Source organism: Cellulophaga sp. F20128, from assembly GCF_023015805.1.
Classification (GTDB): Bacteria; Bacteroidota; Bacteroidia; order Flavobacteriales; family Flavobacteriaceae; genus Cellulophaga.
The window spans coordinates 230,686-288,356 of sequence record NZ_JALKBA010000004.1 but is presented as its reverse complement, the minus strand read 5'-3'; the positions used below and the strand labels follow the sequence as shown (position 1 = coordinate 288,356).

Sequence of the window (57,671 nt, the reverse complement as noted above, 5' to 3'; positions counted from 1 at the left end):
AATAGGGTTTCCGGCACCTACTTGTTCTTGCAAATGCAAGGGTGGTAAATGGTAATGATAATCATCTGCCCGTCCACAATGTCCGCCCCAATGATCTAATTCTCCAATAGCATTAGCATCTTCTCCCCTATTATTCAATGGGTTAAAAATAGGAATTCCATTTACAGCAACAGCAATGGCCCCTTTTAACAAATTGGTTTTCGTAGATAAGGGATGTACTGCCATTTTTGGATGCGTAGGTATGGCCCAACTATTGGTACCTGAGTAATTCTGATTGATAGGAACTTGCTGTTGCCAGTTTGTTATACCCACCATCATATTGTGATCTGGTAAACCATTTGATGATATATACAGATAGTTTTCGTCTGAATGTGTTTTAACACCTTTAAATTTTTCAAAAAGTGATTGCATAAAGCTAACATCATTTTGCGGAAGGTTCAGCGTGGGTTTTTTGGAGGTTGTTGTGTTTTTACAGGAAACAAATACGAGCAACCCAATACCGAGAAATCCGTAACTTAGATGTACTAGTTTTCTTTGTTTTGTCAATTGAAAAATGGAGAAGATTAGGAACAGAAAACCCATAAGGATCAGGGCTGTATTATAATTTAAAAACAAAGTATTTGTTGAACTACTATTCAATGCATGAATGAGTTCGTTTCTTGTTGTAATATACTTTTGGTCTGCAACAGAAAAATCTGAAATAAGATAGGCTTTCGCCGTATGATTGCCTTGCATTAACCATACCTGATCATTTTCAACTTTAATAAAATCGCCTGCTATGATTTCATTGGTTGGTTGTATTGTCCATTGTTTTAATAGGGTACCATGCCCCCCTTCATGCGCAGAAATGGGACCCAAGGAAAAGACGATAAGAATAATTAAAATTGAATGTTTCATAGTCTTTCGTTTTGTTATTTAGGGTTGGTATTCATTTAAAATTAAAATTTTATTCCTTTAAGGTATTTTTAATTTTATCGATATTTAAGCTATTGGCCATCGCATTAAAAATTTTATAATAGGCACTCTCATTGTCATACAATGCTTCATGTGTACCTTGTTCCATTACCTTTCCTTTTTCTAAAACAATAACATTTTCGGCATCTATTATTTGAGAAATACTATGGGAAATAACGATTACTGTTCGCCCTTTTTTTATGCCATCTAAACTTTTTTTAATTTTTTCTGTAGCTACTGCATCCAAACTTGCAGTAGGTTCATCAAGGAAAATAATAGGAGGATTTTTTAAAAACAATCGAGCTATAGAAACACGCTGTTGTTGACCTCCCGAGAGTAACGTTGCTTTTGAATTATAGCCATCTGGCAATTGAATAATTTGTGCATGGATATAGGCTTGTTTTGCTGCGGCTACAATCTCTTTCTCTGTAGCATCTTCCTTTCCATAAAGGATGTTTTCTCTAATACTTCCATTAAAGATATGATTTTTTTGTAGTACCAATCCTATATTGGCGCGTAACCAATGCGTATCGTACTCTTGTAAATCAATTCCATCTAAAAGTATTTTACCAGAAGTTGGGGCATAGAATTTATCTAACAAATTAATTACTGTGCTTTTACCAGCTCCACTTAAACCAACCAGGGCATTTATGGTATTGGGTTTAATAACCATGGAAACATCATAAAGGGCTTTTGTTCCGTTAGGATACGCAAAATCTACATTTTTAACCTCAAAAGTACCTGTAACTTTTTTAGGAATATAGGTTCCGCTTAATTCTGTTTCGTCATCTGCTTCCATAATCTCAAAAAAGGCATCAGAATATATTATCGCATCTTGTACTTCATCATAGATGCGATGTAATTGTTGTATGGGGGCCGATACATTGTTAAACAATAAAATATGAAACATTATAGCGCCAATAGTCATACTTCCATTTAAAACAAAATAAGCGGTTAATATGATAATAATAACGACTCCAAATTGTTCTGTAAATTTCTTTAGTCCGTCAAATAAGAAGCTTAATTTTCTTGTTTGCAATTGATTTTCAGTCATGTCTAACTGAATTGCTTCATGCTTGTTACTTTCAAAATCTTCTCTTGTAAAAGATTTTATAACGGTTATGGAATTTATTAAACTAATGATACCATTATTTTTTGTCTCTCTATATTTTCTCATGGTTCGTCTAAAGCCTTTTAGCTTTTTAGCCTGCAGGCTGCTGATGTAGAAAAAAAGCGGAATAATTGCAAGACTTACAAACCCAACATATATATTGGCGTTAAACATGATAATTAAAGCGACAACCGCATTAAAGAATAAAGGTAATATATCAATAAAGAAGTTTTTTACTAACTGAGTAAGGCTTGATACCCCCAAATCTATTCTAGTTTGTAATTTGCCACTTTCATTCGTTGGAGAGCTATAAAAAGCCATTTTATAGGTCAATATTCGCTCTACAATATTTTGTGCAAAGTCCTTTGAAATGTAAATTTTCATTTTTTCTCCATAGAACTTTTGACCAAATTGTACCAATGCATAAATACCTTCCTTTAACAAAAGAATAATACTAATTGTAGTTAAGAGCGTAAAACCAGCTTCTACGGTTTTATTGGAATCACTTAAGGTCGTTAGTTCATCAACGGTGTAACGCAATACCAAGGCATTAACTTGTGCCAAAAATGAACCAATAATAGTTAGGACTAAGGATGCAATTACCAAATTTTTATACGGTTTTACATAGTTCCAAAGTTTTTTAAAAAGCTCTAAAAGAGTTTGCTTAGAGGCGTCCTTCATATATTAAAATTTAAACAAATCCTGATTTGGGAATTACAACACTTTAGTAATTTTAGATGAATTGGGTTTATCCTTTGCAATACCACTTAAAAAAAGCAGGAGCCTTATACGTCATCCGTTTCTATTTTTAAGCTTACTAGAAAGCGATCCTCTTTTAAACTAGTTTCAAAGCTAAATTTACCTGGATACAACAACTCCAATCGTTTTTCTAAATTTTTAAGTCCAATGCCAGAACCACTTTTATCGTTTGTCTTCTTGGGAAAATTGTTGTTTTCAACCGAAAATAAAACTGTTTTATTCTCAGTGCTCATCACGATGTTAATTTCGCTTTCTTTGGTGGCAGATACCCCATGTTTAAACGCATTTTCAATAAGCGAAATAAATAACAAAGGTGCAATTTCAATAGCTGTTTCTGTTCTTGGAAAATTGGATGTAACAACCGTTTTATCAGAAACCCTTAATTTCATTAAATCGATATACTTTTCAAGAAAATCAATTTCCTTCGTCAGTGGTACAACCGCTAAATTGGTTTCGTACAACATGTATCGCATCAGTTTACTTAAACTGTGAATAGACGTTTTAGCCTGATCTGGTGAAATGTCGACTAAGGAATAAATATTATTTAAGGAGTTAAAAAAGAAATGCGGTTGCAATTGATAGTGCAAATGCTGTAATTCTGATTTCAACTTAAAATTAGTAGCTTCTTTGCGTTCTGCTTCTGTTTTAACCCATCGTTTTGTAGATTTTAAAGCAATGGAAAAGAATAAAGGCGCTAAATAGGACAACAGTTGGATGTAGATAGCCATATTAAATGGTGGTCTAATTCTCTCTGTATTTTCACTGCGTTTTTTTATAATATTTTGAAAAAAATTATCTTCAATATATTCTTTTAAAAATAAGAACAAGACGATAATGACTGAATTTATGAGAATAAATACTATTGTTTTTTTAGGAAACAAAAAGCGATCTACTAATACAAAATAGTTAAAGTAAAAGATAATTACTGAAAAGAATAAAGGAATCCAAAAATGAGCAATAACTCTATTAATTTCTTGATCTTGTCCATACGATAGTAAGTAAGGCAAACACACTAATGTTAGCCAAACTAACACATGTGATAAGATTGTTATTGTTTTGTTTTTGTACATAATTTATTTACTCGTAACGCAAAGCGGTTATAGGGTCTAAAGCTGAAGCTTTCCGCGCTGGATACCATCCAAAAAAGATTCCTGTTACAGCACATACTGCAAAAGAGATGACAATAGAATACATCGCTACGCTTGTAGGCCAATTTAAGAATTTTTCGATAAACACCGTTGCTCCAAGCCCTAATAATACACCCAAAACACCACCAGTTATACTAATTAAAATGGCTTCTATTAAAAACTGCATTAAGATGTCGGACCCCTTTCCTCCTACTGCCATGCGCAATCCAATCTCTTTAGTTCGTTCTTTTACAGATACATACATGATATTCATAATGCCAATACCTCCAATTAATAAAGAAATACTAGCTACTGCAACTAATAGAATGGTCAGCATTTCGCTGGTAGAACTAAAGGTTGAAATTAACTCTTCCATAGAACGCACGGAAAAATCATCTGTATCATTATCGGTTAATTTGTGTTGTTCACGTAAAATTTTAGAGACTTCTATAACAGCATTTGGCGCTTCTTCCTCACTAATTGCAGATGAAATAATTTGATTTAAATGATTGATCGCTAAAATACGTTTTTGTACTGTTGTATAAGGTGCAATAACCACATCATCCTGGTCTTGGCCAAAGGTGTTTTCTCCTTTTTCTTCTAAAACACCAATGACTTTAAACGGAATATTATTAAAACGAATCATTTGCCCAACTGGATCTTGCCCATCAGAAAACACATTATCTACAACGGTTTGACCAATTACAGCAACTTTAGAAGCTGTTTGCACCTCTGCATCTGTAAACATACTCCCGCTTTGTAAGTCCACCACTTTAATGCTTAAATATTCAGGATTAACACCATAAATAGAGGATGGCCAGTTATTAGAACCGTTTATAACCTGACCTCTACCCTCTACCACTGGAGAACTATAACTTAACAGTGTAGACTGTGCTTTAATAGCTTCATAATCACTTAACGTAAGCGATTCCATAACACTTGCTTCTTGTCTTACACCGCCTCGAACATCAGCTCCTGCTTTTATAGTTATCATATTAGAACCCATTGCGGAAATGTTGGTGCGAATACTTTCTTTAGATCCTTCTCCTATAGCCAACATGGCAATTACAGAAGCCACACCAATGATGATGCCCAACATAGTTAGCAAGGTTCTCATTTTGTTAAGAACAATAGCTTTAAACGCGATTTTTAATAAATTTAATAGTCTCATAATTAATGGTCTTGTTTAGGTAATTTCGCTAATTCGTTTGCTGCAGACTGTATCGTATGATTTTTATAATCTTGCATAATTTCACCATCTTTTAATACAATGGTTCTACTGCTAAAGGTTGCAATATCTGGCTCGTGCGTTACAAAGGTGATGGTAATTCCTTGCTTGTTTAACTCTTGAAATAAGGACATGATCTCGTAAGAGGTGCGTGTGTCTAAGTTTCCTGTGGCTTCATCTGCTAGGATCATTACCGGATTGTTTACCAACGATCTGGCAATAGCCACCCGTTGTTGTTGTCCGCCAGAAAGTTGGGAAGGTGTATGTTGCAAACGATCCCCTAATCCTACTTTTTCTAATGCTTCAATAGCCCGTTTTCTGCGCTCTTCTGTAGATACATTGCTGTTGTATAACAACGGTAATTCTACGTTTTCAAGAGCAGATGTTCTCGCTAACAAATTATAGGATTGAAATATAAAACCAATCTTCTCGTTTCTAATGGTCGCTAATTCATTTCTACTGAGGTCTTTTACTCCTACGCCATCAATGTCATAAGTTCCTGAGGTGGGTTGGTCTAAGCATCCTAAAATATTTAGCATGGTACTTTTACCAGAACCACTAGACCCCATAATGGTTACAAATTCACCTTCTTTAATATCAAACGAAATACCTTTTAGCGCATGCACCGTTTCGGTTCCCATGACAAACTCTCGTTTTAAATCTTCTATTTTAATGATTGCTTTACTCATGGTTCTTTATTTTTTCTTGTTACCTCCTGGTCGTTGTGGCATAAAAGGACTTTCGCTTTTAGCTACAGCACTAACTTCTGATTTCGCAACAGCTTTTAAACTATATACAAGTTTTTCTCCTTCTGAAACACCACTTAATAGTTGCACATTTACACCATCACTTGCACCAAGTGTTACGGTTTTAGGAGTTATAGCTCCATTAGTTCCCAACACCCAAAGTGTGGTTCCTTCTCGAGATCTTTCGCTATTATTAGCCTCTAATTGATGTTGTGCATTATAGGTTACTAAGGTTTCTGTTTCCGGTTTAAAGTTAATGGCTTTGGCTTCCGCAGTTAGCACCTTATTCAACTCTAGGGTATAAATAGAAATGGTTGCTGTTAAGCCTGGTTTTAACTTTAAATCTGGATTATCTGCTTTAATTACAACTGTATACGTAACAACATTTGAAGTAACAGTTGGATCTAATCTTACCTGGGTAACCTCGCCTTCAAAGGTTTCCCCTATATAGGCATCCACCGTAAAAGTGACCCGTTGTCCTTCTTTTACCTGTCCTATATCAGCCTCATCTACGTCTGCTTCTACTTGCATTTCTTTTAAATCTTGTGCAATGGTAAACAGTGTTGGTGTGCTTAAACTAGCGGCTACGGTCTGCCCTTCATCTATAGCTCTAGACAAAACAACTCCGTCTATAGGCGAATAAATATTGGCATACCCTAAATTAGTTCGTGCTTGTTGTAAGTCTGAATACCGTTGTGTTGCCGTACCTTTTGCTGTTTGGTAATTGAATGCTGCCTCATCAAAATCAGATTTACTTATCACTTGATTATCGTATAAGGTTTTTTGTCGCTCGTAAATGGTTTGGGTGTAGTTTCTCTGACTTATTGCATTATCATAAGCTGCTTGTGACTGTGTTTTAGCCGCATTAAGATTGGTTTTGTCCAATTCAGCAATCAGCTGTCCTGCCTTTACAATACTGTTGAAGTCTACGTGTATTTTTTCTACGACCCCAGATACCTGTGTACCAACTTCTACCTGTGTTATGGGCTCTATGTTTCCTGTGGCTGTAACCATAGTGATTACGTTTGCTTTTTTAGCAGCTACTGTTTTTGCTTCAACAACGAGGGCATCATCTCCTTTTATAAATGAGTAGCCTACAATGGCAAGTACAACGATTATGATGCTGCCTATAATGATCTGTTTTTTATTTTTTTTCATGGTAGTATGTATTAAAGTTTGATAGTATTTCCTTGATAAAATTGTAATAATTGATGGTATAAAATATTGAGGTATTTGGCCTGTAAATAGTTTTGTTGGGCGTTGGTAAATGTGTTTTGGTTAATCACTAAATCGGTAGTGCTTAAATCACCTAACTCATATTTTTTTTGTGCCAGTTTGTACGATTGTTCAGCGGCATCTTTTGAGGCATCGGCTGCAATGACTTGTTCTTGTGCCGAAACTGCATTTTGAAAGGCCGTTTCTACTTTTTTATAGATATCTTTTTCTGTTTGCTGCTTTTGCAACTCCGCTTTTTCAATATTTATGGTGGCCGTTTGTACGGCTGCTTTGGTCTGATTTCTATTGAAAATTGGAATGTTTAAGGTCAACCCAAGACGCTGATTAAAATTCACATCAAACTGATCTGTAAACGTATTGTCATTGATACTTGTATAGCCAGAACCCATACTTCCTGTTAGGGAAAGCGTAGGTAAAAAGCCCCCTTTAGCAATCTCTAATTCCTTTTCATTTACGGCAATATTTAATTGACTTACCTGGATTTCTGGGAGATAATCCAAAGCTTTACTATACACGGCTACCTTATTGAGTTCCAGGTTTATCAAATCCATATTTTCATCAATGGTTTCAATTTCTAAATCGTCTAAAGGAGAAAGTTCCAAGAGTTGTTTTAGGGTTATGATGTATTGTTGGTAATTGTTTTTTGCAGCAATTAGATTGTAGTTGTTTGTGGCAGCCTGACTTTGGGCTTCGGTATAGTCGCTCAAGGCGATAGAACCAGCATCCAAACGCGCTTTAGCCCTACTTACCTCTTTTTCAGAAGCAGCTAAGTTACTTTCTGCAATAGCAATGTTTTCTTTACTAAAAAGGGTTTGTAAATAGGTTTCTAAAATAGTTAAAACAATGTTGTTTTTCTCTACCTCTTCCAAAAAGACACTTTGCTCTAAGCGCAGTTTGTTTTGTTTAATTTGATTGTTCAATTGATTTCCTTGAGACAGGGTCACCACACTATTTATACCCACATTAGTACTGTTAATCTGGTTGGTGACATAACTACTTGTAATCGGATCTATAGAGTTACCATTAGAAAAACTTTGAGTAGCACTACCAAATAGGTTTGGCAATCGAGCCGATTTGGCCCTGCTATAGTCTATTTCTGCATTGTTTGTACTTAGGATAGCCTCTTTGACGGTGATATTGTTTTCTAAGGCATAAACGATACAATCTTCTAACGACCATACTTTGGCCGATGTGGTGGTTACTGTATCTTGTGCCAAAGCAATCTGCACAAAGAAGAAACTGGCAAGGATGAGATATAATTTCATTTTTTGAATGTTTTTAAATTAACACTTCAAAGGTGGTATTCTAACTCATCTTACTCAAAGGCGATAGACGTTTGTAGGGATTGGCTATACCAAAGCCACTTATTTATCGATGAAAATTCAAGGATTCTTTAGGGGAGGAATTAAGGGTTAGTAAAATGGATTCACTTTAAAGACGTAGTACTTGTTTTTAGCGTATGCCGTTGGGGTCTATTCCTAAAAGTATATGGTCTGGGCAATAGCTATATCCCCAAAAAAAAAGCGGTTTCGAAGAGTATCGAAACCGCCTTGACGTCCTAGCATTACCTAGCCCGTTATACAATTAAAATAGAATTATTGAATGCGCTTTACTGGACACCCAATAGCCTTTGTGAAGTTAGGATTGGGTTTCTCCTTGTTTTCCAATGCTTCTATAGCATTTTCAATATAGTGTACCTTAACATTTTCAGGAGACTTGGCATTATCATCAAAAGTACCAATGTATTGAACCCTTTTTTCCTTGTCTAAAAGAAACACATGTGGAGTTCTTACAGCACCGTACTTTGGGGTTACTTTTTGACCTTCATCAGCTAAGTAAACAAAGGGAAACTTCTTTTCTTTGGCCCTTTGTTGCATGGCTTTAAAACTTTCTTTTTCATAGTGATCAAAGTAGCGTACAAGACTACTTTTTAATCTCAGTTCATTAGAAAAATCATGTTTGGCAGGGTTTCATTTTTTACTATTTCTTTTTATCATTTAAATGAAACCAAAAATCTATGGATGCTTGCTGTGTCGTTTCTCTACCTTGCTGTGATCCACCTCCGTTTCCAGCACCTCCACGGCCACCGCCACTTCCCCTAGAACGGCCACCTTGACCACCACCTTGTCTTCCACTCCTACCCATATTGGATTGTTGATTGTTTTCCTTTTCTGCTTGCTCGGTAGCAACAATGCCAATAGAAAGTTTTGAAAGATCTTCATTTTCCTTTACAATTTTGGAAGCAGGAATTTTTAAATGATATTCTAAAATTGGGCCCTCCTCTGTACTTTCTTCATAACTATAATTCATTGCGATACCCAAATTGTTTAAATCCAAATTAAAATCTTGAGATGAATCGTAGCTTGTATAGTTTGCCATTTTTGAAAGGTTTTCCAATATTTTATTGATATCTGGGCCATTTTGCTCCCCATTTGCGCTACGTTCGCCTCTTTCAGGTCTAGTTCCTTTTTCCAGACGCTCTTTTTTTACGGGGTATTGTATGCTTACATTTTTCTTTTTCTTCCCTTTTACATCAAAATATATGGTATAACCACGGTGAAGCATGGCTTGCATTGTCATTTTGAACTCTGTACGAAGTGTTAAATACACATTTTTACCATCAAAAATTGCTTTGTATTCAATATTATCTTCACTCCCTTTAAAAGTTGATTTATCCTGTGCACTAATAACAGTACAAATCAATAAATGTAGGATGGCTAATTTTAGTTTCATAGTTCTCGTTTTATTTCAGTCAAGTTAATAGTTCTTTTCCTTAGTCCTATATTTTCTTTAGCTACAAACACTCCTTTATCCATAAGACCTAACCGCTTTATCTGGAAATTATACTGTCTAAATCGTCTTGAGAAAAAGAAAACTGACAATGAATAAACCTGAAAGGTTGAGATCTAATTTTATTTTTTGAATGCATTGATGTAACCGCACAAAAATATAATTAGATCACATTGTACTAGAAACCAATAGACGTTTGAGGCAATTGTCTATACAAACCCTCTTTTTTTATCGACGAACTATTCTGGAATAAAAAAGGTACTGCATTCCACCAATTATTAGTCGGTGTAAGCATAAAATTATGGAAAAAGGATTTTTATACTGCCGTATTTCACTTCAGATTTCATTTTTTAAGCGATGTTCTGGGCTTGGGCATTGCAGGATTAAAATACAATAATAATTCAGGGCGTCTTTCTGGTATAAAGGCAAACAAAGGGGGATTATAGCACGCCTATTGCATTAAAATTGACTATCTTACAGAATCTGACATAGAGACATTACTAGTCTAGTACCTGTCGCTGATGCAATGAATTTCCCGTTGGAAAATATTCATATACATTCTAAAAATTAGGCACTACATTCTAAATTGTCCAACAAGGAATTTATCACCTTTCTATTAAGAAATCCGATTGCTACAATAAAAAGGAAAATAGGATATCCGTGCTTTTGGGTATGCTGTGGCTACCTGACTAATTAAGGCTACTTGTATTGTCAGTATTTCTGTATTTCGCACATAATGGACAAAGTAGCGCAAAGGAAGAAAATTCTATAAATAGTATGGACCGTTAATTTGCAAAGGGCAAATTATCTAAAGAAGCATACGAAAAACAAATGTTGAATATTATAAATTGAAAACTATGAAGTATTATTTTAATAAAACAATCAAAGGCACTTTTGAGGAAGTTATAGCTAAGGTTACGCAAGCATTAAAAGATGAGGGGTTTGGTATACTCACTGAAATTGACGTAACAGCAACCTTTAAAGAAAAACTGGATATAGACTTTAAAAAGTACAGGATCCTTGGTGCTTGTAATGCGCCCTATGCACATAAGGCCTTATTAGCAGAAGACAAAATTGGAACCATGTTGCCTTGCAATGTCATTGTACAGGAAATTGAAGAAGGAGTGTATGAGGTAGCCGCTGTAAACCCAATGGCCTCAATGCAAGCTGTGGTAAACGAAAAGTTACAAACGGTAGCTGAAGAAATTACAGCCAAGCTAGAGGGCATTATCAAAAACCTTTAATAGGACTATTTCGTATGGCTGCTTTGAAATAGTGCACAATGGCTGTAGACCCTTTTACTGCATGCGCCACAACGCTAAGGCTTCCTTCCCACTTGAATGAACAACTTATTTTTTTCGAATGGACTGTTCTTCTTTGGGGAGGTTCATATTAAACAAGGGGGCTTCTGTAAAGGTGGAATCTACCAAGACAGATTTTTCCCTTTTTAGATAGAACCAAGAGCCTGCCAAGTCTGGAAATTTTTCGCGTAAGGCATCATACTCCGGGTTTACGCAATGTTTGCCCCAAATGCCTAACATCAATTTTAAATTGTTTTCATCTTCTGGGTATTGGCCTTTATCGCCTGTTGTTGTGATCCAATTTTCTAAAACAGTAGCATATTCTTGTAGAACAGTTGTGTAGGCTGAGTTTCCTGCTAAATTATTCAGTTCAAAAGGATCTGCTTTTAGGTCGTATAATTCTTCTGCCGGTCTTTCATTTGCCATAAACCGATCTTGTACGGCATTCAGCTTGTTATCTTTGTGTAATTGGTGCATCACCTGAATAAATTCGATGCCATCTACATCCATATAGGTGGGTTGTGAATAGGGTCTGTCGGTCATAAAATTCCGGATGTATTTATATTCTTTTGAACGTACAGATCGAATGCGATCAATGGTGAAATCGCAACGGTCTCTAGTAGAAATAACATACTTCCGTTGGTCTGCTGCAGCCAACATATTTTTGCCTTCCATGTTCGCAGGGATTTCAATACCGGCCAATGCCAAAGCCGTTGTTCCCAGATCAAGGCCTGCAATTAAATCTTCATTTATGGTTCCTGCAGGAAGCGAAGCCTTCTGCTTTGTAAAATCGGCAATAATTAAGGGTACCTGTAATCCGCCATCATATAAAAACTGCTTGTTTCGGGTAATGCGCATGCCGTGGTCCGAGAAAAAGAAAACAATGGTATTTTCGAGCAAATTATTTGCTTTTAATTGGCGCATGATCTGCCCGACTTTTTCATCGGTAATTTGAATGGCCTCTAAATGAGCGGCATATTCTTCTACAAGCACCGGATGGTTAGGCAAATAAGGCGGCAGTGTAAATTTAGAGCGGTCTACGGGTGATTTTACATTTTCTTTAAAGCTACTAGAGAAAATTTCTTTGCCGCCGTACAATTGAATTTGTCCAAAGAAAGGTTGCTGGTCTTTTAAGGAAGCTATAGGCAAGCGTACCCCACTTTTACCATACAATGGGTGGATGGTATATTCTTGATCGTACAAATCTTTGCGTTCGTACAAAAAGTTGTAATCATCTTTACCATTATTAAAGGTAAAGTAGCCTTCTTTTTTAAACAGTGCTGGAATTGTTGCCAAGCCTTCTGGTAATTCTATGCCAGAATCTAGGGTTCGGGAGCTGTGATGATTTTGAGTGCCTGTAGTGGTTGCCATGACTCCTGTAATAATACTGCTTCGCACTGCAGAGCATACCGGGGCTGGCATAAAGACATTTTTAAACAATACGCCTTGTTGGGCCAAACTGTCAATATGGGGTGTGGCAATTAGGGAAGTTCCGTAACAACTTAACAAGGGTGCTGTATCTTCTAGGTACAACCATAAAATATTGGGTTTGTCTTTAGCAACAGTACTCTCCGCTAGTTTATCTTTTGTTTTAGGAGTATCATTACACGCGGTAACCCCAAAGATTAGGGCTGTAAAGAATGCTATTATTGCGCGTTTCTTTTTTTGTTGGTTGCTCATAGCCGTTGTTTGTTTGCAGTATAATAATACACTAATTTTTTGTTATAGGAAGTCCCCTTTTAGTTTTTAGGAAATGATGTAAAGTTGTTTAACAACAATGCTGATAGGTATTTTCATATTCGTAATTCTCTGAATACCCGTATACTACGGGAAAAACAGCTCAAAAATGCCAAAACAGCCTTGTAGCGGCTGCAGTAAGCGTTCTACGAATGGTATATACCAAGGCTGTATTATAGTAATATTCACCCCAGATTCTTGTCTAGATGGTTACTAGAAGCTAATTCACTTTTAATATTCCGAACAAGAGTGAAGTTTTATATTTTTAAGTGATTCTTAGGGATAGGATTTTTAGTACACAGTCTTCGAAGCATATTTTATCATTAAACCTATTTTTATTTTGAGTTAAAATCAAATTACCTAAACTTCCACTTAATTTTTTCTTTTCAGTTTGCCAAACTCTTAATGAATCCTAAAAAAAGTGTACCTTGCTATTTATTATGCATGCATAGTAACGCAATCCAAAACAGTCATCCAAATGAGCAAATACCCACATATTTTTGAGCCCTTAGATCTAGGATTTACCACCCTAAAAAACAGAATAATCATGGGGTCTATGCATACCGGTTTGGAAGAGAAAAAAAATGGGTTGGAAAAAATAGCCGCCTATTATGCAGAACGGGCCAAAGGTGGCGTGGGTCTTATTGTTTCCGGAGGTATTTCGCCCAATGTTCAGGGATGGACAGCGCCTTTTTCGGCACGTATGAGTACCAAAAAACATGCAAAACACCATAAAGTAATTACAGATGCAGTGCATAAAGAAGGGGGTAAAATATGCATGCAAATTCTACATGCAGGCCGTTACGGTTATCATCCTTTTCTAGTAGCACCATCGGCACAGAAATCGCCCATTACCCCTTTTAAGCCTTTTAAACTAAACGCCTCCGGGATTAAACGAACCATTCGTGACTTTGTCAATTCGGCCCAACTCTCCAAACTAGCAGGTTATGATGGGGTAGAAATCATGGGCTCGGAAGGCTACTTAATCAACCAATTTATTAGTGAACGTACCAACAAACGTACCGATGGTTATGGCGGGAGCTATGAAAACAGAATGCGCTTACCCATAGAACTGGTTAAACAAACCCGGGAAGCCGTTGGTGCCGAGTTTATCATCATCTACCGACTCTCCATGTTAGATTTGGTAGAAAAAGGAAGTAGCTGGCAAGAGGTGGTCACCCTAGGCAAGGAAATTGAAAAAGCAGGGGCCACCATTATAAATACGGGCATTGGTTGGCATGAAGCTAGAATCCCTACCATTGCAACCTCAGTACCAAGAGCTGCATTTACTTGGGTGACCAAAAAGATGAAGGCAGAACTAAGCATTCCCTTAGTGACCTCTAACAGAATAAACATGCCAGAAACGGCAGAAAAAGTATTGGCAGAAGGGCATGCCGATTTAATTTCCATGGCGCGACCTTTCTTAGCAGATCCAGAATGGGTACAAAAAGCGGAGGCCGACAAAGCAGACGAAATAAATACCTGTATTGGGTGCAATCAGGCGTGTCTAGACCATGTTTTTCAGCAAAAAGTAGCGAGTTGTTTAGTCAACCCCAGAGCTTGTCATGAAACGGAACTAAATTATCTGCCTACCGAGCAAAAGAAAAACATTGCTGTTGTAGGTGCTGGCCCTGCAGGATTAGCAGCCGCTACCGTTGCCGCCCAACGCGGACATGCAGTAACTCTCTTTGATGCCGATGCAGAACTAGGCGGACAATTTAATATGGCCAAGCAAATTCCGGGGAAGGAAGAGTTTTACGAAACCATTCGTTATTTTAAGAAACAACTAGAATTGCATAAGGTAAGCGTACACTTAAATACTCGTGTTGCCGCTGAAGATTTGCAAAAAGGAGGCTTTGATGAAGTGATTTTAGCGACGGGCATAAAACCGCGAACACCAACGATTCCCGGTATTGAACACCCCAAAGTACTGAACTATATTGATGTCTTAAAACTAAAAAAGCCGGTAGGGAAACGTGTTGCTGTTATTGGCGCTGGAGGCATTGGTTTTGATGTTTCGGAATATTTAGCCCACGAAGGGGAAAGTACGGCCTTGAATATTGACGCTTGGTTGCAAGAATGGGGTATTGATAAAACCTTAGAAGCCCGTAGTGGTACCGAAGGTGTAAAAGCGATAGTAGCACCATCAGCCCGAGAAATATTTATGTTTAAGCGGAGCAAAGGCAAATTTGGAAGCAATCTAGGAAAAACTACAGGGTGGATTCACAGAACGACCTTAAAAAAGAAGAACGTACAGTTTATCAACAATGTGCAATACATCAAAATTGATGATGAAGGTTTGCATTATATAGAAGACGAAACCCCAAAAGTATTGGCGGTAGATAACGTTGTCATTTGTGCGGGACAAATGCCTTTTAAAAATTTATTAGAACCCTTGGAAGCGAAGGGAATTACGGTTCATGTTATTGGAGGTGCAGATGTTGCGGCCGAATTGGATGCCAAACGTGCCATCAATCAGGCAAGCGTAGTGGCTTCAAAAATTTAAGGGGAATATTGGAGCCATAGTGGGTCGGTTTGCGTTTGGATTCGCCTATGCGCCTTGAAAATTCTCCCTATAAGAAAATTGGCTTGCTCCCCAACTAGTTTAGATTGACAGCTCATAAAATATAAATACTTTCATCTTTTGGTCTCATCCTGCATAAACCCAATATTTTTATTTAAATTGAGTTCGCTAAAAGTCCAATTCCCCAAGGCTTGGTCTTAATTTAAAACAGTATGGGCATACAGAAACTCAATCGCAAACTCCTATATCCCAGTTATGGGCTATTGGTTTTGTTCTGCCTTATCGTTTATGGTCTGGCTATTTTTCAAGACTTTGTTTTTTCTAAAATTCAATTTACAGGTTTCTATTGGCCAGATACCATGCTTTACAATACCTATTGGCTCCTATTTATTCCGTTGCTCTTCCTTGCCAATCGCTTATACCAAAAGTTTCACCCCAAAACATTAGCCACTAAAATCCTATACGTTCTAGGCACTGCCCTCGTTTTTTGCGTGGTCCATATATTCCTTTTTACGAGCCTTTTTATTTTGGCGAGCCATATCATTTATCCAGTGCCCCACCGTTTTATAACCATCCTTAAAAATGTGCTGTCCAACCACTTGTATCACACCCTAATTGCCTATGTCTGTAGTCCTTTTGTGGTGGACTATCTTCAAAGTAAAACCCAAGACAAGCAGTTCCCAATTGCAAAGTCGGCCCAAAGCTTGACCATTAAAAATGGAACCAGGCGTCTAAAGGTTGATATGGCAACCATCGTATGCATTAAAGCAGATAGACCTTATGCCATGCTGTATACAACAACTCAAAAAATCCTAAGCGATGACCGTTTAAAAAAACTTGAAAGCCTTTTAGATGCAGAATATTTTCTACGGGTGCATCGTTCTCTAATTGTCAATAAAAATCACATTAGGGAACTAAAATCGCGTAAAAATGGCGATTATGATGGGTTGATGTCCAATGGCCAGTCCGTACGCTTAAGTAGACATTATCGGGAGAATTGGAAGGAAGTCCTAAACCACTTAGGCTAAAAAACACTCCTACTACCCAATTTGCAGCTGTTTCGCTTTTATAAACACAAGATTTAGTGGTCTTTTACGGTTCACAAAAATCGAAAACTATGAAAAGAGCAATAGGTATTGGATTATTTTTTCTTGTGCTATTGGCAACAAGTTGTAATGGGCAAACAAAGAATGAAACAGCAGCCCCAAGCAGTCCCGATAAAATTGTAGGCGGTGGTTGCGACGGCTGCGAATTGATGTTTGTAGGTATGCCCAAAAACATAACGGCTATAGATAGCAGTTCGGCTTGGAATGACACCGGGCAACGACTGTTGGTTACAGGGAAAATATTAAAATTAGATGGACAAACTCCAGCACCCAATGTTATTGTTTATTATTGGCAAACCGATAGCAAAGGTTATTATTCCGGTGGCCAAGGAGAATCAAAACGGCATGGTGGTATTCGGGGATGGGTACAATCTGATGCCCAAGGAAACTACGCCATATATACCATAAGACCCGGGAATTATCCAAATTCTGAAATGCCAGCGCATATTCATCTGTCTATCAAAGAACCTGAGATTGGTGATCCCTACTATTCAGATGGTTTGGTATTTGATGATGATCCAAAACTGACAGGAGCTGAACGGAAGAAACTCGAAAATAGAGGAGGCAGTGGTATTTTACGCGTATTGCAAGATGGGGAGCTGCAGGTGGCGGAACACACTATTATATTAGGGCTCCATATTCCTAATCATCCTGATAAACGGCCGCTAAAACTACAATCGGGCCTTGAAATAGGGGAAGACAATCCTTCCTTTACACCCTTCCATGCTTGGGGCCCAGACAAGGGATCCATTGCCTGCCCCGTATGTAAATACGGCCGCTATCACGGTATTGTCTATTTTGTAGGCAACAATCCCAATTGGAGTGATATCAAAAAATGGCTGCTATTTTTAGAGCAAGAAAGTATTATGCGTGAAAAATACCTAAAGGCGTATTTTGTGTATGGCAATGAAAACGAATACAGCAAAGCCAAAAGACAGCTAGAATTGGAGGAACTGGGAAAGACATTGCAGCTCGAAAAAATTGCATTAACCTTTGTGCCTTCCTTTGTAGACACCCATTCGGACGTCCATCTCAATAAAATAAATCCTGCCGCAGAAAACACCATGATTATTTACCGAAATAAAAATATCATTGGAAAATTTATTGACCTCAAACCTACCCAAGAAAACCGAACCAAGGTATCAGAAATGCTGGATAGAATGACAAATGAATTTTTTGAATTGCCGGCTGCCAAACACTAGCCTTCTCTTCGTAACACCTCTAAGGGAGAACTCTTTAATACGGTTTGGATGTTGCTTAAGCCAATTCCTAAAACCAAGAGGGTAATGCCCGGTAAAAACACCAGTACCGGAATAATAGACGGTACAAAGGGTTCTTGAAAAACAAATACCGCCAAGAACAAACTGCTCACCAAGGCTAATAGAATCCCAACCAAGCTGCCTAAGAGGCCTAAAAACACATATTCAAAGGCCGTAATTTGCAAAATCTGTTTGTTTTTGGCACCTAGGGTTCGCAACAACACACTTTCTTTTATGCGTTGGTATTTGCTGGTTCGGACAGAACCTATCAACACAATAATACCGGTAAGGATGCTAAAGAAGGCCATAAAATTAATGACCCAAGATACCTTGTCTAGAATCCCTTCTACCAGGGTAAACACCTGTCGTAAATCGATTATAGACACATTGGGGAAGCTACGTACCAAATCGCGCTGCAAGCTGGCAGAACTAGCTTCATCAGGAACCGCAGTTGTTACTACATTAAACTGTGGCGCTTCTTCCAAAACACCGGTAGGAAATACAATGCTAAAATTGAGTTGTATCTGTGACCAATCTACCGTTCGGATACTACCCACAGTAGTTTCCATAAGTACGCCTTGAATATTAAAAACAATAGTATCCCCAACGGTAATACGAGCATCTGCTGCGATATTATCTGAAATAGAAATGACCACTGGATCATTAGGCTTTAAACTAGGCGTCCACTCCCCTTTTTGCAATTCTTCCGAAGCCACCAGCGTATCTCGATAAGTGGTTCTAAATTCATGATTTAAAATCCATCCTCGAATGCTCCTTGTGCTATCTTGGCGGATGTCATTTACGAGTCGCCCTTTAATACTATGCATGCGCATAGTTACCAGTGGAATATTGTTAAGTACCGGCAAGCCTTTGCTGGTAATACTTGCTGCTAATTCATTGCGTTGTTGTGGTTGTACATCCAGGATAATAATATTTGCATTTTGAGTGGTCTCTCCTACTGTTGTTTTTGCTAGGAGGATATCTTTGGAAAAATACAAGGTGCTTATTAGAAACATGCCCAAACCGATGGCAACGACCAATACCACCGTTTGGTTGTTGGGTCTAAACAAATTGAGTAAACTTTGGCGGAACGTAAAACGCCATTGTTTTGGAAAAAAACGTTTAATGAGTCGGATACAGCCTATTGCAACTCCTGCTAACAGTACAAAGGTAATCACCGTTGCTCCAACAAATACCAAGGCATATTGGGTGCTTTGAATAAGCCAAAGGGCAAATAGAAATAGGAAGATTAAAATAGCGCCAAATACGAGAAAACGTATTTTTAAGGGTTCTTGCGGTGCATTTTCATCTACTCGCAATACGTCTAAGGGCGATACATACCAGCTGCGCAATAGAGGCAATAAGGCAAACAAAACGGACATGAAGAGTCCTAGGAAAACCCCAATAAATAGTGGTTCAGCAGAGATGGAAACATCTAAGGTAAAGGGTAAAAAGTCTTTTAAAAGGTACGGAAATAGCAGTTGCAGTCCCATGCCTATGAGCGAGCCCAAGAGTCCGCCTAGAATACCAATCCCTGCAATTTGGATCAGGAAAATCAGAAAACTTTGCAAGCGTGAGGCGCCCATACATTTTAAAACGGCAATGGCGCTCAACTTCTCTTTCATGTAAATATGTACAGAGCTGGCAATACCAATACAGCCCAAAAGTAAGGCGATAAAGGCCGTTAAATTCAGGAATTTACCCACATTATCATAGCGTTTCCCCAAGCGCCTCGTGGCTCCAGTATGGGTTTGTATGTCTGCATTCTCTAGATCCAAAATGGGCTCTAGTTTGTTTTCGAGCACTCTTAAATTTAAAGTATCTGATACCTTGAAGAAATACTGATATTCTTTGCGACTCCCAAACTGTAGCAATTCTGTTGCTGCAACATAGCGAAAGGGTATAATCACAGGCGGTGCCACCGAACTGGTGATGGCAGAACTTCCTGGAATGGATTTTAAGGCCCCAGCAATAGGAAGTGTTAGTTCTCCTATTTTTATAGAATCCCCGGCTTGTACATTAAATTGGAGCATTAAGGTAGCATCTACCAAAGCGCCACCAGATTCCTGATAACTCGCGGCCGAAACGGCAGGAAGGGTTTCTAGGGTACCATAAAAGGGAAAGTCGCCCTGCAAGGCACGTACTTTTACTAATTTGGTGCCTCCGTTTTTAGAAAAGGCTACCATAGATACAAAATTGACCTCGGAAGCATCAGGTGCTAAAGAATCAATGATTGCTTGTGCGCGCTCCGTAGGTTCTTGTTTAGAGTCGATAATATAATCGGCTCCCATCAAGGTTTTAGACTGACTTTGGATGTTCTCCTTTAAATTGGTACTAAACAATTGAATGGAAACCACGGCAGCGATACCCAATATAATGGATGCCATAAATAATAACAGTCGCACTTTACTGGCTTTGGCATCGCGCCAAGCCATTTTAAAAAGCCATGTTAGTTGTATATTTTGCTTAAAATTGGAGTTTTTCACAGTACAGCGGTAGGTTCATTGGTTACTATTTTTCCACCTTTTAGCTTTAAGATTTGTTGCGTGCGATTGGCTAATTCCAAATCGTGTGTAATTATCACCAAGGTGGTGCCACGCTCTGTATTTAAATCGAGCAATAGCTGAATGACTTTTTCCCCGGTTTCTTCATCTAAATTTCCGGTAGGCTCATCTGCAAATAAAATGGAAGGGGCATTGGAAAAAGCCCGTGCTAAGGCTACCCGCTGTTGCTCCCCACCCGAAAGTTGGGACGGATAATGGTGTATGCGGTCTCCTAGGCCTACTTTTTCTAACAAAGCCTTACTCTTCTTTGTGGCTACTTTAGACCCTTGTAATTCTAAAGGCACACTCACATTTTCAAGGGCGGTCAGGGTTGGTAACAATTGGAAGTTCTGAAAAATAAATCCCACTTCTTTGTTACGCAACTGTGCTCGTTGGTCTTCATTTAAATCGTTTAAATCTTGTCCACACAACTCTACCGTACCGGAATTGGGGGCATCTAAGCCTGCGCAAAGCCCAAGCAAGGTGGTCTTTCCACTTCCAGATGGACCTACAATAGAGAAGGTCTGTCCTTGGGCAACATCAAAAGAGATGTCTTGCAAAACCGTTAATTGTTTGTTACCACTGCTATAAGTTTTTTCCAACCCAGCAATCTTTAATATCTTTGACATGTAAATTTTAATTTAAAAGACCAACTTATGTCCAAGGCCCAAAATAATCAATTGCATTCAATTGTACCTACTAGAATGGCTCCGAAACTCCTAAAGTTTTGTTATTTTATTATAGCGCTGCTCTCCATTTCTTGTGGAGAAGCGAATCCAAAAAATACAACAGATACCCAAACCACTGAAGTAGAGGCAAAAGAGTCGGTAGCACCAATTACGGTAAGTAAAACTATTTTGTGTTTTGGGGATAGTATTACAGCAGGGTATGGTTTAGATGATACGGATGATGCCTATACAGGGGTATTGCAACAACAGATAGACAGTTTAGACTTGGATTATACGGTGATTAATTCTGGTGTAAGCGGCGAAACAACTGCTGGCGGGAAAAGCAGAATTGATTGGGTAATACAACAGAAGCCTAGTATCTTTCTCTTAGAACTTGGTGCCAATGATGGTTTGCGTGGCGTAGCCCTAACGGAAACCAAAGCTAATTTACAAGCCATTATTAATGTGGTCAAAGAAAAGAGTCCGGAAACTACCATTGTACTTGCAGGCATGCAATTGCCACCAAATATGGGATTGGACTATACCACTGGCTTTAAAAACCTATTTATAGATCTAGCGGAAGACAATACCCTTGCATTGGTACCCTTTATATTAAAGGATGTAGGCGGTATTGCAGATCTAAATCAAAATGATGGTATTCACCCCAATGTTGCTGGGCATAAAATAGTGGCGCAGAATGTTTGGGAAGTGCTACAACCTTTATTGTAATTATTATTCGCTTTAGAAAGTATTCTTAGGACATTAGATTAAAGGATATTTTAATTCCTTGTATAATCATTCCTGTACCAATAATGGCAATAATTAATCCCATGATTTTCCCAATTACGGAGATCACATTGTTGCCAACCAAACGCACAATCAGGTCACTAGCTCTAAAGGTTAGATAGGTAATGATACTCATGAATGCGAATATAGCGATGACTAAAACGATGTGAATGGGTTGTACTTTAGACACAAAATTCATAGCGGTTACAATAGTTCCTGGTCCCGCTAAAATTGGAATAGCCAGTGGAGATACCGCAATGTTTTCATCAATGTTAACGTTTTTAATGCTTTTTACATTGGATTGTTTGGATTGTAGCATTTCAAAACCAATAAAAAAGATAAGGATTCCACCTGTAATTTTAAAGGCGGGAATACTGATATTAAACAATTCAAAAATAAACTTACCCAAGAGCACAAAAACGGTTACAATGATAAAGGCTATAAAGTTTGCTCTTTTATTGATATCGTTTTTCGTTTTTTTATCGGCACCCTGTGTTAAGGATACAAACACTGTCATGTTTGATATCGGATTGGTGATGGCGAAAAATCCTGTAAATACAGTAATTGAAAACGTAATTAAGTTATCCATTGGTTGGAAAATTTTACTTTAAAAAAAGTGCAAACCTACTTCTTTAAATTGAAATTAATTTTGATTTTTTCAGATATTTTAATACTTATAAATGCACCTTATTTGAAACCGTATTTTAAGGTAGCAATTGCTGAAATTAAATAAATTATCTGAGGTTTAAAAAAATAAGAGCAGAAATTAGACTGTGGCTACCGCCTGCCAAAATGGAACTTTATGGAGTATTTATTGAAACGATGGTTATTGTCTGGTAGCTCACTTCTTATTTTTCAACGCTTTTAGCTCTTGATACAGTTCTTTAAACAAACCCCGGGCTATAAGTATTTTCATAATCTCATTGGTGCCGGCATAAATTCTTGCCACCCTATTGTCTGCATACATACGGGCAATAGGGTATTCCCACATATAGCCATAGCCTCCAAATAACTGCAAACATTCATCTACAACAGTACCGTGCATTTCTGTAGCGGAGTATTTGGCCATAGAAGCGCTTTCTGCCGTTAGGCGTTGTTCTGATAACAACAGGGTACAACGGTCTAAAAAAGCCTGATGCAGTTGTAACTGTGTTGCGCATTCGGCAAGTTTAAATTGGGTATTTTGAAATTGGGCAATAGGTTGTTTAAAAGCGGTTCTTGTAGAAGTATAGGCAATAGTATTTTTAATAGCTCCCTCTGCCCCACCAATGGCATTTAGAGCAACAGTTAAGCGTTCTCTAGGTAACTCTGACATCATCATTTTAAATCCATCACCCTCTTTTCCCAAGAGATTATCTTTTGGCACTTTTACATTGTCAAAAAACAATTCGCAAGTATCCTGGGCTTTCATTCCAATTTTTTTAAATGGGATACCTTTCTCAAAACCTGCGGTATCGCTTTCCATTAGCAATAACGACAGGCCTTCTTTGGCTGTTCCTAGCTGGGTTTTAACGGCTACAATGCTCATATTACTCATATACCCATTGGTGATAAAGGTTTTTTGTCCGTTAACTACATAATGGTCGCCCTTATCTACAGCAGTTGTTGTAATGGCTTTAAGATCACTGCCACAATTTGGTTCGGTCATGCCTAAGGATGTAATGAGCTCGCCTCTAGCCATTGGGGGCAGGTATTTCTGCTTTTGGGTTTCAGTTCCATACTTTAAGAGGTAAGGAGCCACAATATCAGAATGCAAAGAAAAACCGGGACCGCTGATTCCTTTTTTTGCTAATTCTTCAATAAATAACGCACTATAACTAAAATCTAGACCACTACCGCCATACTGCTCGGGCATGTCTATACAGAGTAAACCTAATGCTCCGGCGCGTAGCCATATTTCGCGACTTACCATTCCGTTTTCTTCCCATCCATCGATCTGATCCATAATTTCATTGCGAATGAAGTCCTGAATCATTTCTTGCATCATTTGATGTTCTTCTGATGCGTATATTTCACGTGCTATTAAAACATTTTGTAACATAGGTCTCGTTCTTTAGAGTTGTTGTATTGCTTAGAAAAAGGATTGCCCCTCCGCGCTAGATGTACTAAAGATAGCAATAATTCAAGGGCGGTAAACATTGGTTGTACTTGGGGTTCTTGGGTCCTATTAATAATTGTATTTTTGCAGCTCATTATAATTCGTTTCCAAGAACCAAGACATGCTGATACCAAAACTACATTATATCGCCGAGGGAAATTCTCCCAAAGAACTGCTAGACAACATTCAAAAAGCCTGTACATCTGGAGTAGAATTGGTACAATTGGGTTATAAAAATGTATCAGAAAAGAAATTTTTAAAACTAGCTACGGCGGCTTTAAAAATTACATCACATTTTCAAACAAGATTAATCATTAACGAACACTATAAAATAGCCAAGGCCATAAAGGCAGATGGAGTCCATTTGGAAACCACAGCCCCCTGCCCTACGCTAGTGCGTAAACAGCTATATCCCTGGCAAATGATTGGGGCAACAGCAAATAACTTGCAAGAGTGCGAGGCATTGGTAGCCAAGGAAGTTGATTATATCAGCCTAGGTCCTTTTAAAGGAGAAAGTACCAAGGAAATTTTGGTTTTGGGCGTAAATGGCTATACTGCCATTACCGAAGCCCTACAGACCGAAACACCCATTTTAGGTTTTGGAGGCATCACCATAGTAGATGTACCCGCCCTAGTAACAGCGGGAATTTCAGGGCTTGCCCTTTCTTCAGAAATTTCCAATAATTTTGACGGGATACGAGATTTTAACAAGCTCTTAAACTCCTCTTCTACCCAAGAACAGCGGCATAGCTTTGACTAGATAGGTAGTGCCGCTACTTAATTTATAGCCACCACTCCCCGCTTTCTTTTATTAATGTAATGGATTTCTTTCCCTAATTAAATATTTACTATCTTTGTTAACCAGTTGGTTAAACTAAATAGTTAAAATGGCGAGAACAAAAGACGAAAATACAGAAGGACAAATATTGGATGCTGCAAAAAAAGTATTTCAATCCAAAGGAATGGATGGTGCCCGTATGCAAGAGATTGCGGATAAGGCGGGAATTAATAAGGCCATGCTTCACTATTATTACCGTAGCAAACAATTGCTTTTTGAAGCCGTTTTTAAAAATGCATTTTCCCTTTTAGCACCTCAGTTAAATGCTATTTTAAACGATGATTCGTCCATTGAAGATAAAATCAGAAATTTTACATCAGATTACCTCACCTTTATTATAAAGCATCCGTATTTGCCCAATTTTATTATTCAGGAATTGAATAGGAATCCCGATTTTATTGCAAAACTCAAAGAGAATACTGGCTTTCCAAACCTTGAAAAATTTAAGCTGCAAGTTGCTTATGAAGTGGAGCATGGGAGTATTAAGCCTATAAGTGCCGAACAATTATTTATCAATATCATGGCGCTTAATATTTTTCCGTTTGTAGCGAAGCCTTTAATTATGGCCTTTACAGATACAGATTCGACGACCTTTAAACAACTAATGGAAGACCGAAAAACAGAAGTTTCTAACTTTATTATTAACGCTATAAAGCCTGCTTAAAATGAAAGCTGTTCTACTAATTCTCTTATTTCTAACAACGCTTCCCAGTATAGCACAACAGCGCATTACTTTGGAGGAATGCTACAGTTTTATCGCAAAAAATTATCCCTTGGCAAAGCAAGCCCAACTATTAGATGCCCAATATGCGTTAGATACAGAGGTTATATCTAATGCCAAATTACCCCAATTAAATTTGGATGCTCAGGCTACTTATCAATCGGATGTAATAGAAATTCCGATTCCAAATACTACGGTAGAACCCTTGAATAAAGATCAATATAGAGCAACCCTTTCTGTAAATCAGCTTATTTTTAACGGGGGTGCCACAGCGGCAGCCCTACAACTAAAATCGGCTCAAAATAGAAGCAAACAAAAACAACTTGCTGTAAACCTATACCAATTAAAACAAAAGGTGAATCAATTGTACTTTTCAATCCTATTGTCACAAGCAACCAATGCCTTATTAGCTGCCAAACAAAAGCAATTGCAAGCCAAATTAGGAGAAGTTCAATCGGGCATAAAGTATGGAGTTATTTTACCTGCATCAGACAAGGTTCTTGAAGCAGAACTACTAAAACTAAAACAACAAACCATAGCTGTACAAAGCACTACAGCTTCCTTAATAGCAACTTTGGCAAGCAGTATTGGACACCCTTTAGACGCTAATACACGCTTTCATCAACCTGAAATAATCTCACCCTTAGATCGCCAAATAAACCGTCCCGAATTGAAATTGTTTCAATTTAAAAAGGAGGAGATTGAAAGCAATGAAGTTTTACTCGCCAAGCAAAATTCGCCAAAGCTACTCGGTTTTGCAACTGGCGGATATGGAAACCCAGGACTCAATATGCTCGATAATTCTTTTCAATCCTTTTATACCGTAGGCCTTAAATTAAACTGGAAGGTATTTGATTGGAATGCGAATAAAAAACAACGGCAGTCTCTAACGATTACCAAAGATATTGTAGACACTGAGACCGAGGCTTTTACATTAAATACCAACATAGCGCTGGATCAACAAGAACAGGAAATTGCTAAAATTGAAAGCTTTATTACTACGGATCTAGCCATCATCAACCTAAGAAAAGAGGTGCTTAGTTCCGCTGATTCACAACTAAAAAATGGGGTGATTACCGCCTCGGCCTATATCACAGAACTCACCAATTTATATGCGGATGAAAATACCTTGATTACCCATAAAATTCAATTACAACTTGCAAAAGCAAATTACAATGTCCTGCATGGACTCTAATTATTTTGAAATGAAAAACTACAACTATATTTTAGGCATAAGCCTTATAGTGAGCACGCTGTTTTCCTGTGGTAACGATACGGGTAAAGCAGATGGATATGGTAATTTTGAAGCGACGGAAATTACCATATCCGCTGAAAATAACGGAAAATTAATGGCGTTTGCTATAAACGAGGGGGACCAACTAGCATCAAAACAATTCATAGGGTATATAGATACCATTCCCCTGGCCTTACAACGTGAACAATTGGTGGTTTCTAAGGCGGTTATTAGTTCAAAATCAAAGGGGGTTTTGTCGCAAATCAATGTACTGAACGCCAAATTGAAAACAGCAAATACCAACAAAGAACGCAGCCTACACCTTCTCGAGGAGAATGCCGGAACTCAAAAGCAGTTGGATGATATTTTAGGAGAGATTAGCGTTATAAAAAATCAAATAAGAAGTGTAGAAATACAGAATGCGCCAGTGGTGAATGAATTGAAAGCGATAGATGTACAACTCCAACAAATGGACGACCAAATTCAGAAAAGCAAAATCGTAAATCCAATAGAGGGTACCGTTTTAACCAAGTACGCAGAACCCAATGAAATTGTAGTTTTTGGCAAGCCCCTGTATAAAATTGCCGATTTAAATACCATGCAATTGCGTGTCTATGTTAGTCAAACCCAATTGGCTGCTATCCGTATTGGCCAAGAAGTATGGGTGAAAATTGATGATGCCAACGGTATGAAATCCTATTCAGGTACTATTGGGTGGATAGCTTCGGAAGCCGAGTTTACACCAAAAATAATTCAGACTAAAGAAGAGCGGGTTGCCTTAGTCTACGCCCTAAAAATTAATGTAAAAAATGATGGTAACCTTAAAATAGGAATGCCAGCAGAACTATGGCTAAACAAGACTGAAACGAAAAATTACTAATATGTACACCAATGAAATATGTAGTTTTCACCTTAGGCCTACCGTTGCCTCTAAACTAAAGGAAAGTATGAAAGAAATTATAAAAGTGTATCATACCTATTTCAAATAAATGGGAATTACTGTAAGAAACATATCAAAAACCTATAAAAATGTAAAAGCCTTACAGGATATTTCCTTTGCGGTAAAGCCAGCAGAGATTTTTGGACTGATAGGCCCTGATGGGGCAGGTAAAACAACCTTATTTCGGATTTTAACCACCCTCCTCTTTGCAGATGAAGGTAAGGCAACAGTAGCGGGTTATGATGTGGTTACTGCCTATAAGGATATTCGAAAAAGTGTGGGTTATATGCCCGGGAAATTTTCCCTTTATCACGACCTAACTGTGGAAGAAAATTTAAATTTCTTTGCAACTATTTTTGGAACAACCATTGAAGAAAACTACGAGTTAATTGAAGACATCTACGTACAAATAGCTCCTTTTAAAAACCGTAGAGCAGGAAAATTATCGGGAGGAATGAAGCAGAAACTCGCTTTGTGTTGCGCATTAATTCACAAGCCCAAAGTCTTGTTTTTAGATGAGCCCACAACAGGAGTGGATCCAGTATCACGGAAAGAATTCTGGGAAATGCTTAAGCGATTGCAAGAAAAGGAAATTACCATATTGGTTTCAACACCCTATATGGATGAGGCTGCATTGTGCGACCGGATAGCACTAATACAAGCGGGAAAAATTTTACAGATAGATACCCCAGAAGCCATTGTACGGCATTATCCTAAGCAAATATACAATGTAGGTGCATCTAACATGTATGCGCTAATAAACAGCTTAAAAGCCTACGAGCACAAACACAGCGTGTATCCTTTTGGGGAGTTTGTTCATTATACCGACCGTAGATCCAATTTTAATCCCGAAGATTTAAGGAGGTATTTGGAATCACAAGATCTAAGACAGCTAGCAATTGAAGCTACCGCTGCCACTATTGAAGACACCTTTATGGAATTAGCGAAATAATGGAGCATAACAAAGTCATACAAGTAACTCACTTAACCAAGACTTTTGGTGATTTTACAGCGGTAAATGCCATTAGTTTTGAGGTTGAAAAAGGAGAAATTTTCGGTTTTTTAGGGGCCAATGGTGCTGGGAAAACTACGGCTATGAAAATGTTGATTGGTATTTCTACACCTACCTCTGGTAAAGCCAGAGTTGCGGGGTTTGATGTGTTTACACATGCAGAAGACATCAAAAGGAATATTGGGTATATGAGTCAGAAATTTGCTTTGTATGACGATTTAACGGTTAAGGAGAATATTACCTTTTTCGGTGGCATTTACGGTTTATCGCGCAAACAAATTCGAGAAAAATCGGCCCTTTTAATAGATGAATTGGGACTTGAAAAAGTGGCGCATTCCTTGGTGGGTGCTTTGCCTTTAGGTTGGAAACAAAAATTATCCTTTTCGGTTTCTTTAATTCACGATCCAAAAATTGTGTTTTTAGATGAACCCACGGGAGGTGTAGATCCTATTGCAAGGCGACAATTTTGGGAAATGATTTACAAAGCAGCCAACCGTGGAACTACTGTTTTTGTAACGACACACTATATGGATGAAGCGGAATATTGCGATCGGGTTTCTATAATGGTTAATGGTAGAATAGAAGCCTTAGACACCCCCAAGAAATTAAAAGAGCAGTTTAAGGCTGCCAATATGAACGATGTGTTTTTAAAATTGGCTCGGGGGTGAAAATAAGTTTTCAGTAGCGATTTATAATTGTTGTATGCCGTATAATATTTAGGTTTTAGTATGAAAAGATTTAGAGGCTTTATTCAAAAGGAATTCTACCATATTTTTAGGGATAAACGCTCCTTGTTTATTCTTTTTGGAATGCCTATTGCCCAAATTTTGTTGTTTGGTTTTGCGATTACCAATGAAATTAATAATGTAGATATAGCTATCCTTGACCATTCTAAAGATGCCACTACAGAAGAAATTATCAATAAAATAGGGGCTTCCAAATACTTCAGTATTCAACAAATTATTGAAAAAGAAGCGGATATTGAAACTATTTTTAAAAAAGGAAAAGTAAAAGCAGTTTTAACTTTTGAAAAAGACTTTAGCAAAAATCTAATTAAAGAACACAAGGCAACGGTACAAATTATTGCCGATGCTACAGACCCTAACACGGCAAATACGATAAGTAATTTTGTAAATGCCATTCTTCAGAAGTATCAAAACGAATTAAATAAGGAGGTGACCATAGCGTATCAAATTGTACCAGAAACACGGATGGTGTACAATCCAGAATTAAAGAGCGTATATATGTTTGTGCCTGGGGTTATGACTATTATTTTGATGTTGGTTTCCGCAATGATGACTTCCATTTCCATTACTAGAGAAAAGGAATTAGGTACAATGGAAATACTGCTAGTTTCGCCCATAAAGCCATTCCAAGTGATTCTTGGAAAAGTATTTCCCTATATTTTTCTATCCATTATCAATGCTATTGTTATTGTGCTTTTAAGCCTATTTATTTTTGATATGCAGGTTCAGGGAAGCTTGTTTTTATTGGGCTTAGAAAGTGTTTTATTTATAGTTAGTTCTCTGGCCTTAGGTATTTTAATTTCAACCATTTCTGCATCCCAGCAAACAGCAATGATGATTTCCCTTATGGGACTGATGCTTCCTGTAATATTATTATCTGGTTTTATATTTCCTATTTCAAGCATGCCCCTACCCTTGCAAATCATCAGTAATATTATACCCGCCAAATGGTTTATTATTATTCTAAAAGGTATTATGCTTAAGGGAGTAGGAATTCAATTTATATGGAAAGAAACATTGATTTTATTTGGAATGACGGTATTTTTTATAGGATTGAGTATAAAAAAGTACAAAATACGCTTGGAATAAAAAATAGGTATATCACTATGGCAAACAGCAGTTAATGCGTCTGTCTTCAATACAAATATGAAAACAATACTATATATCATCCAAAAAGAGTTTAAGCAAATCTTTAGAAATAAAGGAATGCTTCCTATTATATTTGTATTGCCTTTATTACAATTGGTAATTCTTTCAAATGCCGCCACTTTTGAAGTACAACATATCAAATTTGGTTTTATAGATAATGATCATTCGGTAAGCTCACGAGCATTGATAGAAAAATTCCAGGCTTCTACTTATTTTGATGTATTCACTAATTTTCCGTCCAACAGCCAAGCAAGTAAGGCCATGCTCAAAGGGGAAATTGATGTTGTTTTGGATATTCCACAATTTTTTGAACGCGATTTACAAAAAGAAAAACAGAATCATGTAGGAGTTACTATTAATGCCATTGATGGTGCGGCAGCGGGTGTAGAAAATGTGTATATCACTCAAATTATTCAAAATTACAATCAACACCTAAAAGTAGATTTACAACAAATTTCTGATCAGAAAACACAGGCCATTCGCATAGAAACCATTCCTCTATTTTGGTATAACGAAACCTTGAATTACAAAACCTTTATGGTACCAGGTATTCTTGTACTCTTAGTTTCAATGATTACCTTATTTCTATCAGGAATGAATATAGTTCGTGAAAAGGAAATAGGCACTTTAGAGCAAATTAACGTAACCCCTATTAAGAAAAGTCAGTTTATTATTGGAAAGCTCTTTCCGTTTTGGGTTATAGGAATGGGGTTGTTAACTGTTGGATTGCTCCTGGCAAAGGTTATTTTTGATGTTCCTATGCTAGGTAGTTTAGTGTTGATGTACGCCTATACTTCCATTTATATTTTGGTGATATTGGGCATTGGGTTATTCATTTCAAATTTTACGGATACGCAACAACAAGCCATGTTTATTGCTTGGTTTTTTGTGGTTATTTTTATTTTAATGAGTGGTTTATTTACACCTATTGAAAGTATGCCTCCATGGGCACAACTAGTAACAGAATTTAACCCGATAAAGTATTATGTAGAAGTGATGCGGATGGTGATGCTTAAAGGTTCTGGATTTCTGGATATTTTGCCTCTACTTATAAAAACCTTGTTGTACGCAATTGTAATGAATGGTTTGGCTGTTTGGAGTTATAAAAAGACCACTTAAAAAATACAAAGAGAGGAAACGGTTTGGCCCATTTGTTTAAAGCAAAAAATAGTACGCTTATTGTTCCGTATTTTTTTGCTAGGTTTACTTTTTACCATAAGGTAAACTTTGGTAAAGGGGGGTATACCATTTGGGTAGTGAATATTGGATATCCTTTCTAAGGAATTATAAATGAGGTTTTAGGTGACTGATAGAAACAGAATTACAGATTAAAATTATAAAATTACAGTATGAAAACTAATAAAAAAATAATGCTTTCAACAGATGAGTCTTTGTTTGTAAGAGGGCCATTATCTCGATTTAGAGAGTTTACCTTTGCTTCAAAAGTCTTTATTAATTTCATTAAAGCTTTTCGAAAAATGCACTTTATTGGGCCATGCGTTACGGTCTTTGGTTCGGCACGGTTTACAAAAGATTCTGAACATTATAAAAATGCCGAAAAAATTGGGGCTGCTTTAGCAGAAATGGGTTTCACAGTCATGACGGGCGGCGGTCCTGGAATAATGGAGGCTGCTAACAAAGGTGCTTTTGAAGCCGGTGGTAAATCCGTTGGATGCAATATTATTTTACCCTTTGAACAACATCCCAATCCTTATTTACATACTTGGATTAACATACCCTACTTTTTTTTAAGAAAGGTAATACTTGTAAAATATTCCTACGCCTTTGTGGTTATGCCAGGCGGTATTGGTACTTTGGATGAATTGTTTGAAGCGCTAACCTTAATTCAAACCAAGGTCATTAAAGATTTTCCTATTGTTATTTTCGATTCAGAATACCACAAGGAACTGTGCCATCACATTCGTGTTATGGCTGAAAATGAAAGTATCAGTGCAGAAGATATGAAACTGCTTTTTGTGACCGATTCCGTAGCGGATGTCATAAAGCATATTGAAACCCATTCCGTTAAAAAATTTGGTCTGGTTAAAAAGCAAGTCAAACCAAAATGGTGGCTTGGGGAATCTTCCAAAACATCTTTTTAAAATAAAAACGAAAGGGATACCTATGGAGAACTATAAAAAACAGCTGTAAATGTTTAAATAAAAAGATAGGGTGTTATAATGCAACCCGTACTGCAACAAAAAAGAAGGCCTAAAAGACCTTCTTTTCCTTCTTACATAACAAAGTACTATCATAAAAAAAGTATAGTAAAATTTAGGGAACTTATACTACTCTGGTTCTGTTTACCACTATACCAAAGTGATTTTTTAGGTTACGAATTGACAAACCGATCAATATCTTGTTTTTTAATTTCAGGATTAGCCCCTTCACGACTAGCAACTATAGCACCAACAGCACAGGCAAAATCTATGGCATATTGAGGCGAAGCACCCTTAAGTAATTGGTTGATTAATGAAGCTAAAAACGAATCGCCTGCACCCACAGTGTCTACCACCTCTACTTGATAACCACTATTGTAAAACAATTGTCCTTTATAATATAAAATAGCACCGTGACGGCCTTTGGTAACACAAATGGATTGGGTATTGGTTTCTTGGGCTATAAATTTTATAGTTTGCTCCAAGGATCTGGGCGAATTGCCAAAAAATTTGGCTATTTCAAAAATTTCATCATCATTAAATTTTATAAAATCTGCGGCATTCATCAAATAATTTAGTACTTCTTTAGTATAATAGGGTTCTCTAAGATTTACATCAAATATTTTATACGGTGCCAATTTTAAGAGCGCATACAATGTTTCTCTTGAGGTATCGTCTCTTGCAATTAAACTTCCATAAATAAAGGCATCTGCATGTTTTGTAATTTCTTGGGCACCTTTGGTTAACTGTATATTATCCCAAGCACGCGGAAATTTAATGTCATAGGATGCGGAACCTTTTTGGTTCAACATAACCTTTACCTTGCCTGTTTTTAGTTTTTCATCAATTTGGATGTGGTCTACTACCACACCTTGTTCTTTTATAAATTCGATTATTTTTTCACCTTTAGTATCCTTACCTCTGCTGCTAATTACAGCCACATTATTATCTAAGGATTGCAATCTAATGGCCACATTTAAAGGTGCTCCACCAATTTTTTTGTGATTGGGGAAAACATCCCATAAAATTTCTCCAAAGCATACTATATTCTTCATTTCATTTTTTTTAAAACAGTATTGTTCATATTCATCACACATTTTTCAACACCAAGAGCCACAATATTTTGATAAGCGCTAGTATAGGCTTTTACAAAGGCTTCTGATTGGTATAGTTTACCAAATACTGATGGAATTTCTAAAAAGGCTGAGGGATCCTGCTTTGCTTCCACCGCTTTTTCAAATAAATTATTTTGCATAACATCTTTGCGGTTTATAGCATTTCCATTTTCATCCTTCCCCAAACTGTAAACAGCCCAAGCCGCGATAACTAAGGCGGCATATTTTAGCGACCCCTTTTGCTTGAGTTGCGCATTTATGGTAGGCAAAATAAAAATTGGAAGTTTTGCCGAACTCTCTGAACAAATTCTTTCTATTTGATCTTTTATATAGATATTACCAAACCGTTGCAGCAAGGATTCTTCATACTTATGTAAATTAACACCCTCTAAACTTTTCAAAATTGGCGTAACTTCCTGTTTCATATAGCTACGTAAAAACTCACGTATGTTGGGGTTATTAGCAGGTTCATCTATGGTAGTATACCCCATTAAAGCACCTAGAATGCCCAGCACGGAATGGCCTGCATTTAGCAAACTCAATTTCATTTCTTCATAGGGCATTACGTTTTCAACAAACTGAACGCCTACGGTTTCCCAAGGGGGTCTGCCCGCAATAAAATCGTCTTCAATAACCCATTGTATAAAAGGTTCACAGACTACGGGCCATGCATCATCAATGCCCGAGGTCTCTTTTAAATTGGCAATATCAATGGGCGCTGTAGCTGGGGTAATTCTGTCGACCATAGCGTTGGGAAAGGAAACATTTTTCGTAATCCAAGGTGCTAATTCCGGTTCTGCAACACCCACATAACTCATGAGCATTTTTTTGGTCATGTGCCCATTCCCTTGAATATTATCACAAGATTGAATAGTAATCCCTACTAATCCACGATCTTTTCGCAGTTTTAGGGCTTGAGTTAAATATCCAAAAATTGTTTTAGGTGCTTGTGGGTGTTCTAGATCATATTGAATTAAAGGATTGTCAAAATCAAATTGCCCCGTAGCTTCATCATAATTATACCCCCCCTCTGTAATGGTTAATGTGATAATTCGCACTTCTGGACTAGCCATTTTTTCCATAACTCGTATGGGGTTTTCAGGCGCAAATAAATACTCAACAATAGACCCAATAACTCTTTTTGTCAAGGAACCATCCAGTTCTTTAACCACCAGCGTGTACAATCCATTTTGATCCTTTAGGGTATTGTATATTGCGGTATCAAAATCCAATAATGCAACCCCGCAAATTCCCCAATCTGTAACCGATTGATTTAATAATTGATCCGTATAAAAAGCTTGATGAGCTCTATGAAAACCACCAATACCAACATGTACGATGCCCGTTTTTATTTTTTCCCTATTGTATTGCGGAATAGCAACCTGATCTTTCAATTTAGATAAGTTCAGGCTATTTAATTTATAAGTAGTCATTGTTGTCTCTTTATTTATTTGCTTTCAAAACGTTGAAGTAAAACGGCAAAAATAATGATTGCTCCTTTTACCACTTGTTGTGGATAAGAGGGTACATTTAAAAGATTTAAGATGTTTCCAATTAATCCTAGGATAAGTACACCCATTAGGGTGTTTATGGCAGTACCTTTACCCCCATTTAAACTTGCACCACCAATCACCACTGCGGCAATAGCATCTAATTCCCAAGCCATACCCATATTAGGAGATCCTAGATTTGTTCTAGAGGCTACAATTATGGCCGCAGTAGCCGCCAAGGCCCCTGAAATGGCATAAACTAAAAACTTGTATTTATTTACTTTAATACCTGATAATCGTGAAGCTTCTTCATTACTACCGATAGCTATAATAAGTCTACCAAAAACATTGTAACGAAGCATTACCATTGTCAAAATAACGATAAGGAAAAATACAAGCGCAATATTAGGTACCCCTAGCGTAGAATTATTGGCGAAATTAGACATAAACTCTCCACCCGGTGTTTTAAACGTTATTGGGGAACCTTTTGAATAAATAAAACCTAGTCCTCTAGCAATGGTCATTAAGGCCAGCGTAGCAACAAATGGTGCCATTTTTTGATAAGCGACCAGATATCCCGATACACTCCCTAGTCCAAAGCCAATGGTAAGGGTTATTAAAATAGCCAAAGGCAATACCACAATATTGACTAAGATCGCAAAAGTTACGGCCAATAATGCAACCATAGACCCAACAGACAAATCGATACCTCCTGTTAATATAACGATAAGCATACCAATACTAATAATACCAATACCCGATACCTGTTTTAATAAATTGGAAAGGTTTGTAGATGTAAAAAAGACATCTGAAATTAAGGCTGAAAAAATAAGCAGCAGTATAAAAATGAATATCGTATTGTGTTTTACTACAAATTTAAGCACACCTCCGGGACTGCTTAGTTGTTCTTTAATTGTTAAATTCATAATTCAAATATTTTAAGCATTAGATTGTTTTATTTTAATGGTTTTCCAATGGAATAACGTAGAATGTTTTCTTCTGAAAATTTTTCCTTTGGTAATTCGCCATAGAAAGTGCCTTTGTACATGACTAGAATACGATCTGAAATTCCCATTATTTCTGGCATATCTGATGAAATAACAACAACCCCTACTCCTTTTTTAGCTACTTCGTTAATGAGGTTGTATATTTCTATTTTGGCACCAACATCTACCCCTCGTGTAGGTTCGTCAATAAAAATTACTTTACTATCTACACTTAACCATTTTGCCAAGGCTACTTTTTGTTGATTGCCCCCACTTAGGTTACTTACATTGACTTCTGAGCTAGGGGTTTTAACATTTAATTTTTCAATTAAGCCCACTACATTTTTATACTCGTTATCAACGTTGATAAATCCAAATTTATTAGAGATAGATGTAAAGCTGGTAACGCTAATATTACGTCGGATAGACAAGGGCAAAAACACACCTTCTTCCTTCCGATCTTCGGATACAAAACCAATTTGATGGCCTACAGCACTTACGGGTGTATTTGTATTTATTTCTTTTCCATTTAAAAGGATGGTTCCTGATTTCTTTTTATCAGCTCCAAAAATAAGTTTGGCCGTTTCGGTTCTTCCACTACCCCCCAATCCTGCTATTCCGAGCACTTCACCTGGTCGTACTGAAAATGATACGTCGTGTACTAGTGTATTTTTAGCCGTTAAATTTTTAACTTCAAAAATGGGGTCTTTTCCAATTTCAACAGTACGTGCAGGGTATAAATCTTTCAATTCCCTACCGATCATTAACCGAATAATGCCGTCTGTATCGGTATCAGATACTGCCATACTACCCGTATCTACCCCATCCCTTAGAACGGTGACAGAATCTGCTATTTTAATAATTTCTTCCAAATGGTGGGAGATATAAATAATAGATATCCCCTTCGCTTTTAGTTTGAACAGATTGTCGAATAATTTTTGGGTGTCGGTCGGATCAAAAACAGTGGTTGGCTCATCCAAAACCAACACTTTTGTATCTTCTGACAAGGCCTTCGCAATTTCTACAACTTGTTTTTGAACAATACTTAGATTTCTAACCCTTGCCGAGGCATCTATTTTAAACCCTAAAGAATCTATTAATTCTTGCGCATCTTTAGTTATTTCTTTCCAATTCATCCAGAATTTACTTGCGCCTAATTTGTGCAAATAAATATTTTCAGCAACAGATAAGTCATTGACTAAAGACAATTCCTGATAGACCACACTAATTCCTAAAACTTGACCTTCATGTGTGTTTTTAGGACTTATTTCCTGTCCATTGAGTTTTATTTGACCGCTATCTTTCTGGTGTACCCCGCTAAGGATTTTTACCAAGGTAGATTTTCCGGCTCCGTTTTCGCCAAGTAAAGCATGAATTTCCCCATGCTTTACTTTAAAATCTACACCTTCAAGTACTGAGACAACCCCAAAACTTTTTGATATTCCGGTCATTTCAACGCGGTATTCACTTTCTGAATTTTGCATATCAAATGAGTTTTATTTATTAAAATAATGCTTTAGGATCGTAGTGTTTTGCGGCATTTTCCTTTGTAATAAGTAATGGCGGTGTAAATGACGTTTTAGGAAAGTCTCTTTTACCGTTCATGTATTGAATGGCGTATTGTACTGCATTTTTACCGATTTGCACTGGGCTATTCATAGCTGTACATCCGTAAAAGTCTGTATCCATAATGTATTTAATAGCTTCCTTTTGTCCGTCTGCTCCGGCAACAATTAAAATATCATCTGTTTTTCCTGCTTGGGCAATGGCCTTAATTGCTCCTAACACACACACATCCGATTCTGTAATTACCACATTAATATCTGGGTGTGCTACTAAAATATCTTCCATAGCTTTTAAGCCTCCTGCATACGACCAATCTGTATAGGCTTGTGTTTTAATATTTAAATCGATATGTCCCAAACTGCGTAACTGCTCTTCGGCTATACCTTGCAGTAAACCTTGCTTGCGTGTTTTTCCTACTGGATTTCCGGCATTACCACTCAATAAGGCTATATTCATTTTGTTGTTTCCAAATTTTTTAGCAACCCATTCTCCTGCCAATTCTCCGTTGGCCAAATTATTAGACTGAATTGTAGTAACATATTCAGCAGAAGGATCTATAGAGCTATCAATAATAAACACGGGAATCCCGGCAGCTTTGGCAGCTTTGGTAACCCCTACAAGAGCATCGGGATCTTTAGGGTTTAACAATAAGGCATCAACACCTTTGGTAATTAAATCTTCTACTGCAGCCACTTGCTTGTTAATATCATCTTGTCCGTCTGCAGATAAAAAGACCATTCCATTTTTTTCGGTATTGGTTTTTATACTTTGTAATAAGGCCTGATAATATGGGGCGTTTAGTGATGGGGTACAATATCCTATTTTCTTTCCGGTAAGATCAATAGCGCTTTCTACCTTTTCACTGGTATCTGTTGCACTATTTGCGTTGTTTTTTGCTGCATTGTTTTGTTCTACACAACTGAATAAATTAAGTACTAATGTACATAGCAGCAAAGGCTTAAGTACATTTTTTAACGCGATTTTTGTTTTTCTTGTTTCCATAATTGAATGTATTAGCTAAATTTGTGTTATTAAAATAAGGTGATGTCTAATTGTAATACTGTTATTTCCTTTTCAGGATTCCACATTGCGGTTACTTCTATTGGCATTTTATAGTTACCAAGATTAATATTCTTGCCAAAAACAGCGCCAACATTTATAAGGTTTCCTGCCCCTTCGGTGTAAAAGGTTTTATCTGTAGTAAAAGACCAGGCACCACCGGCAAAAAGTGAAAGTTTAGCATCTTCTTTTTCCCAAACTTTACTTTTAACTTCAAAATAATGGGTCCAAGAATTTTTTAAGGATCCATCTGTTTGTACTTCATAATCTCCAGAGCCACCACCTACAATGGTAGCCAAATACAATAAGGTATTGGGGCTTATGTTATATCCTAAGTTTACGTCAACAAAATTATAACCTTGTGTTTTATCATAACTCCAGTAGTGAAGTTGATCACCTCTTTCTTCTACTCCTGTATAATTGTTATGCGAGACAGCTTCTAAAAAAAAGGAATCAGAAAACCGGTATACCGTATAAATTGAAAATTCTTTATAGTTGGCACTAACATTTGCGCCAGTGTCTTGGTTTACAACATCAGTACTTGTAAAACTGGCACCACCCCAAACCCCAAAGGTAAATTTTGAATCTCGTGTGTTGTACTCTAGGCTGGTAGCAAATACTGCTCCTGGGTGCACAACAAAGCCATGCCAGGTATGCATATTCTTTAAATGACCACTGGCGTTAAATGCCTTATAGTCATCTTTCATAGACTCAGATTGAGCGGATACTAAATTTAATCCAAAAAACAATAACATACAAATAAAAGTAGTGGCTATGGATTGCCCTGCAGTTTTTTGGGCCTTTGTCTTACTTAATAAGTGATAAACAGATTGGCTGTTTTCCTGAGATTCTAGAGTTGTGCGTTTCATATTATATTATTTTAATGTTAGCATATTTTTAAACGTCATATTTACGTTTGTTTTTCAAATGTATAAAAAATACTAATACATTGTTAAAAAAAAGTGAAAATATTATGAATTTAACACAATAACATCCTTATAAATGCCATTTTACTAGTATCAACTGCAAATTAAAATATTAATTTATTAACGTATTTTATACATTTATTCCTTACTTTTACAGTATTAATACTAATTTTTACACCTAAAATTGTTTTATGAAAGTTGAAAAAATCCCAAATTTATCGGTCGACTGTGTTGTTTTTGGATATGACACCACCACAAAATCCCTCAATGTTTTAGTAATGAAACGGTATTTAGAATCTGATACTGGAGGTGAAGTACTCGTAGATGACTATGTATTAACAGGGTATCATGTATATGAAAAGGAAACCTTAGATGCTTCGGCTACAAGAGTATTGAAAGAATTGACCGGTCTTACCAATCAATATAAAAAACAATTTAAAGCCTTTGGAGATCCTGATAGATTAACCGGTGCTAAAGATTTGCCTTGGATTAAAAAGGAAGGATTTGATGCCAGGACAATTACCATTGCGTATTACTTTTTGTTAAAAACGGAAGATGTAGACTTAAAAAATAATTCCATTCAAAAAAAATGGTTTCCAGTAAAGGATTTGCCAGAATTAGGTTTTGATCACAAACAAATTATCTTGGAAGCTTATGAGGATTTAAAAATAAAGTGTCTGGCCGAACCCGTTATTTTTGAATTACTACCTGATAAATTCACTATTAATGAAGTCCAAGATTTATACCAATCCATTTTAGGTATTGAGTTTGACAACCGTAATTTTAGGAGAAAAGTAATCAACAAAAAATATATTATTGCCATTGATGAAAAACAAGTAGGTGTTTCAAAAAAACCATCACAGTTGTATATGTTTAGCAAGGATATTTATAAAAAGATGTTTCAAAAGAATTATTTAATTAGCATTTAAGCTGTTTTAAAATCTATGTAATAAGGTTTAATTTACTATTATATTGTAGCATATTTATTCTAAAAAAAGCCCAAACAATAGTATCTGTTTGGGCTTTTTATTCTGTTTCGCGTAATGAAAAGCTACAATTCCATAAACGACATTAGGGTAAGGAACAGAATCAATACGACAAAAATATGATCGCTGTTTTTTAGAAATTCCCTCAAGATCTAGGGATTCACTCTTACTTGACTTTTTTGCTGGTCAATCGCAAGATAAGATATCCTAAAAGTCCTGAAATAATGGATCCAATAATAATTCCAACCTTGGCGGAATTAATACTCGTTAAATCGCCCGCAAACGCTAGGGTTCCAATAAAAATAGACATGGTAAATCCAACTCCTGAAATGGCCGCGATTCCCAATATTTGCTTAAATTTTACACCGGACGGCAATTCTGTTAATTTCAATTTAATCCCCAAATAGGAAAACAAGGCAACCCCTAAAAATTTACCAATAAATAGACTAAAAATTATGGTAGACATTAAAGAAAAATCAAATTCATAACTGGTGCTTATAACAACACCTGCGTTGGCAAAAGCAAATACGGGTAGTATAAAATAGGCAATCCAACTGTGTAATTTATGCTCAAGATTTTGTAATGGTGAGCGCACATCAAAAGTTAAGTCGTCCAAATTCTCAACATATTTCACTTCGTCTTTGGTCAGTAAATGTTTATCATCATCGTCAGACACCTTATTGATATTGGTTGAAATTGAACCCACTTTTTCTGAAAATGATTGGATGCCAATTTTTCTTTTTATGGGTATGGTAAAGGCTAGAAGTACCCCAGCAATGGTTGGGTGTATTCCTGATTTAAGAAACAAAAACCAAATAACAACGGCAAAAATCAACCCTATTTCCAAGGAATACTTGCGTTTATAGTATAAGAAACTCAACAGACCTATGAGCAAGGTGCCGTACAAAAGAAATAGCCAATTGATATCCACACTATAAAAAGCTGCAATGACGAGTACTGCCGCAATATCATCTATAATTGCAAATGCGGTTAGAAATATTTTTAAACTTAAAGGTACTCTTTTTCCTAAGGTACTTAGAATTGCCAAGGCAAAGGCAATATCTGTTGCCATTGGTATTCCCCAGCCTTTTACAGTATCTGGGTTTTGATTTAAGAACAAATAGAGTGCAATAGGAATTAAAACACCCCCAAGAGCTGCTATAAAGGGAAAGGCAGCCTTTTTTAAGGTATTAATTTCTCCAATTAACAATTCCCTTTTTAACTCGAGACCAATTAAAAAAAAGAAAATAGCCATTAAACCATCATTGATCCATAGTATTAATGGTTTTTTTAATTCGAACGTATGAAAGGAAATTCCAATTTCATATTGCCATAAACTTTCATAGATAGCTCCAAACGGGGAATTGGCCCATAGCAATGCTATAATTGTTGCTCCAAAAAGCAACATCCCCGCTAAACTTTCTATTTTTACAAACTTTTGAAATGGTGTTAATAGTATTCTTTTTAGCATTTAATAAATTTTAAGTTTAGGGCAGATACCTTTGCAATTCCTAGAGTCTCTATTTAGATTTTAACCACTGAATTGGTTAAAGAGCGGTACTACATCGGTCCTTTTACTATTTTCTAAGTTAACTGTGCAATTTCAGAAAAAAATATTTCTTTCACCAGTTTTAGGTGGTTTATATTGAAGTATTTTTTGAATAACTCCCCGGCTTTTAATTTAGGATTGTAGGTTTTTTTTAAAATAATAGGTCCAAGCCAACATACCTTCCTGTAAAAATAAACACCCAAAAAGCAGATTTTGGATTCCTTATTTCTACAATTAGTATTGAGAACTTAGCATTCTTTTGCCTAAAAGTTTAAAAAGCTAGTTACCTTTTCGGTTTTTTGGTCATGGTATACCAAACTTCTGTTGACCATAATTTCTGTTTACTAGCACTTACAAAGGGTTTTCTAATATGTATATACACCACTTTACCTTCTTTTAGCCCATTGGAGGTAAGTATTATCTTTTTGCGGTCGTCGGACAGCTCCACGGCATCTATAGTCAACGTTTCTACGCCTTTTTTAGGTCCGCCATAATTTTCGGTTGCTTCATAGTAGTACTGTTCTATAGTAAAATTGTCACTATTAATTGTAGTAGAAGTATCAATGGGTTCTGTAAATTCTATTTCCATCCCGTTGCTTTTGGCTCTAACGGCAAGCATTTCAAAGGTAGATTTCTCATTATAATCAAAACGATGTAAGGCGTACCACTCTTTGCCTTCGTGTCTCCAATTTCCTCCGGAACCTATACCTCCTGCATACAAATTGCCGTCTGGTCCCCATACCGTTCTATTTATACCTGCATCTAAGCCTTGAATAAAACGAAATGCAGCGCCTTGTTTTACACCGTCGACTTCGTCTATAAATACTCGTTTTATACCACCATGGGTTACATCTCCAAAAATTAATTGATCCTTATACGGTCCTAAATTTAAGGTGGTAGGCTGACTGGGAGAATTGCTGATTTCTACATGTGGTAACCACACCAATGGCGGTTGTTCTTCATAGTCCTTTACACGGTCCCAATCGGCATGGCGAAAGCCGTACCACTTTCCTTTTTCTACACGTACTACTTTGCTTGTTGGAATCCAATTACCTTGGTTGTCAGAAACATAAAGTGCTCCATCTGGTCCTTCTCCAATACCGTTAGGAGTTCTAAAGCCCTCAGCTATAACTTCAACCTCGCTACCATCTTTACTAATACGAACAACCTTGCCACGATCAGGTACATTTTTAAATTCAGACCCTAGATCTGTTGCTAAAGTTGCATAAAAACTATTGTCTTTATAAACTAGTCCGAACGCAAATTCATGATAGTGAGACGTTACATGCCAAGCATCACACACTTTCTGATATTCATCAATGATCTCATCACCATCGGTATCTACCAAGCGTGTTAACTCTTGCTTTTGCAACACATAAATATCGCCATCTACAATTTTAATACCCAAAGGTTCTGCAAGACCTTGGGCAATTTGTTTCACTTCTATGGTAGATGGGTCTGTGGTGTTGTAATTCTTAATAATATAAACTGCGCCGGTAGCATCCCACGTACAGATAATCATTTTCTCAGAATCTATAAAATCTATACCTCCAATTCGCGGATTAAAATCTGCTGGTTTCGCTTGGTACATATCAAAAGAAGGGTGTACAGCATCTAATGGCATTTTATCCCCTGGTGTACCATTGGCCACCTTAGATTCGTAGGGCAATAAGTCGGTAAAAGGTTTGTTATCGTGATAAAACACCGTTTCTGGTACTACTGTAAATTCCTTGCCGTCTCCAGACCATTGTAAGGAAATGGATGCGCCACCTCCTCCTTGATGAAATTGAACCTTAAAGGAATTCCAGCCTTTCTGTAACTGCCCTACCCCAACAACGGGCATTGGTGCGTGGCTACCCGTATTATCAATTATCTTTTTGCTATTTAGCAGTAAAATGGATCCATCATCGCTGACCAATCTAAAGTGTTTTTCCACAGCCTCATCAGATTTGATATAACCTATAAATTCCATGTAAAAATTCTCTCGTACCTCACTTACATTAGCAGCGTTTGGCTGATGAATTGCGGGGGCAACACCATTGAAAATTGGAGCTGTACTGCCAGTCAATTTATCGTATAAATCACCACTATCATTGGTCAGGTAAAAGTTTACCGCTACACCTTGTTCTTTTGTAGAGACATTCTCAGTGGTTCTATTGATTGCATCTAATTCTATGGGAATTGCTGGGGTGTCTACAAACAAATCTACTGCAATGGCTTCGGGTTCTGGTTCACCATCTAATGATAGGATGTAATACGCCATATTGGATGCTTCTTCCTCTGAAATATCCGGATGTGAGGTCATAGGAACGGTACCCCAATTGCCGGTACCTCCCAAGATTACTTTACTTTTTAATAATTCAATCGTTGGCCAATTAAAAGGATACCGCGAGGCTATGGAATCATAGGCTGGTCCCACTAAATTTTCATGTTTTAAATGGCAGGCAGAACAATCGTTCTGTGTCGTTAAATTAAGCCCCTTGGCAATTTTACCAGACAGGTCCAATACCGGCCCACGCCAATCGTCCGGAATGGGATTGAAGTAGGTTTTAATTTGTGTTTTTTTGGAAAGTGAAACTTCATTGGTATGGATTTCTTGCTCTAATCCATTGATAATTTCCTTATGAACAAATTGGTCCTTAATGGTGTATTTTAGAACCGGAACAAGATCCTGTGATGTCCTTTTCATTACTTTAAATGAACGTTGTAATCCGCTATAATTATCAAGGACTTCAAATTCAGGAATTTCACGAATTTGAACCGACGCACCTGATTTTGCTATCAATTCAAAATCAATTCCAACTTGATTATCAATAAGGGAGTATCCCAAATAATTAATTTGAGGCACTTCTAACCCTGCTGTGGTTTTCAAACTCCATTGGGTTGCCGTCGTACTGTCTTGTGCGTAGGTATATCCAAAACTTGTGGGTTGTATTCCATGGGCTGTTGTATACACAGCACCTTCATAATTTACGCCCCCTTTCCATACTTTGTACAAGTTTCCCAATTGTAGGTTGTAGGAAACGTATAAATCTTTATGCAAGGCAACAGTAAGCATTCTTGGTTGTTTGTCTAAAACCGATCTAAAAACCCATGAATCTATGGGTCTATCATAGGTTATAGGCGTACTACAGGCATTAAAAATAAGAACAAAAAGGATGGCAATTGAAAGCTGGTTTAGGCTTGGTAATTTCATGATTAATTAATTATGTGATGAAACTACTCAAAAAACACGGAATAGCAAAGGGCTGTATTTCACTACTTTCAATTATTTTGTGAGGATTTTAATGAAGACCATACATAGCCTTAATTTGGAATAAGAAATCGCAGGAATTGTCTTGGCAAAATGCCTTTAAGTTTTTAAAATTGGCAATAATTTTATCCTATATTGGGATGTCCATATGGGCCGATTGATTAGTTTTTTTAGGATCACTATGGTTGGTGAACCTCACCACATAAATAAGCCTGTACCATTTATTATTTGGCACAGGCTTTTGTTGAATCTAATATAAGTTGTATTTAAGTGCTTGGCCTTTATCAAGGAAGTTTGTCAAATCTAATTCTCTAAATCCTTCATTAAATCATGGATTTTATCTACCGAAAAAGGTTTAATGAGGTAATTACTTACCAAACTATACGATTTGGCACGTTCCACATCAGCAGAATTTACGGAGGAACTTACGATATAGATTTTAATTTTATGGTCGGTTGGAATTTTTACAAGCTCATCAAGTACTTGCCATCCATCCATAATGGGCATATTTAAATCCAATAGAATAACATCTGGTAGTGATTCTCCTGCTGAAATTTTAGGGATTAAATCATCTACGGCATCTTTACCATTTTTATAAATTAAGAAATCATTGCAAAAATTAGTGGCTTCCATTATTTTTTTGGTGCCAAAAATATAAATTGGGTCATCGTCAATGATGCATGCCGTATTAATCATTGTATTCATATTTAAATTGTATTTTAAATGTTGAGCCTTTATCGACTCTACTGCTAACTTCTATTTTTCCACCCATAGCTTCAATTTGGTTTTTACTAATAAAAAGCCCTATGCCACGCGCTTCTTTGTGTTCATGGAATGTTTTATACATTCCAAAAAGCCTGTCTCCGTTCTTTTCTAAATCTATGCCCAGTCCGTTATCGATAATCGCCAAAGATATAAATTTTTCAGAAACTTCAGTCGTAATTTTAATAGTACAAGGCCTATCTAAGGCTCGGTATTTTATGGCATTTGTAAGGAGGTTTAGTAGGATGCTTTCTAAATAGGCTGGCACCACACGAACAGTGAGTTGTGGGTCAACATCAAGCTGTATTTCAATTTGATGTTCCTCTATAGAATGTTTTATGTTTTGTAAGGCTCTAGCTACATAGTTGCTTAAATTTTTAGGCACTAAACTTTCCTTTACCTGAGAGTTTATTTCAACAATTTCGGTTAAGTGATTTACAGTATCACTCATATTATCTGAAGCCGATTTTATATGCTGAAAAATTTCATGATCCATTGTATTCCCATTTTTAACCTTATTAATATCGAGAAGCATAGCCATGTTACCCGTATGGGAGCGAAGATTATGGGAAACAATATGTGCAAAATTCAAAAGACGGTTGTTGTGTTCTTGAAGGCTTTCAGTTAATTTTTTGTTTTCGGTAATATCCTGTATTTGGGAGACAAAGTGAGATACCTTTCCTTGATCATTTTTTACACTAGAAGTTGAAAGAAAAACCCAAATTGCCTTGCCATTTTTATGAAAGTAGCGTTTCTCAATTTGAAAATTATCGCGTTCGCCGGCTATAAGTTCGCGCATTAATTCTTGGGAAGTCGCTAAATCATCTGGGTGTGATAATTCTGCAATTGGAATTTTAAGTAATTCTTCTTCACTGAATCCAAAAGTTCTACAAACACTTGGGTTAGCACTAGTTATTTTGCCTTCTAAATTAAACAAGGTCATTCCCACATTGGCATACCAAAAGGTTTGTCTAAACTGCTCCTCCCTTAATGATAATTCTAATTCTAATTTTTTGGAAGCATCAATATCTTGTATTAAACCGTAGAGTTTTTTACATTTCCCGTCCTCAAAATCGGAAATACCAATAATGCGCGCCCAAAAATGTCTGTTATGCCCTTGTAATTGCAGCTCTATATCAAAGTCATCACCCTGAGTTAAAGCTTTGTTCATAATTGCCTTCACCCATTCTTGATCGTTTCCTTTAATATTTTTTAGAATTGAGTCTTCTAAGTTATATTGGTTACGTTCTGCAACTAAAAGTGTTGTAAGGCTGTCTCCATAATATACTTCTTGAGTTTCTGGATCTACCTCCCAAGAACCAATTTTTGCAACTTCGTTAGAGCGTTCTAAAAGTGTTTTATAATTTAATAGCTCCTTGGTTGTTTTTGTTTGTTCGTTTATGTCTTGAAAAAAACCATAAAGACGTTTGCATTGACCATTTTTAAACTCGGAAATTCCAATTACACGTCCCCAAAAAACAGCATTATCTAAAGGTGCAATTAATGCCTCAAAGTCGAAATTTTCTCCAGTACTAATCCCCTTAACAATCGCCGAAATAATATGTTTACGGTGTTCTCCTTCTTGAAAAAAGAGGTATGCGTCATCTAGGGTTGGTTGGTAATCTTTAGGAACACCCAGCATTTCTTTAATGGTATCGTTCCAATAAATAATGTTGGTTTCTAAATTTACTTCCCAAATACCAATTCGTGCAGCATCATTAATCCGCTGCATTAAATCGGAATTTTTAATTTGTAATTGTTCATTGACTTTACGCTCGGTAATATCAGAATTCAAGCCAGCAATTATTTCTGGATTTCCATCCGTATCATATAGTATAATTCTAGCCCGAGATACGATCCAAACCCAATGTCCGTCTTTGTGCTTTAGCCTAAACTCACTTTCAGAATAGGGGCCACCTACTAAATGTTTTTCATACGCATCATTTATTATTTGAATATCATCTGGATGCAAGTACTTTTTCCATTTCGTAGCTGTAATAAATCCCTGTTCTTCTGGTGTGTATCCAAATAATTCCGCCCAGCAATCGTTAAATTTAATATGACCTGTTTTTATATTGTATTCCCAAGATCCAATGCCTACACCACTAATTACATTTTCGTAATACTGCACTTTGTCTTGAAGCTTGGATTTAGCTTCCTTTAGTTTTGTAATTGACGTATGTGTTCCTAACATCCGAAAGGGCTTATTCTCCTTTGTATAAACAATGGTGCCTTTCACATTTAACCAAATGGTATGGCCTTCTTTATGCGTATACCTTATATTTTCATCAAAAGGATATTTTTTTGGGTTACTGATATGGAGGTGCAGATTTTGTTCTCCTCGAACCATATCTTCTGCATTACACACATCTACCAAGGTTATGTTTTGCTCCTTTATTTCTTTAAGGGAATATCCTAAGGTTTTCCAAAAAGTATCGTTTAACCAACCACTTAAATGATTGCAATTTTCTATATTCCAATACCAAATACCGTCCAATACATGATTTTCAATAAAATTGAATATTTTATTATCTTTCTTGACCAGATCTTTAAGTTCTTTCTCCAATACATCCATACATTGTATTTTGTTAAATTGGGGGGAATGTAAAAGCAACACTATTAACGGGTTGTGGTTAAATATGATGTGAAGCACTATTTTACTTTTTAAAAATAGTTAAAAATAATTTAACCAGAGGTATTAATAAGTACCAATACATACAGCAAAGCTAATTTATTTGTATGGAGCTGTAGGAAACCTATTTCTGCCAATTACTACATTACACAAAAGGTTCTATATACTCAACTTTGGTGTTTGGCTCGGAAAACCAGCGGGTTTAATTTAGGGTATCGGCTTAGCTTTAGGTATAGTAAACTACCTATGGAATTACTAATGTTTAAGAGGTGTGGTTTGTAGTTTGTATTTCTTCTTCCAAGGCAATGGCTCTTGGAAATAATATATTATTCTCTTTGTGGATATGTAAGTTAAGGTCCTCTTCAAATTCTTTTAGGAGACCAAAAGTAACGCTATAAGTAGTACAACCATCTTTTGGAACTACATAATTATGAGATAGCAATCCTATTTTTTTAAAAGCTTCCCCTTCAAAGTTATGTTCTTCTTCCATTTGTTGTATGGGATTTTTTATGGTACCAAAATGAGGTTTTACTAATTTGCTAAATTCCCTTTTAGCTTTAGCAAGCTTCCGAATATAGGGAAACAAAATAAGCTCTTCCTTTTTCATATGCATAGCTAATTGCCCTGCTGCATCTGTAAAAATAGAATTAATTTCTACAAGTTCTGGATGATCATTACCGTGAACCTCTTCTATTTTGTTTAAATGTGCCTTTATAATGGGAATCTTTGCTTCTACATAAGAGTGATGTATTACCTCTATATGATCTGTAAGTTTGTCTAAGGGCCAGCTGCCATAAGTTCTATTCTGCTTTTCTTTGTTTTCTTCAAGGCAATTAATTAGTTCTTGTACTATAGCTTCAATGGTAGCCATAGAAAGTCCATTTGAAGTACAGGCCTCTTCAATAGACTGTTGACCGCCGCAACAAAAGTCTAAGGCATATTTTTTAAATATTTCAGCTGTTTTATAATTGAGACCAACAATATTACCAATGATACTTTTAGATGTGATATTCATAATTTTATTTTTTAGGTTACATAAATCCAAGTTCTAGCAATGCTTCGTCACTCATTAATAGTTTGTCCCATGGTGGGTCCCAAGTTAATTCTACTTTTGTTTCTTTTACAAAATGGAGTTCTGATATACGTTCACGTACTTCATCTACTATCATTCCTGCCATAGCACAAGACGGTGAGGTTAAGGTCATTAAAATTTCAACACAATTCTCGGGAAGAATTTTACATTCATAAATGAGTCCCAAATCGTAAACATTGACTGGGATTTCAGGATCATATACCATTTTTATCTGTTCAATAATTTGGTTTTCTTTTTCTGAGTTTTCCATGGCGTACTTTGGATTAAGGTTGTCTTATATAGGTTGTGATGCTTTGGTGTGAAAAAACAAGGAGGAGGATAACTTTTAAAAATTCTAAAAAAACATAGTAGTAATGAAAATAGGATGCAGAAGGAACCTTTCCGTTAATAATTAGTGTTGCTCGTTGGTCAAGTACTGGAAGAAAATAGAAGGTCTGTGCTAGTAAGATAACAAGCAATGCGATTCCTAGAATTCTAAGGGACCTGTGTCTTTTAAACCACTTTGTTTTAAGGTTTGAAACGAGTAAGATTGTCATAAAAAACAATTCTACCTTGTTTAAAGAACCAAAGACAAGTTGGCCTATATTTAAGCCAATAATTTGGGTAACACCTTCTGCTTGAAATTTTAGCCATGCTTCCATAAATGAAATGGAAAGCACAAAACCCAGCCATAAAACGGGAATGGTGATATTGATACGTTGTGTAAATGACATAGGCTTTAGGTTTTAATTGTTTTCACTTTTATGGGTATAATCAGGATTGCTACTTTTATGGATATACACTATGAAATATTTAATTTGTGCATGAACATTTCTGCTATTTTTTGAGCCCTCCATTTGGCTTCTTCCGTTATTTTACCGCTAAAGTTTTTGTCTATTGCGGTATTAAAATGATATACCCACCGGTCAAAATGATGAGCTTGTATGGGTAAATTCATGTGCGGAATAAAAGGAGAACCTTTATATGCAAATTCATGGAAAAGAACGGTTTGCCAAAAGCGGTACATGGTGTCAAGGTGCTTTGGCCAATTGTCCTGAATGACGTTGTTAAATATAGGCCCTAAAAGTTCGTCTTGGCGTATTGCCCCATAAAAGGTGTCTACCATTAATTCAATGTCTTTTCTATTTGTTATATCATTCATATTAAAAAAAAGATTTATAAGTGTTCATTGTCCAGTGCGTTATAAGGTAGAATATAGCAAAACCAACAAAGGCTATAATACACGCCCAAACCCATGACGGAATGGCTTTTGGTGTTTCTGAACCGCGAATTATAAATGACTCAGAACTCTCACTACCATAAGCATTAATTGTAATGGCTGTATTAGATTCTATAATTTCATTGTCTTTTAAGCCTATTACTGCTATTTCTGGACCGTTTCGTACTTCAAAAGGAATTACTCGCACTCCTTCTATACCTTTGGATGAAACTGCTTTTATTTTAAGCGTATGCTTTCCATCAGAAATTTTGGTGGTATCTAAGATTAATTTTGCAGGGGGCTCAAAAACACCAAAAGGGACTTTTTCATCGTCCAAAAACACAGTTACCTTTCTTTTATTTTCCATTAGTCAATGCAATTATGTTCTTCTAGAACTAAATTTTTAATATGATTTTTTTCCTTTTCTTTTGGCCTGGCCAAATATTTTATACTCATAATAAGGGTATATCCTACAATGACAATTGCTGAATACATAATGATATAATCGATATCTCCATTAGGCCCTTCGCCATGAGTAATATTCGCAAATCCTTTGGGCTGTTTTGCTTCGCACAACGGACAAGCCATACCAAGCGCGCTTATTAAAAAGATGAGGAGTGTTGCAATTTTATTTTTCATCTCTCCAATAATTATTTGCCATAGCAATGGTTTGAAACTCTATTGCCACGACTTGAGACGAAGCAATTAATTGTGCTGTGTCTTTGGCATAGTGAGGCCGTAATTCTTTACGAACTTCAGGATCGGATTGAATTGCTGCAATTGTTTTTCTAGCCATTGTAAATGCGAGCATTCTACCTTCTGCAGGTGTTTTACAGAATAAGCTGTCTAAATAGTCTATTGTTATCATTGGCTTAATTTTGATATTGAATCTCTTAAGTGTGTAATAGTTGCTACGGGTACTTCTGGTGCGCGGTTGCCCCAGTTCGTTCGTTCGTGGTCTAGAATGGCTTTAATTTCCTCGTCGGTTAGTTTGTCGGCAAATTCTGGCATAACTCCATATTCTGCCCGTGCATCATAGCCCATCAATACAATTTTTATAAGTGTTTCTGGGTTTTTAGCGTTTACAATAAGGCTTCCTGCAAGTGGTGGAAATGCACCTTTTACACCACGACCATTACTTTGGTGACAAGCTGCACAGTTATTTTGATACAGACTAGCTCCCTTCGTTTTATTTGCTGGTATTACACTTGCATTGTCTCCTTGTTCTTTGGGCAAGGCAGGGATAAAATCTGATGGAGTTGCATTTTCAAAAGAAAATTGCTGTAAACTTTTTAAATAGGCTACCAGGTGCAAGGCATCTTGAGTTGCTACTAGGACTTCTCTACCCTCCATTTTTGTTATACCTCGGGCTAAGGTTACCGCATCATCAGCAAGGTATAAAGTATCTATTTTTTCGAATAACCAAGAGTATTGTGGCATTATGGAAGCTTCTACAACCAACCGTGGATTGTAGAGGTGTAACAAATGCCACTGGTCACTGGGTTGTCTATTCCCAATATTAGTTAAGTCGGGTCCTGTCCGTTCACTTCCTAATAGGGAGGGCGATTGCCTCCACACATCCATACGCTGTTTGCTATAGTAATAATCCGACGCTAACGATGGTCTCTCGCCCCAAGTTTTATCCATTTCTATATTTCGGACTTGTTGGGTATGACAGGCAACGCAACCTTCCGAAATATAGATTTCCAATCCTTTTCTTTCGGAAACTGTTAAATCTTTTTGTCCAGGTATGGGTTGGTATTCTTGCATTTGATATGCAGGTAAAATTGCCACTCCAATGCTTAGTACAACGAAAACACTAAAAGCAAGAAGCACGAGGTTTTTATGGTCTTTATGTAAGTTTAACATTTGCGAACAATTAATTTGATTGTGTATGTAAGTTTTGCTTTTCTAAAACGGAATCATCAGAAAGCGGGAGTAGCATTTCATTTTTCTTACGTACCATCAGGTAGAAATTATATCCAAAAATGAGATGTGATATAAACATAAGCGACCCTCCAACGGCACGCCATACCCAATAGTTTTTCATCAGAATAACAGATTCTATAAAGGGGTTTCCTTCTATCCAACTTAATCCTTTTAAAGTACCGCCAGCCATCAACGAAACCATATATGCTATTAGTCCAATGAAGGCAAGCCAAAAATGGCTCCCTACTAGATTTTGCGATGGCTCATTGCCTGTTATTTTTGGAAGGATGGCATACATACATCCCCACATTAAAAAGGTGATAATGCCATACATGGTCATGTGTGAATGTGCCACATTAAAATCCGTAAAATGCCATAGGTAATTGGTGTACCTAAACGCCTGAAAACTTCCTTGTACAGAACCAACAAAGTAAAAAACAACCCCCACTAAAAAGAAAGGAAGCACATAGCTTTTTGAAATGTGGTTCCAGCTGCCACGCATGGTCATCAAAAAATTGGTGCTACCGGCAAATACTGGAATAAACATTCCTGCACTAAAAACAATGGCAACAGTTTGTAACCACCAAGGCAACGGACTAAACACAAAATGGTGCGTTCCTATAAGTGTATAAAATAGCATTTGCGTCCAGAATGCAAGTACGCCCAAGGAATAGGAATAAATAGGTTTGTTAAGGGTTGAAGGTAGAAAATAATAAACAAGCCCTAAGGTAAAGGTCATAAACCACATGCCTACGCCTTGGTGCATGTAATACCCTTGGATTACGGTTTCTCCCAAGCCATTCTGATAATCTGGGAAGTAACCAATTACGGTGAGTACAATGGTCCAAATAAGAGATGCTAGGATAAACCAATTAGAGATATAAATTTCTGAAATTTTTCGGGTTGCAACCGTTTTGTAGAAATTGAAAAATGTTATTAGCAGGCCAATAGCAAATAAGAACATAATTGGCCAAATATATTCTCGATACTCCCCGCCCCCATTATTGACTCCAGCCATTAAAAAAAGGTTGCCCAAAACAACACTTAGGTTAAGTAGCCAAAAGGCAATCTTTGATCGTTTGTAACTGAAAATTTCCCGATTTGATGTTCTTGCTACCACATAATGTCCCAAGCCTATCATAGCTAGCGAAGCCCACCCCCAAAATACGGTATTGGTATGGACAGGACGTAACCTTCCAAAGGATAACCAACTAATACTGTCCATTTCGGGCCATATAAACTTCATGCCGATATATTGTCCTACGAGGGTGCCAAAAACCAACCAAAATACTGCTGCTCCCAGATACCAGACAATTATTTCCTTTAATTCATTCGAGATTTTTATTGTAATGGTGGACTTTGTCTTTTCATCAAAAAGGGGATTCTTAGGATCTATAATTTTTTTTATAAAGCCACTGTTCTTAACCGTTTTAGTTAAAAGAGCTGTCTGCTTTTCTTCTCCTTTAAAACCTTGTTTTCGTTGGTTTAGAATGGCATCAACTTGTTTTTCATCAAGATTTATAAGTCGCCTTTGAAACTCTTCTTCCGCTAAATTTTTAGTATTTTTTTTCAATAGGTCTACATAGCCATTGAGTCGTTTTATAAGAATAAATATCCCTAAAAACAATACTATAAAAGCAAGAATAAAGGTCCCAATTACACCAGGGCTAGAAAGCCAATTTTCTGAATTTAAGACTTTGATTTGAAAACTAAGTAAGTGATAAACATTCATACTGTAGATATTAAGATCTTTTTATCCTTTAATTAATTAATTTTTTTTTCTATCGTTTAAGAACAGTGAGTCCTAAATTCAAGTCCATAGCAACATTTAACAGATTTGAAGAGGATAAGGTCTCGTTCAATTGGTTCCGTATGATTACAAATTGATTGTGCATTGGACAAGGTTCATTGGCATTACATATACTTAACCCTAAGGCGCAACCTTCAAATACTCCATCCCCGTCAATAGCCTGTACAATCTGCTTTAAAGTTATATTAGGTAGCCGTACTTCTTCAATTTCAAAACCTCCATTAGGTCCCTTGGTAGAATCTACAATATTAGCCTTGGCCAGGATTTGTAAAATTTTTGCTGTAAATGCTATAGGAGAATCAATGGCAGCCGCAATTTCCTTCAAGGGTACCCTTTCGCCTTGTTGCGATTTTTGAGCAATGAAGAGTGTGGCTTTTATTCCGTATTCACAACTTTTTGAAAACATAATGATCCTTCTATTTGAGACAAAAGTAGGTTATAATATTTATTCGGACAAAATTATCCGATTATATTTTTAGGGGGTATTATTCATCTAGCCTCCCTCCTAGTCTCCGCTACTATTTTTTGTATTTGCTATACAAAGACATTCTCAGAAGACACCCTTGTACAAATCAATATCAAAACACTGTTTTTACACTTTGGCCAAGGGTAATTTAGAGTCACTTGCAGGAGGAGATACCATTGCGTTTTTAGGAGTTATGATATTGTTTGGATTTGGAAATATCCTCCTAAAAATTAAAAGGGAAAAATTACCACGTCCTGAAGTAGCAGGTTGGCGGACTCTTATCGTTGCTATTGTAGGAGTTGTTATAGCTCTAACAGGAAATTTGATACTTAATCCTGACGATTTTATCATTTTTATAGAATACTATAGATAAGGCTTATCCTAAAATAACCATCGAATTTATTGCAGCGAAAGGTGAATTTAGTCCAGAAAAAATTAAAGAATTATCAAAACGATGGAACGTACCTATTAATTTTATGTTTATGAGTTCTCCATGAGATTAATATACGGTATTGAAGAGTTGGGTGAAGTTCACTTGATTATTTAGGGTTCAACTGATCACCTTTTTGTTACTCCCTTACTTTCGAATATTAAAACAGCCTTTTTGTTTATTACATTCCGAATTTTACAAATGCTTCTTAAAAAAGTCCATTGTTCTTTTCCATGCAAGGGTTGCTGCTTCTTTGTCATACCTCGTTGTAGACGTATTGTGAAAGCCATGGTTTACATCTGGGTAGACAAAGGCTTGGTAGTCTATTTTTTCTGCCTTAAGGGCTTTTTCATAGGCTGGCCATCCTGCGTTAACACGTGTATCTAAACCGGCATATTGAAGCAATAAAGGCGCCTTAATTTTATCAATATCTTCGGTAGGCTGACCGCCATAAAAAGGTACTGCCGCGGCTAATTCTGGTAGGCGTACGGCCATCATATTAGAGATCCATCCGCCAAAACAAAAGCCGACAACTCCAATTTTTCCATTGCAATTAGGATGTGCTTTTAAGTAGTTATAGGCTGCAATAAAATCTTCTAGCATTTCCATTCTATCGCGCTTTTGTTGTAGTGTTCTTCCTTCATCATCATTACCTGGGTACCCACCAAGAGGCGATAAGGCATCTGGGGCCAAAGAAATAAACCCTTCTAAAGCTGCCATTCGTCCAGTATCTTCAATATAGGGGTTAAGGCCTCTATTTTCATGGACTACAATAATTCCGCCTAAATTTTTCTTTGTTCCTTTGGGTTTAGACAATAATCCTTTTATAGGACCTCCACCTTTGGGGGAATCATAGGTAATATAGGAGGAATCCAATCTAGGGTCGTTGGCAGCGACCAATAAAGTATCCTTATAGTTGGGCATTAAAAAACTCATAAGTGCCGGAACGGTAACACTGCCAATGGCAAAGAGCGATAAGCGTTCTATAAAATCGCGTCGTTGTAATTTATTGTGTACATAATCATCATATAGATCGAACACCTCTTGTTTTATATCTTCTTTCTTAAGTTGCTGCATGACAGGGAGTTTTAAGTTCTTTTAAAGATATTAAAATTTTTGTGTACCAAAAAACATTAAAAATAAAATAATTAGGGGGTGGCAAGAGTGAAGGTTAAGCCTATAAAATTGCAAATAATAGTTTTGTGATTTCCTTGTATTTTAGAAGAAAGGCAGTGAGTACAGGTAGAAAAATAACCATAAAACTTATCTTCGCGCCATGTGGATGTATTTGGGATTAATGGCTGCTTTATTTTTGGGTTTACACAACCTATGTAAAAAACATGCTGTACAAGGCAATGAGGTGTTTCCGGTACTTTTGGGTACCATAGGTTCTGGATTTCTTTTTCTCTTACCCTTTTTTATAGGCTCTGTTTATTTTCCAGAATACGCCAAGGATTTTGGTTTTTACATCACTACTATTTCATGGCAATTGCACGGTTTTATTTTTATTAAATCCTTGCTAATGGCGGGTTCTTGGGTTTTAGCGTATCAAGCCTTAAAACATTTACCAATAACAATAGTAACTCCCATCCGTTCTGCTGGCCCTTTTTTCACCTTTATAGGAGCCATTCTGATTTACCAAGAAAAGC

Annotated in this window: 52 protein-coding genes (2 of these 52 only partly in view); 17 read left to right on the top strand and 35 right to left on the bottom strand. The window is 36.8% G+C overall.

What is annotated here, in order from left to right:
* The 9 genes from MWU65_RS06570 to MWU65_RS06530 all read right to left on the bottom strand — a co-directional run.
* A protein-coding gene (locus tag MWU65_RS06570; RefSeq protein ID WP_247076388.1) for a YHYH protein crosses the window boundary here: on the bottom strand, positions 1–897 show its 5' portion. 417 nt of this gene lie to the left of the window's left edge; only the first 897 of its 1,314 coding nucleotides appear in the window; the start codon lies at positions 895–897; its stop codon lies beyond the left edge, outside the window.
* Between the two features lie 49 nt (positions 898–946).
* Entirely contained in the window at positions 947–2,746 is a 1,800-nt protein-coding gene (locus MWU65_RS06565) for an ABC transporter ATP-binding protein (protein ID WP_247076387.1), read from the bottom strand.
* Between the two features lie 104 nt (positions 2,747–2,850).
* On the bottom strand, positions 2,851–3,894 hold the full coding sequence (locus MWU65_RS06560) for a histidine kinase (protein ID WP_247076386.1): 1,044 nt from the start codon (positions 3,892–3,894) through the stop codon (positions 2,851–2,853).
* Between the two features lie 7 nt (positions 3,895–3,901).
* Positions 3,902–5,122 carry an ABC transporter permease gene (locus MWU65_RS06555; protein ID WP_247076385.1) on the bottom strand — a complete coding sequence of 407 codons (1,221 nt, stop codon included), beginning with the start codon at positions 5,120–5,122 and terminating at the stop codon, positions 3,902–3,904.
* Positions 5,123–5,124: 2 nt separating this feature from the next.
* The gene (locus MWU65_RS06550) at positions 5,125–5,868 is read right to left on the bottom strand and encodes an ABC transporter ATP-binding protein (RefSeq protein ID WP_247076384.1); all 744 of its coding nucleotides are present in this window, start codon (positions 5,866–5,868) and stop codon (positions 5,125–5,127) included.
* 6 nt (positions 5,869–5,874) lie between these two features.
* A complete protein-coding gene (locus MWU65_RS06545) occupies positions 5,875–7,083 on the bottom strand; it encodes an efflux RND transporter periplasmic adaptor subunit (RefSeq protein ID WP_247076383.1) in 1,209 nt (402 codons plus the stop codon).
* A gap of 11 nt (positions 7,084–7,094) precedes the next feature.
* On the bottom strand, positions 7,095–8,426 hold the full coding sequence (locus tag MWU65_RS06540) for a TolC family protein (protein WP_247076382.1): 1,332 nt from the start codon (positions 8,424–8,426) through the stop codon (positions 7,095–7,097).
* A 330-nt stretch (positions 8,427–8,756) separates the two neighbouring features.
* Positions 8,757–9,101 carry a redoxin family protein gene (locus MWU65_RS06535; protein WP_348646027.1) on the bottom strand — a complete coding sequence of 115 codons (345 nt, stop codon included), beginning with the start codon at positions 9,099–9,101 and terminating at the stop codon, positions 8,757–8,759.
* Between the two features lie 40 nt (positions 9,102–9,141).
* Positions 9,142–9,894 carry a hypothetical protein gene (locus MWU65_RS06530; RefSeq protein WP_247076380.1) on the bottom strand — a complete coding sequence of 251 codons (753 nt, stop codon included), beginning with the start codon at positions 9,892–9,894 and terminating at the stop codon, positions 9,142–9,144.
* Positions 9,895–10,808: 914 nt separating this feature from the next.
* Here MWU65_RS06530 and MWU65_RS06525 point away from each other — a divergent pair.
* Positions 10,809–11,195 (top strand): DUF302 domain-containing protein, encoded by a 387-nt coding sequence (locus MWU65_RS06525; protein ID WP_247076379.1) that lies wholly within the window; start codon positions 10,809–10,811, stop codon positions 11,193–11,195.
* 105 nt (positions 11,196–11,300) lie between these two features.
* Here MWU65_RS06525 and MWU65_RS06520 read toward each other — a convergent pair whose 3' ends face one another.
* On the bottom strand, positions 11,301–12,932 hold the full coding sequence (locus MWU65_RS06520; RefSeq protein ID WP_247076378.1) for a sulfatase: 1,632 nt from the start codon (positions 12,930–12,932) through the stop codon (positions 11,301–11,303).
* Positions 12,933–13,467: 535 nt separating this feature from the next.
* Between MWU65_RS06520 and MWU65_RS06515 the strand changes: the two genes are divergently transcribed.
* The 3 genes from MWU65_RS06515 to MWU65_RS06505 all read left to right on the top strand — a co-directional run bounded on the left by MWU65_RS06515 (position 13,468) and on the right by MWU65_RS06505 (position 17,821).
* Positions 13,468–15,495 (top strand): NADPH-dependent 2,4-dienoyl-CoA reductase, encoded by a 2,028-nt coding sequence (locus MWU65_RS06515; RefSeq protein ID WP_247076377.1) that lies wholly within the window; start codon positions 13,468–13,470, stop codon positions 15,493–15,495.
* A gap of 230 nt (positions 15,496–15,725) precedes the next feature.
* Positions 15,726–16,541, top strand: coding sequence for a LytTR family DNA-binding domain-containing protein (locus MWU65_RS06510; protein WP_247076376.1), 816 nt, complete (start codon positions 15,726–15,728; stop codon positions 16,539–16,541).
* A gap of 89 nt (positions 16,542–16,630) precedes the next feature.
* Positions 16,631–17,821: an intradiol ring-cleavage dioxygenase gene (locus MWU65_RS06505; RefSeq protein WP_247076375.1), complete on the top strand. Its 1,191-nt coding sequence runs from the start codon at positions 16,631–16,633 to the stop codon at positions 17,819–17,821.
* Here MWU65_RS06505 and MWU65_RS06500 read toward each other — a convergent pair.
* Both MWU65_RS06500 and MWU65_RS06495 read right to left on the bottom strand, forming a co-directional pair.
* A complete protein-coding gene (locus tag MWU65_RS06500; protein ID WP_247076402.1) occupies positions 17,818–20,313 on the bottom strand; it encodes an FtsX-like permease family protein in 2,496 nt (831 codons plus the stop codon). The two genes, MWU65_RS06505 and MWU65_RS06500, sit on opposite strands and share 4 nt — an antisense overlap.
* A 47-nt stretch (positions 20,314–20,360) precedes the next feature.
* Positions 20,361–21,050, bottom strand: coding sequence for an ABC transporter ATP-binding protein (locus MWU65_RS06495; RefSeq protein ID WP_247076374.1), 690 nt, complete (start codon positions 21,048–21,050; stop codon positions 20,361–20,363).
* A gap of 27 nt (positions 21,051–21,077) precedes the next feature.
* On the opposite strand from MWU65_RS06495, the gene MWU65_RS06490 reads away from it, so the two are divergent.
* Positions 21,078–21,818, top strand: a complete 741-nt coding sequence (locus tag MWU65_RS06490) for an arylesterase (protein ID WP_247076373.1) — start codon at positions 21,078–21,080, stop codon at positions 21,816–21,818.
* Positions 21,819–21,843: 25 nt separating this feature from the next.
* Here the strand turns inward: MWU65_RS06490 and MWU65_RS06485 are convergent, their stop codons facing one another.
* Positions 21,844–22,464 (bottom strand): MarC family protein, encoded by a 621-nt coding sequence (locus MWU65_RS06485; protein WP_247076372.1) that lies wholly within the window; start codon positions 22,462–22,464, stop codon positions 21,844–21,846.
* 252 nt (positions 22,465–22,716) lie between these two features.
* Entirely contained in the window at positions 22,717–23,916 is a 1,200-nt protein-coding gene (locus tag MWU65_RS06480; protein WP_247076371.1) for an acyl-CoA dehydrogenase family protein, read from the bottom strand.
* Between the two features lie 178 nt (positions 23,917–24,094).
* Here MWU65_RS06480 and MWU65_RS06475 point away from each other — a divergent pair, with 178 nt between their 5' ends.
* The 9 genes from MWU65_RS06475 to MWU65_RS06435 all read left to right on the top strand — a co-directional run bounded on the left by MWU65_RS06475 (position 24,095) and on the right by MWU65_RS06435 (position 32,715).
* The gene (locus tag MWU65_RS06475; protein ID WP_247076370.1) at positions 24,095–24,733 is read left to right on the top strand and encodes a thiamine phosphate synthase; all 639 of its coding nucleotides are present in this window, start codon (positions 24,095–24,097) and stop codon (positions 24,731–24,733) included.
* Between the two features lie 127 nt (positions 24,734–24,860).
* Positions 24,861–25,475 carry a TetR/AcrR family transcriptional regulator gene (locus tag MWU65_RS06470; protein ID WP_247076369.1) on the top strand — a complete coding sequence of 205 codons (615 nt, stop codon included), beginning with the start codon at positions 24,861–24,863 and terminating at the stop codon, positions 25,473–25,475.
* Position 25,476: 1 nt separating this feature from the next.
* Positions 25,477–26,727: a TolC family protein gene (locus MWU65_RS06465; protein ID WP_247076368.1), complete on the top strand. Its 1,251-nt coding sequence runs from the start codon at positions 25,477–25,479 to the stop codon at positions 26,725–26,727.
* A gap of 10 nt (positions 26,728–26,737) precedes the next feature.
* Positions 26,738–27,646 carry an HlyD family efflux transporter periplasmic adaptor subunit gene (locus MWU65_RS06460; protein WP_247076367.1) on the top strand — a complete coding sequence of 303 codons (909 nt, stop codon included), beginning with the start codon at positions 26,738–26,740 and terminating at the stop codon, positions 27,644–27,646.
* Between the two features lie 109 nt (positions 27,647–27,755).
* Complete coding sequence (locus MWU65_RS06455) at positions 27,756–28,658, top strand: ABC transporter ATP-binding protein (RefSeq protein WP_247076366.1); 903 nt, start codon at positions 27,756–27,758, stop codon at positions 28,656–28,658.
* Positions 28,658–29,386: an ABC transporter ATP-binding protein gene (locus MWU65_RS06450; RefSeq protein WP_247076365.1), complete on the top strand. Its 729-nt coding sequence runs from the start codon at positions 28,658–28,660 to the stop codon at positions 29,384–29,386. The genes MWU65_RS06455 and MWU65_RS06450 overlap by 1 nt, the downstream gene beginning before the upstream one ends.
* A 60-nt stretch (positions 29,387–29,446) precedes the next feature.
* Entirely contained in the window at positions 29,447–30,553 is a 1,107-nt protein-coding gene (locus MWU65_RS06445) for an ABC transporter permease (protein ID WP_247076364.1), read from the top strand.
* Between the two features lie 57 nt (positions 30,554–30,610).
* Positions 30,611–31,732, top strand: coding sequence for an ABC transporter permease (locus MWU65_RS06440; RefSeq protein WP_247076363.1), 1,122 nt, complete (start codon positions 30,611–30,613; stop codon positions 31,730–31,732).
* 230 nt (positions 31,733–31,962) lie between these two features.
* Positions 31,963–32,715 (top strand): TIGR00730 family Rossman fold protein, encoded by a 753-nt coding sequence (locus MWU65_RS06435; RefSeq protein ID WP_247076362.1) that lies wholly within the window; start codon positions 31,963–31,965, stop codon positions 32,713–32,715.
* Positions 32,716–32,945: 230 nt separating this feature from the next.
* On the opposite strand, the gene MWU65_RS06430 is transcribed toward MWU65_RS06435, so the two are convergent.
* Genes MWU65_RS06430 through MWU65_RS06405 form a run of 6 tightly spaced genes read right to left on the bottom strand, consistent with a single transcriptional unit; the run spans position 32,946 to position 39,857 of the window.
* Entirely contained in the window at positions 32,946–33,827 is an 882-nt protein-coding gene (locus tag MWU65_RS06430; protein WP_247076361.1) for a carbohydrate kinase, read from the bottom strand.
* Complete coding sequence (locus MWU65_RS06425; RefSeq protein WP_247076360.1) at positions 33,824–35,320, bottom strand: mannitol dehydrogenase family protein; 1,497 nt, start codon at positions 35,318–35,320, stop codon at positions 33,824–33,826. The genes MWU65_RS06430 and MWU65_RS06425 overlap by 4 nt, the downstream gene beginning before the upstream one ends.
* A gap of 14 nt (positions 35,321–35,334) precedes the next feature.
* Positions 35,335–36,303 carry an ABC transporter permease gene (locus tag MWU65_RS06420; RefSeq protein ID WP_247076359.1) on the bottom strand — a complete coding sequence of 323 codons (969 nt, stop codon included), beginning with the start codon at positions 36,301–36,303 and terminating at the stop codon, positions 35,335–35,337.
* Between the two features lie 29 nt (positions 36,304–36,332).
* On the bottom strand, positions 36,333–37,847 hold the full coding sequence (locus tag MWU65_RS06415; RefSeq protein ID WP_247076358.1) for a sugar ABC transporter ATP-binding protein: 1,515 nt from the start codon (positions 37,845–37,847) through the stop codon (positions 36,333–36,335).
* A 19-nt stretch (positions 37,848–37,866) separates the two neighbouring features.
* Positions 37,867–38,931, bottom strand: coding sequence for a substrate-binding domain-containing protein (locus tag MWU65_RS06410; RefSeq protein WP_247076357.1), 1,065 nt, complete (start codon positions 38,929–38,931; stop codon positions 37,867–37,869).
* Between the two features lie 29 nt (positions 38,932–38,960).
* The gene (locus tag MWU65_RS06405) at positions 38,961–39,857 is read right to left on the bottom strand and encodes a hypothetical protein (protein ID WP_247076356.1); all 897 of its coding nucleotides are present in this window, start codon (positions 39,855–39,857) and stop codon (positions 38,961–38,963) included.
* 248 nt (positions 39,858–40,105) lie between these two features.
* Here MWU65_RS06405 and MWU65_RS06400 point away from each other — a divergent pair, with 248 nt between their 5' ends.
* Positions 40,106–40,843 carry an NUDIX domain-containing protein gene (locus tag MWU65_RS06400; protein WP_247076355.1) on the top strand — a complete coding sequence of 246 codons (738 nt, stop codon included), beginning with the start codon at positions 40,106–40,108 and terminating at the stop codon, positions 40,841–40,843.
* A gap of 223 nt (positions 40,844–41,066) precedes the next feature.
* Here MWU65_RS06400 and nhaA read toward each other — a convergent pair whose 3' ends face one another.
* The 14 genes from nhaA to MWU65_RS06330 all read right to left on the bottom strand — a co-directional run bounded on the left by nhaA (position 41,067) and on the right by MWU65_RS06330 (position 55,532).
* Complete coding sequence (nhaA, locus tag MWU65_RS06395) at positions 41,067–42,371, bottom strand: Na+/H+ antiporter NhaA (RefSeq protein WP_247076354.1); 1,305 nt, start codon at positions 42,369–42,371, stop codon at positions 41,067–41,069.
* A gap of 361 nt (positions 42,372–42,732) precedes the next feature.
* Entirely contained in the window at positions 42,733–45,645 is a 2,913-nt protein-coding gene (locus tag MWU65_RS06390; protein ID WP_247076353.1) for a PA14 domain-containing protein, read from the bottom strand.
* A 360-nt stretch (positions 45,646–46,005) separates the two neighbouring features.
* Positions 46,006–46,398 (bottom strand): response regulator, encoded by a 393-nt coding sequence (locus MWU65_RS06385; protein ID WP_247076352.1) that lies wholly within the window; start codon positions 46,396–46,398, stop codon positions 46,006–46,008.
* Positions 46,391–49,039, bottom strand: coding sequence for a PAS domain S-box protein (locus MWU65_RS06380; protein WP_247076351.1), 2,649 nt, complete (start codon positions 49,037–49,039; stop codon positions 46,391–46,393). The genes MWU65_RS06385 and MWU65_RS06380 overlap by 8 nt, the downstream gene beginning before the upstream one ends.
* Positions 49,040–49,358: 319 nt before the next feature.
* Positions 49,359–50,111, bottom strand: a complete 753-nt coding sequence (ric, locus tag MWU65_RS06375; RefSeq protein ID WP_247076350.1) for an iron-sulfur cluster repair di-iron protein — start codon at positions 50,109–50,111, stop codon at positions 49,359–49,361.
* 16 nt (positions 50,112–50,127) lie between these two features.
* Positions 50,128–50,439 carry an iron-sulfur cluster assembly protein gene (locus MWU65_RS06370; protein ID WP_247076349.1) on the bottom strand — a complete coding sequence of 104 codons (312 nt, stop codon included), beginning with the start codon at positions 50,437–50,439 and terminating at the stop codon, positions 50,128–50,130.
* 13 nt (positions 50,440–50,452) lie between these two features.
* Positions 50,453–50,902 (bottom strand): hypothetical protein, encoded by a 450-nt coding sequence (locus tag MWU65_RS06365; RefSeq protein WP_247076348.1) that lies wholly within the window; start codon positions 50,900–50,902, stop codon positions 50,453–50,455.
* Positions 50,903–50,970: 68 nt separating this feature from the next.
* Positions 50,971–51,330 carry a group III truncated hemoglobin gene (locus tag MWU65_RS06360; RefSeq protein ID WP_247076347.1) on the bottom strand — a complete coding sequence of 120 codons (360 nt, stop codon included), beginning with the start codon at positions 51,328–51,330 and terminating at the stop codon, positions 50,971–50,973.
* Position 51,331: 1 nt separating this feature from the next.
* Positions 51,332–51,754: a cytochrome C gene (locus MWU65_RS06355; protein WP_247076346.1), complete on the bottom strand. Its 423-nt coding sequence runs from the start codon at positions 51,752–51,754 to the stop codon at positions 51,332–51,334.
* Entirely contained in the window at positions 51,754–52,026 is a 273-nt protein-coding gene (locus MWU65_RS06350; RefSeq protein WP_247076345.1) for a hypothetical protein, read from the bottom strand. Before MWU65_RS06350 ends, MWU65_RS06355 begins: the two co-directional genes overlap by 1 nt.
* Positions 52,016–52,255: a hexameric tyrosine-coordinated heme protein gene (locus MWU65_RS06345; protein ID WP_247076344.1), complete on the bottom strand. Its 240-nt coding sequence runs from the start codon at positions 52,253–52,255 to the stop codon at positions 52,016–52,018. The genes MWU65_RS06350 and MWU65_RS06345 overlap by 11 nt, the downstream gene beginning before the upstream one ends.
* A complete protein-coding gene (locus MWU65_RS06340; protein WP_247076343.1) occupies positions 52,252–53,256 on the bottom strand; it encodes a cbb3-type cytochrome c oxidase subunit II in 1,005 nt (334 codons plus the stop codon). Before MWU65_RS06340 ends, MWU65_RS06345 begins: the two co-directional genes overlap by 4 nt.
* A 10-nt stretch (positions 53,257–53,266) precedes the next feature.
* Entirely contained in the window at positions 53,267–55,048 is a 1,782-nt protein-coding gene (locus tag MWU65_RS06335; RefSeq protein WP_247076342.1) for a cbb3-type cytochrome c oxidase subunit I, read from the bottom strand.
* A 49-nt stretch (positions 55,049–55,097) separates the two neighbouring features.
* Positions 55,098–55,532 (bottom strand): Rrf2 family transcriptional regulator, encoded by a 435-nt coding sequence (locus MWU65_RS06330; RefSeq protein ID WP_247076341.1) that lies wholly within the window; start codon positions 55,530–55,532, stop codon positions 55,098–55,100.
* A gap of 193 nt (positions 55,533–55,725) precedes the next feature.
* Between MWU65_RS06330 and MWU65_RS06325 the strand changes: the two genes are divergently transcribed.
* Positions 55,726–55,965: a hypothetical protein gene (locus tag MWU65_RS06325; RefSeq protein WP_247076340.1), complete on the top strand. Its 240-nt coding sequence runs from the start codon at positions 55,726–55,728 to the stop codon at positions 55,963–55,965.
* A gap of 252 nt (positions 55,966–56,217) precedes the next feature.
* Here the strand turns inward: MWU65_RS06325 and MWU65_RS06320 are convergent, their stop codons facing one another.
* Positions 56,218–57,099 carry a dienelactone hydrolase family protein gene (locus MWU65_RS06320; RefSeq protein ID WP_247076339.1) on the bottom strand — a complete coding sequence of 294 codons (882 nt, stop codon included), beginning with the start codon at positions 57,097–57,099 and terminating at the stop codon, positions 56,218–56,220.
* A gap of 199 nt (positions 57,100–57,298) precedes the next feature.
* Between MWU65_RS06320 and MWU65_RS06315 the strand changes: the two genes are divergently transcribed.
* Positions 57,299–57,671, top strand: partial view of an EamA family transporter gene (locus MWU65_RS06315; RefSeq protein WP_247076338.1) — the 5' portion only. It continues 530 nt past the right edge of the window; 373 of the gene's 903 nt are visible here — the first part of the coding sequence; it begins with the start codon at positions 57,299–57,301; the stop codon falls past the right edge of the window.

Bases quoted from the DNA above. Each gene is read 5' to 3' on its own strand.
- MWU65_RS06480 (WP_247076371.1), bottom strand. From the start codon at position 23,916: ATGTTACAAAATGTTTTAATAGCACGTGAAATATACGCATCAGAAGAA.
- MWU65_RS06410 (WP_247076357.1), bottom strand. From the start codon at position 38,931: ATGGAAACAAGAAAAACAAAAATCGCGTTAAAAAATGTACTTAAGCCT.
- MWU65_RS06360 (WP_247076347.1), bottom strand. From the start codon at position 51,330: ATGAATGATATAACAAATAGAAAAGACATTGAATTAATGGTAGACACC.
- MWU65_RS06475 (WP_247076370.1), top strand. From the start codon at position 24,095: ATGCTGATACCAAAACTACATTATATCGCCGAGGGAAATTCTCCCAAA.
- MWU65_RS06350 (WP_247076345.1), bottom strand. From the start codon at position 52,026: ATGAAAAATAAAATTGCAACACTCCTCATCTTTTTAATAAGCGCGCTT.
- MWU65_RS06440 (WP_247076363.1), top strand. From the start codon at position 30,611: ATGAAAACAATACTATATATCATCCAAAAAGAGTTTAAGCAAATCTTT.
- MWU65_RS06390 (WP_247076353.1), bottom strand. From the start codon at position 45,645: ATGAAATTACCAAGCCTAAACCAGCTTTCAATTGCCATCCTTTTTGTT.
- MWU65_RS06540 (WP_247076382.1), bottom strand. From the start codon at position 8,426: ATGAAATTATATCTCATCCTTGCCAGTTTCTTCTTTGTGCAGATTGCT.
- MWU65_RS06470 (WP_247076369.1), top strand. From the start codon at position 24,861: ATGGCGAGAACAAAAGACGAAAATACAGAAGGACAAATATTGGATGCT.
- MWU65_RS06545 (WP_247076383.1), bottom strand. From the start codon at position 7,083: ATGAAAAAAAATAAAAAACAGATCATTATAGGCAGCATCATAATCGTT.
- MWU65_RS06435 (WP_247076362.1), top strand. From the start codon at position 31,963: ATGAAAACTAATAAAAAAATAATGCTTTCAACAGATGAGTCTTTGTTT.
- MWU65_RS06340 (WP_247076343.1), bottom strand. From the start codon at position 53,256: ATGTTAAACTTACATAAAGACCATAAAAACCTCGTGCTTCTTGCTTTT.
- MWU65_RS06460 (WP_247076367.1), top strand. From the start codon at position 26,738: ATGAAAAACTACAACTATATTTTAGGCATAAGCCTTATAGTGAGCACG.
- nhaA (WP_247076354.1), bottom strand. From the start codon at position 42,371: ATGCTAAAAAGAATACTATTAACACCATTTCAAAAGTTTGTAAAAATA.
- MWU65_RS06365 (WP_247076348.1), bottom strand. From the start codon at position 50,902: ATGTCATTTACACAACGTATCAATATCACCATTCCCGTTTTATGGCTG.
- MWU65_RS06335 (WP_247076342.1), bottom strand. From the start codon at position 55,048: ATGAATGTTTATCACTTACTTAGTTTTCAAATCAAAGTCTTAAATTCA.
- MWU65_RS06455 (WP_247076366.1), top strand. From the start codon at position 27,756: ATGGGAATTACTGTAAGAAACATATCAAAAACCTATAAAAATGTAAAA.
- MWU65_RS06505 (WP_247076375.1), top strand. From the start codon at position 16,631: ATGAAAAGAGCAATAGGTATTGGATTATTTTTTCTTGTGCTATTGGCA.
- MWU65_RS06400 (WP_247076355.1), top strand. From the start codon at position 40,106: ATGAAAGTTGAAAAAATCCCAAATTTATCGGTCGACTGTGTTGTTTTT.
- MWU65_RS06370 (WP_247076349.1), bottom strand. From the start codon at position 50,439: ATGGAAAACTCAGAAAAAGAAAACCAAATTATTGAACAGATAAAAATG.
- MWU65_RS06530 (WP_247076380.1), bottom strand. From the start codon at position 9,894: ATGAAACTAAAATTAGCCATCCTACATTTATTGATTTGTACTGTTATT.
- MWU65_RS06565 (WP_247076387.1), bottom strand. From the start codon at position 2,746: ATGAAGGACGCCTCTAAGCAAACTCTTTTAGAGCTTTTTAAAAAACTT.
- MWU65_RS06345 (WP_247076344.1), bottom strand. From the start codon at position 52,255: ATGATAACAATAGACTATTTAGACAGCTTATTCTGTAAAACACCTGCA.
- MWU65_RS06355 (WP_247076346.1), bottom strand. From the start codon at position 51,754: ATGGAAAATAAAAGAAAGGTAACTGTGTTTTTGGACGATGAAAAAGTC.
- MWU65_RS06425 (WP_247076360.1), bottom strand. From the start codon at position 35,320: ATGACTACTTATAAATTAAATAGCCTGAACTTATCTAAATTGAAAGAT.
- MWU65_RS06415 (WP_247076358.1), bottom strand. From the start codon at position 37,847: ATGCAAAATTCAGAAAGTGAATACCGCGTTGAAATGACCGGAATATCA.
- MWU65_RS06485 (WP_247076372.1), bottom strand. From the start codon at position 22,464: ATGGATAACTTAATTACGTTTTCAATTACTGTATTTACAGGATTTTTC.
- MWU65_RS06320 (WP_247076339.1), bottom strand. From the start codon at position 57,099: ATGCAGCAACTTAAGAAAGAAGATATAAAACAAGAGGTGTTCGATCTA.
- MWU65_RS06450 (WP_247076365.1), top strand. From the start codon at position 28,658: ATGGAGCATAACAAAGTCATACAAGTAACTCACTTAACCAAGACTTTT.
- MWU65_RS06550 (WP_247076384.1), bottom strand. From the start codon at position 5,868: ATGAGTAAAGCAATCATTAAAATAGAAGATTTAAAACGAGAGTTTGTC.
- MWU65_RS06520 (WP_247076378.1), bottom strand. From the start codon at position 12,932: ATGAGCAACCAACAAAAAAAGAAACGCGCAATAATAGCATTCTTTACA.
- MWU65_RS06510 (WP_247076376.1), top strand. From the start codon at position 15,726: ATGGGCATACAGAAACTCAATCGCAAACTCCTATATCCCAGTTATGGG.
- MWU65_RS06330 (WP_247076341.1), bottom strand. From the start codon at position 55,532: ATGTTTTCAAAAAGTTGTGAATACGGAATAAAAGCCACACTCTTCATT.
- MWU65_RS06495 (WP_247076374.1), bottom strand. From the start codon at position 21,050: ATGTCAAAGATATTAAAGATTGCTGGGTTGGAAAAAACTTATAGCAGT.
- MWU65_RS06525 (WP_247076379.1), top strand. From the start codon at position 10,809: ATGAAGTATTATTTTAATAAAACAATCAAAGGCACTTTTGAGGAAGTT.
- MWU65_RS06465 (WP_247076368.1), top strand. From the start codon at position 25,477: ATGAAAGCTGTTCTACTAATTCTCTTATTTCTAACAACGCTTCCCAGT.
- MWU65_RS06490 (WP_247076373.1), top strand. From the start codon at position 21,078: ATGTCCAAGGCCCAAAATAATCAATTGCATTCAATTGTACCTACTAGA.
- MWU65_RS06405 (WP_247076356.1), bottom strand. From the start codon at position 39,857: ATGAAACGCACAACTCTAGAATCTCAGGAAAACAGCCAATCTGTTTAT.
- MWU65_RS06420 (WP_247076359.1), bottom strand. From the start codon at position 36,303: ATGAATTTAACAATTAAAGAACAACTAAGCAGTCCCGGAGGTGTGCTT.
- MWU65_RS06445 (WP_247076364.1), top strand. From the start codon at position 29,447: ATGAAAAGATTTAGAGGCTTTATTCAAAAGGAATTCTACCATATTTTT.
- MWU65_RS06560 (WP_247076386.1), bottom strand. From the start codon at position 3,894: ATGTACAAAAACAAAACAATAACAATCTTATCACATGTGTTAGTTTGG.
- MWU65_RS06500 (WP_247076402.1), bottom strand. From the start codon at position 20,313: ATGGCTTGGCGCGATGCCAAAGCCAGTAAAGTGCGACTGTTATTATTT.
- MWU65_RS06555 (WP_247076385.1), bottom strand. From the start codon at position 5,122: ATGAGACTATTAAATTTATTAAAAATCGCGTTTAAAGCTATTGTTCTT.
- MWU65_RS06385 (WP_247076352.1), bottom strand. From the start codon at position 46,398: ATGATTAATACGGCATGCATCATTGACGATGACCCAATTTATATTTTT.
- MWU65_RS06430 (WP_247076361.1), bottom strand. From the start codon at position 33,827: ATGAAGAATATAGTATGCTTTGGAGAAATTTTATGGGATGTTTTCCCC.
- ric (WP_247076350.1), bottom strand. From the start codon at position 50,111: ATGAATATCACATCTAAAAGTATCATTGGTAATATTGTTGGTCTCAAT.
- MWU65_RS06380 (WP_247076351.1), bottom strand. From the start codon at position 49,039: ATGGATGTATTGGAGAAAGAACTTAAAGATCTGGTCAAGAAAGATAAT.
- MWU65_RS06515 (WP_247076377.1), top strand. From the start codon at position 13,468: ATGAGCAAATACCCACATATTTTTGAGCCCTTAGATCTAGGATTTACC.